This is a genomic window from Paenibacillus sp. alder61, from assembly GCF_020179875.1.
GTDB classification, from domain to species: Bacteria; Bacillota; Bacilli; order Paenibacillales; family Paenibacillaceae; genus Fontibacillus; species Fontibacillus faecis.
This window is the reverse complement of the sequence record NZ_JAIUDG010000014.1, coordinates 113634-171154: the sequence shown is the minus strand read 5'-3', so window position 1 is coordinate 171154 and position 57521 is coordinate 113634. Positions and strand designations below refer to the sequence as shown.

Annotated in this window: 57 protein-coding genes, 4 tRNA genes and 1 pseudogene (2 of these 62 cut by a window edge); 52 read left to right on the top strand and 10 right to left on the bottom strand. The window is 52.6% G+C overall.

Annotated features, from left to right (window positions below; translation table 11 throughout):
• The 11 genes from LBW89_RS16470 to glmS form a co-directional block, all read left to right on the top strand.
• Window positions 1-51, top strand: a tRNA-Gly gene (locus LBW89_RS16470); it begins 24 nt to the left of the window's first position.
• A 6-nt stretch (window positions 52-57) separates the two neighbouring features.
• Window positions 58-134: transfer RNA gene (locus tag LBW89_RS16465), tRNA-Arg, on the top strand.
• A 34-nt stretch (window positions 135-168) separates the two neighbouring features.
• A tRNA-Pro gene (locus LBW89_RS16460) sits at window positions 169-245 on the top strand.
• A gap of 9 nt (window positions 246-254) precedes the next feature.
• A tRNA-Gly gene (locus LBW89_RS16455) sits at window positions 255-328 on the top strand.
• A 330-nt stretch (window positions 329-658) separates the two neighbouring features.
• A complete protein-coding gene (gene ppc / locus LBW89_RS16450) occupies window positions 659-3454 on the top strand; it encodes a phosphoenolpyruvate carboxylase (RefSeq protein ID WP_148457961.1) in 2796 nt (931 codons plus the stop codon).
• Window positions 3455-3707: 253 nt separating this feature from the next.
• Window positions 3708-4283, top strand: a complete 576-nt coding sequence (gene sigW / locus LBW89_RS16445; protein WP_211373383.1) for an RNA polymerase sigma factor SigW — start codon at window positions 3708-3710, stop codon at window positions 4281-4283.
• Between the two features lie 136 nt (window positions 4284-4419).
• Window positions 4420-5037, top strand: coding sequence for a zf-HC2 domain-containing protein (locus LBW89_RS16440; RefSeq protein ID WP_148457960.1), 618 nt, complete (start codon window positions 4420-4422; stop codon window positions 5035-5037).
• Between the two features lie 237 nt (window positions 5038-5274).
• A complete protein-coding gene (gene cdaA / locus LBW89_RS16435; RefSeq protein ID WP_148457959.1) occupies window positions 5275-6099 on the top strand; it encodes a diadenylate cyclase CdaA in 825 nt (274 codons plus the stop codon).
• Window positions 6099-7577 carry a YbbR-like domain-containing protein gene (locus LBW89_RS16430; RefSeq protein WP_148457958.1) on the top strand — a complete coding sequence of 493 codons (1479 nt, stop codon included), beginning with the start codon at window positions 6099-6101 and terminating at the stop codon, window positions 7575-7577. The genes cdaA and LBW89_RS16430 overlap by 1 nt, the downstream gene beginning before the upstream one ends.
• Window positions 7578-7711: 134 nt before the next feature.
• Window positions 7712-9076 carry a phosphoglucosamine mutase gene (gene glmM, locus LBW89_RS16425; RefSeq protein ID WP_148457957.1) on the top strand — a complete coding sequence of 455 codons (1365 nt, stop codon included), beginning with the start codon at window positions 7712-7714 and terminating at the stop codon, window positions 9074-9076.
• A 659-nt stretch (window positions 9077-9735) separates the two neighbouring features.
• Window positions 9736-11568: a glutamine--fructose-6-phosphate transaminase (isomerizing) gene (glmS, locus tag LBW89_RS16420; protein WP_148457956.1), complete on the top strand. Its 1833-nt coding sequence runs from the start codon at window positions 9736-9738 to the stop codon at window positions 11566-11568.
• 334 nt (window positions 11569-11902) lie between these two features.
• On the opposite strand, the gene LBW89_RS16415 is transcribed toward glmS, so the two are convergent.
• Entirely contained in the window at window positions 11903-12943 is a 1041-nt protein-coding gene (locus LBW89_RS16415) for an NAD(P)-dependent alcohol dehydrogenase (protein ID WP_148457955.1), read from the bottom strand.
• 190 nt (window positions 12944-13133) lie between these two features.
• On the opposite strand from LBW89_RS16415, the gene LBW89_RS16410 reads away from it, so the two are divergent.
• A complete protein-coding gene (locus LBW89_RS16410) occupies window positions 13134-13550 on the top strand; it encodes a MerR family transcriptional regulator (RefSeq protein WP_148457954.1) in 417 nt (138 codons plus the stop codon).
• 120 nt (window positions 13551-13670) lie between these two features.
• A pseudogene (locus tag LBW89_RS16405) lies at window positions 13671-14711 on the top strand (MFS transporter).
• 63 nt (window positions 14712-14774) lie between these two features.
• Here LBW89_RS16405 and LBW89_RS16400 read toward each other — a convergent pair.
• Window positions 14775-15320 carry a TetR/AcrR family transcriptional regulator gene (locus tag LBW89_RS16400; protein WP_148457952.1) on the bottom strand — a complete coding sequence of 182 codons (546 nt, stop codon included), beginning with the start codon at window positions 15318-15320 and terminating at the stop codon, window positions 14775-14777.
• 193 nt (window positions 15321-15513) lie between these two features.
• On the opposite strand from LBW89_RS16400, the gene LBW89_RS16395 reads away from it, so the two are divergent.
• From LBW89_RS16395 to LBW89_RS16370, 6 genes are all read left to right on the top strand, one after another.
• The gene (locus tag LBW89_RS16395; protein ID WP_148457951.1) at window positions 15514-16488 is read left to right on the top strand and encodes an aldo/keto reductase; all 975 of its coding nucleotides are present in this window, start codon (window positions 15514-15516) and stop codon (window positions 16486-16488) included.
• Between the two features lie 22 nt (window positions 16489-16510).
• Entirely contained in the window at window positions 16511-17269 is a 759-nt protein-coding gene (locus LBW89_RS16390; RefSeq protein WP_225039562.1) for a carboxymuconolactone decarboxylase family protein, read from the top strand.
• Between the two features lie 263 nt (window positions 17270-17532).
• Window positions 17533-18948: an ABC transporter substrate-binding protein gene (locus LBW89_RS16385; RefSeq protein ID WP_225039561.1), complete on the top strand. Its 1416-nt coding sequence runs from the start codon at window positions 17533-17535 to the stop codon at window positions 18946-18948.
• A gap of 60 nt (window positions 18949-19008) precedes the next feature.
• Window positions 19009-19980, top strand: coding sequence for a carbohydrate ABC transporter permease (locus LBW89_RS16380; RefSeq protein WP_225039559.1), 972 nt, complete (start codon window positions 19009-19011; stop codon window positions 19978-19980).
• 3 nt (window positions 19981-19983) lie between these two features.
• On the top strand, window positions 19984-20838 hold the full coding sequence (locus LBW89_RS16375; protein ID WP_148457948.1) for a carbohydrate ABC transporter permease: 855 nt from the start codon (window positions 19984-19986) through the stop codon (window positions 20836-20838).
• A gap of 203 nt (window positions 20839-21041) precedes the next feature.
• Window positions 21042-22610: a YcdB/YcdC domain-containing protein gene (locus LBW89_RS16370; protein ID WP_225039558.1), complete on the top strand. Its 1569-nt coding sequence runs from the start codon at window positions 21042-21044 to the stop codon at window positions 22608-22610.
• A 10-nt stretch (window positions 22611-22620) separates the two neighbouring features.
• Here LBW89_RS16370 and LBW89_RS16365 read toward each other — a convergent pair whose 3' ends face one another.
• On the bottom strand, window positions 22621-23022 hold the full coding sequence (locus tag LBW89_RS16365; protein ID WP_148457946.1) for a GNAT family N-acetyltransferase: 402 nt from the start codon (window positions 23020-23022) through the stop codon (window positions 22621-22623).
• Window positions 23023-23145: 123 nt separating this feature from the next.
• Between LBW89_RS16365 and LBW89_RS27540 the strand changes: the two genes are divergently transcribed.
• The 9 genes from LBW89_RS27540 (at window position 23146) to LBW89_RS16325 (ending at window position 31409) form a co-directional block, all read left to right on the top strand.
• Window positions 23146-23271 carry a hypothetical protein gene (locus LBW89_RS27540; protein ID WP_263639203.1) on the top strand — a complete coding sequence of 42 codons (126 nt, stop codon included), beginning with the start codon at window positions 23146-23148 and terminating at the stop codon, window positions 23269-23271.
• Window positions 23246-23407 carry a hypothetical protein gene (locus LBW89_RS16360; RefSeq protein ID WP_249043545.1) on the top strand — a complete coding sequence of 54 codons (162 nt, stop codon included), beginning with the start codon at window positions 23246-23248 and terminating at the stop codon, window positions 23405-23407. Before LBW89_RS27540 ends, LBW89_RS16360 begins: the two co-directional genes overlap by 26 nt.
• 660 nt (window positions 23408-24067) lie before the next feature.
• Complete coding sequence (thrS, locus tag LBW89_RS16355; protein WP_148457944.1) at window positions 24068-25981, top strand: threonine--tRNA ligase; 1914 nt, start codon at window positions 24068-24070, stop codon at window positions 25979-25981.
• Window positions 25982-26002: 21 nt separating this feature from the next.
• The gene (locus tag LBW89_RS16350; protein ID WP_225039557.1) at window positions 26003-26929 is read left to right on the top strand and encodes a ketopantoate reductase family protein; all 927 of its coding nucleotides are present in this window, start codon (window positions 26003-26005) and stop codon (window positions 26927-26929) included.
• On the top strand, window positions 26926-27291 hold the full coding sequence (locus LBW89_RS16345; RefSeq protein ID WP_225039555.1) for an MmcQ/YjbR family DNA-binding protein: 366 nt from the start codon (window positions 26926-26928) through the stop codon (window positions 27289-27291). Before LBW89_RS16350 ends, LBW89_RS16345 begins: the two co-directional genes overlap by 4 nt.
• Before the next feature lie 16 nt (window positions 27292-27307).
• Window positions 27308-28132, top strand: coding sequence for a class I SAM-dependent methyltransferase (locus tag LBW89_RS16340; protein ID WP_225039554.1), 825 nt, complete (start codon window positions 27308-27310; stop codon window positions 28130-28132).
• A gap of 183 nt (window positions 28133-28315) precedes the next feature.
• The gene (locus tag LBW89_RS16335; protein ID WP_148457940.1) at window positions 28316-28645 is read left to right on the top strand and encodes a YnfA family protein; all 330 of its coding nucleotides are present in this window, start codon (window positions 28316-28318) and stop codon (window positions 28643-28645) included.
• 60 nt (window positions 28646-28705) lie between these two features.
• Window positions 28706-29239 (top strand): GNAT family N-acetyltransferase, encoded by a 534-nt coding sequence (locus LBW89_RS16330; protein WP_213509335.1) that lies wholly within the window; start codon window positions 28706-28708, stop codon window positions 29237-29239.
• Entirely contained in the window at window positions 29229-31409 is a 2181-nt protein-coding gene (locus LBW89_RS16325) for an ATP-dependent helicase (protein WP_412067006.1), read from the top strand. Before LBW89_RS16330 ends, LBW89_RS16325 begins: the two co-directional genes overlap by 11 nt.
• Before the next feature lie 166 nt (window positions 31410-31575).
• On the opposite strand, the gene LBW89_RS16320 is transcribed toward LBW89_RS16325, so the two are convergent.
• The 3 genes from LBW89_RS16320 to LBW89_RS16310 all read right to left on the bottom strand — a co-directional run bounded on the left by LBW89_RS16320 (window position 31576) and on the right by LBW89_RS16310 (window position 33611).
• Window positions 31576-32049, bottom strand: coding sequence for a YbaK/EbsC family protein (locus tag LBW89_RS16320; protein ID WP_225039552.1), 474 nt, complete (start codon window positions 32047-32049; stop codon window positions 31576-31578).
• 22 nt (window positions 32050-32071) lie between these two features.
• Window positions 32072-32629 (bottom strand): helix-turn-helix domain-containing protein, encoded by a 558-nt coding sequence (locus LBW89_RS16315; RefSeq protein ID WP_225039551.1) that lies wholly within the window; start codon window positions 32627-32629, stop codon window positions 32072-32074.
• A 79-nt stretch (window positions 32630-32708) separates the two neighbouring features.
• Complete coding sequence (locus LBW89_RS16310) at window positions 32709-33611, bottom strand: AraC family transcriptional regulator (protein WP_225039550.1); 903 nt, start codon at window positions 33609-33611, stop codon at window positions 32709-32711.
• Window positions 33612-33797: 186 nt separating this feature from the next.
• Here LBW89_RS16310 and LBW89_RS16305 point away from each other — a divergent pair, with 186 nt between their 5' ends.
• From LBW89_RS16305 to LBW89_RS27735, 4 genes are all read left to right on the top strand, one after another.
• On the top strand, window positions 33798-34541 hold the full coding sequence (locus LBW89_RS16305) for a ThuA domain-containing protein (protein WP_213509330.1): 744 nt from the start codon (window positions 33798-33800) through the stop codon (window positions 34539-34541).
• A 419-nt stretch (window positions 34542-34960) separates the two neighbouring features.
• Window positions 34961-36124, top strand: a complete 1164-nt coding sequence (locus tag LBW89_RS27535; RefSeq protein ID WP_318249396.1) for a winged helix-turn-helix domain-containing protein — start codon at window positions 34961-34963, stop codon at window positions 36122-36124.
• Window positions 36125-36193: 69 nt separating this feature from the next.
• On the top strand, window positions 36194-37483 hold the full coding sequence (locus LBW89_RS16295) for an MFS transporter (RefSeq protein ID WP_225039549.1): 1290 nt from the start codon (window positions 36194-36196) through the stop codon (window positions 37481-37483).
• 111 nt (window positions 37484-37594) lie between these two features.
• Window positions 37595-39070, top strand: a complete 1476-nt coding sequence (locus tag LBW89_RS27735) for a sensor histidine kinase (protein WP_225039548.1) — start codon at window positions 37595-37597, stop codon at window positions 39068-39070.
• On the opposite strand, the gene LBW89_RS16285 is transcribed toward LBW89_RS27735, so the two are convergent.
• The gene (locus tag LBW89_RS16285; RefSeq protein ID WP_170287207.1) at window positions 39057-39644 is read right to left on the bottom strand and encodes a response regulator transcription factor; all 588 of its coding nucleotides are present in this window, start codon (window positions 39642-39644) and stop codon (window positions 39057-39059) included. The two genes, LBW89_RS27735 and LBW89_RS16285, sit on opposite strands and share 14 nt — an antisense overlap.
• Before the next feature lie 262 nt (window positions 39645-39906).
• Between LBW89_RS16285 and LBW89_RS16280 the strand changes: the two genes are divergently transcribed.
• The 18 genes from LBW89_RS16280 (at window position 39907) to LBW89_RS16195 (ending at window position 53630) form a co-directional block, all read left to right on the top strand.
• Entirely contained in the window at window positions 39907-40383 is a 477-nt protein-coding gene (locus LBW89_RS16280; protein WP_148457929.1) for a hypothetical protein, read from the top strand.
• Window positions 40380-41447, top strand: a complete 1068-nt coding sequence (locus tag LBW89_RS16275; RefSeq protein ID WP_225039547.1) for a phage tail sheath subtilisin-like domain-containing protein — start codon at window positions 40380-40382, stop codon at window positions 41445-41447. The genes LBW89_RS16280 and LBW89_RS16275 overlap by 4 nt, the downstream gene beginning before the upstream one ends.
• Window positions 41448-41486: 39 nt before the next feature.
• Window positions 41487-41921 (top strand): phage tail tube protein, encoded by a 435-nt coding sequence (locus LBW89_RS16270; RefSeq protein ID WP_148457927.1) that lies wholly within the window; start codon window positions 41487-41489, stop codon window positions 41919-41921.
• A 120-nt stretch (window positions 41922-42041) separates the two neighbouring features.
• Window positions 42042-42440, top strand: a complete 399-nt coding sequence (locus LBW89_RS16265) for a phage tail assembly chaperone (protein WP_170287206.1) — start codon at window positions 42042-42044, stop codon at window positions 42438-42440.
• 26 nt (window positions 42441-42466) lie between these two features.
• A complete protein-coding gene (locus LBW89_RS16260) occupies window positions 42467-42628 on the top strand; it encodes a hypothetical protein (protein ID WP_211373378.1) in 162 nt (53 codons plus the stop codon).
• A gap of 19 nt (window positions 42629-42647) precedes the next feature.
• The gene (locus LBW89_RS16255; protein WP_148457924.1) at window positions 42648-44618 is read left to right on the top strand and encodes a phage tail tape measure protein; all 1971 of its coding nucleotides are present in this window, start codon (window positions 42648-42650) and stop codon (window positions 44616-44618) included.
• A complete protein-coding gene (locus LBW89_RS16250; RefSeq protein ID WP_225039546.1) occupies window positions 44618-45280 on the top strand; it encodes a LysM peptidoglycan-binding domain-containing protein in 663 nt (220 codons plus the stop codon). The genes LBW89_RS16255 and LBW89_RS16250 overlap by 1 nt, the downstream gene beginning before the upstream one ends.
• Window positions 45277-46290 (top strand): hypothetical protein, encoded by a 1014-nt coding sequence (locus tag LBW89_RS16245; RefSeq protein ID WP_148457922.1) that lies wholly within the window; start codon window positions 45277-45279, stop codon window positions 46288-46290. Before LBW89_RS16250 ends, LBW89_RS16245 begins: the two co-directional genes overlap by 4 nt.
• Window positions 46290-46739 carry a DUF2577 family protein gene (locus LBW89_RS16240; protein ID WP_148457921.1) on the top strand — a complete coding sequence of 150 codons (450 nt, stop codon included), beginning with the start codon at window positions 46290-46292 and terminating at the stop codon, window positions 46737-46739. Before LBW89_RS16245 ends, LBW89_RS16240 begins: the two co-directional genes overlap by 1 nt.
• A complete protein-coding gene (locus tag LBW89_RS16235; RefSeq protein ID WP_148457920.1) occupies window positions 46739-47152 on the top strand; it encodes a DUF2634 domain-containing protein in 414 nt (137 codons plus the stop codon). The genes LBW89_RS16240 and LBW89_RS16235 overlap by 1 nt, the downstream gene beginning before the upstream one ends.
• A 2-nt stretch (window positions 47153-47154) precedes the next feature.
• Window positions 47155-48213, top strand: coding sequence for a baseplate J/gp47 family protein (locus LBW89_RS16230; protein WP_148457919.1), 1059 nt, complete (start codon window positions 47155-47157; stop codon window positions 48211-48213).
• Complete coding sequence (locus LBW89_RS16225) at window positions 48206-48844, top strand: putative phage tail protein (RefSeq protein ID WP_225039545.1); 639 nt, start codon at window positions 48206-48208, stop codon at window positions 48842-48844. The genes LBW89_RS16230 and LBW89_RS16225 overlap by 8 nt, the downstream gene beginning before the upstream one ends.
• Complete coding sequence (locus LBW89_RS16220; RefSeq protein WP_148457918.1) at window positions 48841-50211, top strand: hypothetical protein; 1371 nt, start codon at window positions 48841-48843, stop codon at window positions 50209-50211. Before LBW89_RS16225 ends, LBW89_RS16220 begins: the two co-directional genes overlap by 4 nt.
• Window positions 50204-50644: a hypothetical protein gene (locus LBW89_RS16215; protein WP_148457917.1), complete on the top strand. Its 441-nt coding sequence runs from the start codon at window positions 50204-50206 to the stop codon at window positions 50642-50644. Before LBW89_RS16220 ends, LBW89_RS16215 begins: the two co-directional genes overlap by 8 nt.
• Entirely contained in the window at window positions 50634-50870 is a 237-nt protein-coding gene (locus tag LBW89_RS16210) for a hypothetical protein (protein WP_148457916.1), read from the top strand. Before LBW89_RS16215 ends, LBW89_RS16210 begins: the two co-directional genes overlap by 11 nt.
• A gap of 551 nt (window positions 50871-51421) precedes the next feature.
• On the top strand, window positions 51422-51847 hold the full coding sequence (locus LBW89_RS16205; RefSeq protein ID WP_213509268.1) for a MarR family winged helix-turn-helix transcriptional regulator: 426 nt from the start codon (window positions 51422-51424) through the stop codon (window positions 51845-51847).
• Between the two features lie 23 nt (window positions 51848-51870).
• Window positions 51871-52842, top strand: coding sequence for a ring-cleaving dioxygenase (locus LBW89_RS16200; protein WP_148457993.1), 972 nt, complete (start codon window positions 51871-51873; stop codon window positions 52840-52842).
• A gap of 164 nt (window positions 52843-53006) precedes the next feature.
• Entirely contained in the window at window positions 53007-53630 is a 624-nt protein-coding gene (locus LBW89_RS16195) for a TVP38/TMEM64 family protein (protein ID WP_225039544.1), read from the top strand.
• 33 nt (window positions 53631-53663) lie between these two features.
• Here the strand turns inward: LBW89_RS16195 and LBW89_RS16190 are convergent, their stop codons facing one another.
• Window positions 53664-54647 (bottom strand): helix-turn-helix transcriptional regulator, encoded by a 984-nt coding sequence (locus tag LBW89_RS16190; RefSeq protein WP_225039543.1) that lies wholly within the window; start codon window positions 54645-54647, stop codon window positions 53664-53666.
• 125 nt (window positions 54648-54772) lie between these two features.
• On the opposite strand from LBW89_RS16190, the gene LBW89_RS16185 reads away from it, so the two are divergent.
• Window positions 54773-55675 carry an SDR family oxidoreductase gene (locus tag LBW89_RS16185; protein WP_225039542.1) on the top strand — a complete coding sequence of 301 codons (903 nt, stop codon included), beginning with the start codon at window positions 54773-54775 and terminating at the stop codon, window positions 55673-55675.
• 57 nt (window positions 55676-55732) lie between these two features.
• Here LBW89_RS16185 and LBW89_RS16180 read toward each other — a convergent pair whose 3' ends face one another.
• Complete coding sequence (locus LBW89_RS16180; RefSeq protein ID WP_225039541.1) at window positions 55733-56173, bottom strand: DUF2500 domain-containing protein; 441 nt, start codon at window positions 56171-56173, stop codon at window positions 55733-55735.
• Between the two features lie 158 nt (window positions 56174-56331).
• Here LBW89_RS16180 and LBW89_RS16175 point away from each other — a divergent pair, with 158 nt between their 5' ends.
• Window positions 56332-57192, top strand: coding sequence for an MBL fold metallo-hydrolase (locus LBW89_RS16175; protein ID WP_148457912.1), 861 nt, complete (start codon window positions 56332-56334; stop codon window positions 57190-57192).
• 119 nt (window positions 57193-57311) lie between these two features.
• On the opposite strand, the gene LBW89_RS16170 is transcribed toward LBW89_RS16175, so the two are convergent.
• A protein-coding gene (locus LBW89_RS16170; protein WP_148457911.1) for a DMT family transporter crosses the window boundary here: on the bottom strand, window positions 57312-57521 show its final stretch. Its footprint extends 681 nt past the window's final position; only the last 210 of its 891 coding nucleotides appear in the window; its start codon lies beyond the right edge, outside the window; its stop codon occupies window positions 57312-57314.

The window sequence follows — 57521 nt, the reverse complement described above, 5'->3', positions numbered from 1 at the left end:
ATCGCCTTGCCAAGGCGAGGGTCGCGGGTTCGATTCCCGTCGTCCGCTCCATAATACGCGCCCTTAGCTCAGCTGGATAGAGCGTTTGACTACGAATCAAAAGGTCAGGAGTTCGAATCTCTTAGGGCGCGCCACTTTTCAATTTCATAATGGGTAACCATCTTATTACGGGACGTAGCTCAGCTTGGTAGAGCACCTGGTTTGGGACCAGGGGGTCGCATGTTCGAATCGTGTCGTCCCGACCATTATAAGGTGCGGGTGTAGTTCAATGGTAGAACTCCAGCCTTCCAAGCTGGTAGCGTGGGTTCGATTCCCATCACCCGCTCCACTTTATGACAGTAACATCATCCGTTCGATGATGTTTTTTGTTATAAGCGGAGTTTTTTTTAATCTTGAATTTTACTGCTTCACCGTGTTAGGGTAATTAGAGGGTTATCACTCGGGGTAAGCTCAATGTTACCTATCCATTTCGCCAAATAGGATGCCAGGCGTCATCTTCTTTGGTTCACTTCAATCGGGAGCTGCGGCATGTACTCGGCAAGGCTCTTCCGCTTTCCTTTAAATTCCTTACAAATAAAGTGAAGATTTTCAGGGAAGTTTATTGTATTATGGTAGGAAAGCTTTTAGAGACGGAATAGGGATGAAATGGGGGAGAAATATGACGGAATTAACGGTAGCAGCCGGCAAATCGAACACCAATAACCTTCTTCGGCGCGATATACGTTTTTTGGGCAATATTCTAGGAGAGGTCCTGGTTCATCAGGGCGGCAATGAACTCTTGGATATTGTCGAGAAGATTCGTGAAGCCAGTAAATCATTGCGTGCCGTGTTTTTGCCGGAACTCCATGAAGAGTTCAAGGGAATGATCAATTCCCTCGAGCCGGAAATCCGACACCAAGTAATCCGAGCATTCGCCATTTATTTTCAATTGGTAAACATTGCTGAACAGAACCATCGGATTCGTCGGAAACGGGATTATGAACGTTCCGCGGGTGAAGCGGTACAAACCGGCTCCATCGAAGCCGCAGTCAAAGATTTGAAAGAGCAGGGCTTTTCCTTTAGTGAGGCGCAGGAAATTTTGGAGGGCATGTCCCTGGAGCTGGTCATGACAGCTCATCCGACAGAAGCGATGCGCCGTGCAATCTTGGATATTCATAAGCGAATTGCCGACGATGTGATGCAGCTCGATAACCCGACCTTGACTTTCCGTGAGCGCGAGCAGCTAAGGGAGAAGCTTCTAAACGAGGTTATTACCCTTTGGCAAACCGACGAGCTGCGTGACCGTAAACCGACCGTGCTGGATGAAGTGCGGAATGGGATGTACTATTTTCACGAAACATTATTTCATGTCCTGCCCGAGGTTTATCAAGAACTGGAGCGCTGCCTCTCGAAGTATTATCCGGAGCACTTGTGGCACGTTCCCACGTACCTGCGCTTCGGTTCATGGATCGGTGGCGACCGCGACGGCAATCCGTCCGTAACGGCCAACGTAACTTGGGAGACGCTGAGAATGCAGCGCAAGCTCGCGATTCGCGAGTATCAAGGTCAATTGTCCGAGCTGTTCAAGTACCTCAGCTTCAGCACAACGATTGTCGACGTAACGGATGAACTGCTTGCATCGATTCAAAGAGACCGCCTGCAAGTCACCCTGAAGAAAACGCCGCAGTGGAACAATGAGAAGGAACCGTATCGCATCAAGCTTACCTACATGACAGAGAAGCTTCATAACGTACTGGACGATTCGAAGAAAGACACTTCCGAGCGTTACGCCGATGTGAACGGCTTGATCGAAGATCTGAAAATTATTGACCGCAGCTTGCGCCACCATTACGCGGACTATGTTGCGGATACGCACATCAAGAAACTGATCCGTATGGTGGAACTCTTCGGGTTCCATACCGCTACCTTGGATATACGTCAGCATAGCAAGGAACACGAGAACGCCATGACGGAAGTTTTGGCGAACATGAATATTGTCAGCAACTATGCGGAGCTGAATGAAGATGAGAAGGTAGCACTGCTGGAACGTCTATTAAACGATCCACGCCCGCTTACCTCGCCTTACCAGGAATACAGCGAAAGCACGACAGAGTGCTTGAATGTATACCGGACCGTTTTTCAGGCGCAAAAAGAGTTCGGGAAGCATTGTATCACGAGCTACCTGATTAGTATGACCGAAGCGGCGAGCGACATTCTGGAGGTTATGGTCTTCGCGAAGGAAGTCGGCCTTTTCCGTAAAGAAGCCGACGGAACGGTCGTATGCACACTGCAATCCGTCCCGCTCTTTGAAACGATTGATGATCTGCATGCAGCACCGGGCATCATGCGCCGCCTGTTCAATATGCCGATCTATCGCCAATCCGTATCGGCTATGAACGACTTGCAGGAAATTATGCTGGGCTACTCCGACAGCAACAAAGACGGCGGCGTAGTCACCGCGAACTGGGAGCTTCGGGTCGCTTTGAAACAGATTACGGCAGCGGCCAAAGAATTCGGCGTGAAGCTGAAATTCTTCCATGGCCGGGGCGGCGCGCTCGGACGCGGCGGTATGCCATTGAACCGCAGCATTCTGGTACAACCTCCCGAAACGATCGGCGGAGGCATCAAAATCACCGAGCAGGGCGAAGTGATCTCCTCCCGTTACTCGTTAAAAGGCATCGCCTACCGCAGTCTGGAAACCGCCACATCGGCGCTGATTACTTCGGCGATTCAGGCTAAGCTGCGGACAAACCACAATCCGGAAGAGGACAAGTGGGACGAGATTATCGCCGGAATCTCGGAAATATCGCTTAAAAAGTATCAGGATTTGGTATTCCGTGAGCCGGACTTCCTTAAATTCTTCAAAGAATCGACACCGCTTGGGGAAGTCGGCGAACTGAATATCGGCTCCAGACCATCCAAACGTAAAAATAGCGACCGCTTTGAAGATTTACGGGCGATCCCGTGGGTCTTCGCTTGGACGCAGAGCCGGTACTTGTTCCCGGCCTGGTACGCTGCGGGAACGGGCTTATACACGTATTACCAAGGCAAAGAAGAGAACCTGAAAGTGCTTCAAGAAATGTACCAGAATTCCACGTTCTTTAAATCCTTGATCGACACGCTGCAATTTGCCCTAATCAAGGCGGATCTCGTGATCGCCAAGGAATATGCCAAGATGTGCAACGACGCGGAAGCGAAGGAACGGATTCTCGGGCAGATAGAACAGGAATTCTTGCTTACCAAGGAGATGATTCTGAAGATTACCGGGGTAACGGAAATTTTGGACACCAACCCGGGGCTTCAGGAATCCATCAAACAGCGGAATCCGTATGTGGACCCGCTAAGCTATCTGCAAGTACAGCTGCTTCTTGAATTGCGGGCCATCCGCGAAGCGGGGCAGGACGACCCGGTTTTGCTGCGTGAAGTACTCCTTACCATTAACGGCATCGCTGCCGGGCTTCGGAATACGGGTTGATTCGCTGCATGTTCACGTGACCATATAAGCCACAAACAAGTCGGTCCTCTCCTTAAGGAGAAGGTACCGGCTTGTTTTATATCCGGGAATTTTGATAATCGCGAGATGCGGGAATGGTATTGCAATTTACATAGAGTTGAATTAACATTTGAATGAAGTGCCGACGGCCGGAGTTACGTTAGAGGGCTCGGGAAACGGAAGGCCGGATTAACAGGTGTCCCGATTACGCCCATCCAAGGATTTGGGGGAACATATGGTGGTGGACCATTTTGAAGCGAGACTGGTGAAGCTGGCCCGTAAAGGGGATCAGGGTGCTTTTGCCGAGCTCGTTGATTTATATAAGGATAAGATTTTTCATCTGGCATACCGGATGTTGTCCAATCGGCACGAAGCCGAGGACATCGTTCAGGAGGCTTTTCTTCGCGTTTATAAAAATTTTCACCGATACGACGACAAACAGAAATTCTCCACATGGATTTACCGGATTGCAACGAACCTCTGTATCGATCGATTACGCAAAAGAAAGCCCAGCTATTATCTGGACGCTGAGGTAAACGATCAGGAGGGGATGGACGGCTATACCTTGATTCCCGGAGACGAAAGAACGCCGGAATCGGAGTATTTGCTGTCCGAGACGCAGCAGATGATTCACCAGGCGATCGAAGGCCTGCCCGCGAAATATAAGTCGGTTATTGTGCTGCGCTATTTGCAGGATCTGTCGCTGCAGGAAATCGGGGACGTGTTGGACATGCCGGTGACAACGGTAAAAACCCGTGTTCACCGGGGACGTGAATTTCTGCGGAAAAAACTCGAGCACAAAATGAATTAATCGGACAAGTATTTTCCATTTTGCCGCGCAATTTTTTATGAAACGCTTTGTTCGGTGGAACGTAATTTAAGATAGGACGACTATGCCAATAGAGAGTATTGGTTATCCATAGATTGAACTGAAAGGATTGGCGGATATGGATTGCAAACAAGCCTCTTCCATGATACATGAATATCTGGACGACGATTTACCGCAGGAACAGGCCTTGAAGCTGAAAGGGCATCTCGCAGGGTGTTCCGCGTGCAGCGCACGGTTTCACGAACTGGAGCAAACCGATATGATGTTGTTTGCAACCCTCAGACACAACGCTCTTTCCGCATCGGATGAACTCGTCGACCGGATCATGGGCAAGATTCCGAAGCAGCGAAAACAAGCGGCCTGGATCGGCTGGATCCGCCGGCACCCGGCTTTGACGTCTGCGGCCATATTCCTGGTAGTGATGCTTTTCAGCGCGATCTCGTTGTGGGAGAGCGATGATCAGCTGGTGGTGAAGACCGCGGATCTGGACCAAGTCATTATTCACGGAGATACGGTTACCGTACCTAGCGGTTCGACCGTTGCGGGGAATTTGACGGTAGAGAACGGTAAAGCGGAGATATACGGGGATGTGCAGGGCAATTTAACGGTAATTGACGGTTCTTATTACCAAGCCTCCACGGCGCACATTGCCGGAGAGGTCAAGAGCATAGACCAGGCTCTGGATTGGATATGGTACAGAATTACCAATCTGTTTACGGAAGTCGCTTATAAATAGCGGTAAGGACGCAAGCGGCGCCTCCCTTAAGGGAAGGGCCGTTTGTTTTTTTAACTTTAGGAAAAAATTTCTTGTAGTGACGAAACATTCTAATTTTATCGGGCGCTTGCATCTGCTAAAGGAACGTTATAACCTAGAAGTTAAGGGGAACATATATAGACAAGGTAACAAAGGGATGTACATAAACGTTTCTTATTTGGCGAGTTCGTCAAACGGAGACTTTTTGGGGGTTGCACCATGGATTATTTTGCAAACTTAACGTGGCAGGATTATATCAAGGATATTATCGATATACTGATCGTTACCTATATAATATATCACTTGATTTTATTGGTACGGGGAACCAGGGCGATTCAGCTGCTCAAAGGGATTTTAGTCCTTGTCGTTATATGGGCAGTGAGCACCTGGTTTGATTTGTATACGTTGAAGTGGCTCATGAATCAAATGTTTACGTTCGGGGTTCTGGCCATCTTCATCATCTTCCAGCCGGAGCTTAGACGGGCTTTGGAGCAGTTGGGTCGCGGCAAACTATTTGGACGCAGCACCGCGGATGAGGAAGAGTTCGGAAAGCAAATCGGCGAGATCATTAAGGCCATAAATTTTTTATCCCGTAGAAAAATCGGGGCATTAATTGTATTTGAGCGAAACACGGGATTGAACGAGTACACCGAGTCGGGCATTAAAATCCAATCGGTGATCTCCTCCGAGCTCTTGATCAATATCTTTATTCCGAATACGCCGCTTCATGACGGTGCCGTCATTATTCAAGGACACCGCATCGCGGCCGCGGCCTGTTACCTGCCCTTGTCGGAAAACCCGTTTATCAGCAAGGAGCTGGGAACCAGACACCGTGCGGCCATCGGGATCAGCGAAGTAGGCGACGGTATTTCGATCGTCGTGTCCGAAGAAACCGGACAGATCTCTTTGGCCATCGAGGGACAAGTGGTCCGGGATATCAATGAGGAATCGCTTATTTCCAAACTTTATGAGGAGCTCGGTCCGAATTCGGGACAGAAAGAGAAGCGCAAGCCCTTCTGGAAGAAGAAGGAGGCCGTAAAGTAATGGATAAGTGGATAAACCATAACAATTTCGCCAAGGTGCTCGCCCTCATTATCAGCGTAATTCTATGGGCTATGGTTCACATCGACAGCGGAACACCGGTGGCTCCGACCACCGTAATCAATTCCAAGGTGATCGACAATGTGAAGATTCAGGTGACCGGCTTCGACAGTGAGAAATATGTGCTGTACGATCTGGAGCCCGACAAAGTCAGGCTGGAGGTCAGGGGGAAACGGACGGACTTAACCACCAATTTTTCCGATTATAAAGTGAAGTTGAATTTGAAGGATATAGGACCGGGGACCATTACCCTCCCATTGACCCATGAGCTTCCTCCCGGCGTGGAGCTGGTGTCCATGGAGCCTTCTATTATTAAAGTAACGATCGAAGCCAAGCAAACCAAGGAAGTCCCGGTGACCATCGTAACCAAAGGAAGCCCGGGCGAAGGCATGCAGGCCGGCATTCCGGTTGTCGAAGGGGCCGGTACAGTCCGGGTGACGTTGCCGGAGAGCGAAATCGGCGAGCTCCAGAAGGTGCAAGGCACGGTGGATGTGGGCGGGCTCACGGCTCCTTTAAAAGGCAAAAGCGTCAAGCTCAATGCATATGATAAACAGGGGAATGTGATGAAGAACGCGGAATTAACTCCGGACTCCGTGGACGTGAGCGTGCCGATTAACAAGCTTTACAAGAATGTACCTCTGGAAATAAAGGAAATCGGGGAGCTGCCTGCCGGTTATGTCCTGGCCAGTGTGAATGCCAATGTGGAAGGGGTTGCGATTTATGGGTCGAAAGAAATGCTTGAGGGCATTTCTTCCTATCCGGTTACAGTAGATTTGAGCCAATTTCAAGGCACAACGGAGACCAGGTACAAGGTGGACTTGACTCCTCCAGACGGTTTTGAGAAAATCGAGCCGAGCTCTGTTGAGGTCACCGTCAAAATTGAACCTGCCGGGCAGCGACTGCTTGAGAACGTACCGATCACCCTGTTGAACGTAAACGATACGCTCACGGAGAAGTTCCTTCAGCCGGCCAACGCGAAAGTCTCGCTGACGGTTTACGGAGCGAAGGAACTGCTGAATAAGCTAACCGCCGAGGATCTCACGGCGACGGCCGATCTTTCCGGGCTGGGCCAGGGGATCCATACGGTACCCGTCATCGTCAAGCTGCCGCAGTTTGTGCAGTTGTCGGAACCGGGCAAATCGCTAACGGCCAAAATCGAGCTGTTGCCGAAAGGAAAGCCCGCAACGACAACGCCCGAAGAGGAGAAGTCTCCGGATTCGGAGACCCCCGAGACTCCGCCTCCTGCGGAGGAGCAGCCGGGACAGAACAGTTCGGGCGGCGGCGCGGGAAATCCGGGCGGAACTAACGGAAGCAGCGGCGAAACGGGGAATACCGGAACTCCGGGGAACTCCGGGAACGCAGGGAGCTCAGGAAACGCAGGAATCAGTCAAAACGGGGATAAAACGGAAGCGGACTCTTAACATGCGCAAGGCCATTTTGAAACTAAAAACATCAGGCAGAAATAAAGAACTCACGGGATGAGAAAAACCATGAAGCTGCCGCTATATCAAGAGAAATGATGCGAAGCTTCAGAACAAGTCGAAGGAGTGAAATCATGGGCAAATATTTTGGCACGGATGGAGTAAGAGGAATCGCAAACAAGGAATTAACCGCGGAGATGGCCTATCAAATCGGGCGCTGCGGGGGTTATGTGCTGGCAGGTCAAGTGCCGAAGCCAAAAGTCGTGATCGGGATGGACACCCGGATCTCCGGGGTCATGCTTGAATCCGCACTTGTGGCCGGCATGCTTTCCATTGGCGCGGATGTTATTCGCCTGGGTGTCGTTACTACGCCTGCGGTGGCTTATTTGACAAGATTGCTGAAGGCGGACGCCGGCGTCATGATTTCGGCTTCGCACAATCCGGTAGAGGATAACGGGATTAAGTTCTTCGGCAGCGACGGCTTCAAGCTTTCCGATGAGACCGAATTGCGGATCGAAGAATTGATGGATAAAGAAGTAGACGAGCTTCCGCGTCCGATTGGCGGAGGTTTGGGAACAGTCACGGTAGATAATGAATCCAAGTTTGACTATTTGGCACACTTGAAAACGACGATCGGCACCTCGTTCGAAGGGCTGAAAATCGTACTGGATTGCGCCAACGGGGCCGCTTATGAGCTGGCACCCAAATTGTTCCGTGAACTCGGCGCCGAAATCCACACGATCGGGGCGGAGCCCAACGGCTTGAATATTAACGACCATTGCGGATCCACGCACCCGGAGAAGCTCAAAGAGGAAGTAGTCCGGTTGGGGGCCGATTTGGGGCTCGCTTTTGACGGAGATGCGGACCGTTTGATCGCCATCGACGAAAAGGGTGAGGAAGTCGACGGCGACTACATCCTCTGCATTTGCGGCGATGCGATGAACCGGGCGGGCAAGCTGAAGGACAGCACCATCGTCTCCACGGTGATGAGCAATTTCGGTTTCTACAAAGCCACGGCCAAACTGGCGTTGAATACGCAGCAGACGGCTGTCGGCGACCGTTACGTCATGGCTGAGATGATCCGTGGCGGCTATAACCTGGGGGGAGAACAGTCCGGCCACGTCATTTTCCTGGATTACAATACGACGGGCGACGGCATTCTGACGGCGATTCAATTGGTCGACACGATGAAGGCGGCCGGTAAACCGCTCAGCGAGTTGAAAAAAGTAATGAAGCAGTATCCGCAAGTGCTCGTGAATGTGCGCGTGCAGGATAAGAGCCGTTTTGCCGGCAATACGGCGATTGAAGAGGCGATTGCCAGCGTCGAGCGGCAGTTGGGCGACAACGGCCGGGTCCTGGTACGTCCATCGGGTACGGAGTCGCTGATCCGCGTGATGGCGGAAGGCCCTGAGAAGGCGGAACTCGAGCAGCTCGTGGCCCAAATCGCTTCCGTCGTGGAGAAGGAACTGTCCAACAAGGATGAATCGGTTGTTTTGTGACTTTTTGCATAATTTCAAAAATAAGCCGTTGGCACTGGAAAATTCCAGTTTCAACGGCTTTTTATCTGGGTAAAGCCGGAAAAGGGCGGGTCAGGGTAATCAGGACAACATGATCATTGCCAAATGTCTCAAGGATGCATATAATAAGCATATTCAAGAAAAGAAAGCGAGGGTAGTGAGGTTATCGGAAGTGAAAGCGCCAGAGCTTCATTTCGCGCGAGAAAGTCCTTTCGGAAGCAGTGAACAAGCAAGTTGTTCATAAGTGGATGGATTCCGGAATTCAGGACGAATCGGCAAAGGGAAGCTGACGAGGTGGAGGTGTTCGAGTTGTTCGGCGGGGGCCTCCCGGTGATACATCGCACCGTGACCGCAAGGGCAAAAGGAATGGGCGACCGTTCTGACAAACCTTACGGGCCGATGTTAAGATCCCGATGTGGATCAGTGGAGTCGTTTATTCATGAGTGTTTGCAGGAGACGCGGAAATATCGCGGTGAACGGAGAAGCATGGACATTCATGAAAATAGGCATTGTTACGTGTAACTTTTCTGATTTTTCAAAAAATTGAATAGTTCTTTCTCTGTGGAGCCGCGCTTATCTCTCCGCTTGTTTTCTCCTGCCCTAAAAAATTCGGGTGAGATGAAACGGAGGATATATATATTATGTGTGGTATCGTTGGATATATCGGGAAGAGAGACACGCAGACGGTTTTGCTGGAAGGACTGAAGAAGCTGGAGTACCGCGGGTATGATTCGGCGGGGATTGCGGTGTTTACGCAGAACGGATTGCAAATCGCCAAATCGATCGGCCGCCTGGCTAACCTCGAGTCCAAGCTGGAAGGGGCTCCTTTGGTAGGGACCGCCGGTATCGGCCATACCCGTTGGGCAACTCACGGCAAACCGTCGGATGTCAATTCGCATCCGCATACCGACCATAGCCAGAAGTTCTCGGTCGTGCATAACGGCATTGTCGAAAACTACCTGGAACTGAAAGAAGAACTGATTTCCCAAGGTTATGAGTTCGTTTCGGAAACGGACACGGAAGTCATTTCCCATCTCGTGGCTCGCGAATACGAGGGAGATATCGTCAAAGCGGTTCAGAAAGCGATCAGCTATATGCGCGGCGCTTTTGCTCTGGGTGTATTAACGGAGTACGAGCCGAATAAGCTGGTAGCCGTACGTCAAGCGAGCCCGTTGATCATCGGTCTGGGCGAAGGGGAGAACTTTATCGGTTCCGATATCCCGGCAATTCTGAACTATACGCGGAATGTGTATATTTTGAATGACGGGGAAATGGCCGTATTGACCGAAGACGCTGTCGAATTGATGACCATTGAGGGGAATTTTATTTCTCGGGAAATGATTTCTGTCGATTGGGATGCCGTCACCGCAGAAAAAGGCGGATATGACCATTTCATGCTGAAGGAAATCCATGAGCAGCCGAATGCTTACCGGAACACGATGCTGGGCCGGATCGACGAAAGCGGACGCAAGGTTGTATTCCCTGGTCTGAATCTGTCCGATGAAAAAATCCGCTCCATCAATAGCATTCATGTGATTGCGTGCGGAACGGCTTATCATGCCGGTCTCGTCGGCGGCGCCGCGATTGAGCGTCTGGTTCGTATTCCGGTTTCGTTTGACGTAGCTTCCGAATATCGCTATCGTTCGCCATTGATCACGCCGGAAACGCTGGTCATTGTCGTGAGCCAGTCCGGTGAAACGGCGGATACGCTGGCAGCCTTGCGTGAAGCGCACGCCAACGGCGCTCATGTCCTGGCGATCACCAACGTGGTCGGCAGTTCGATCGCCCGCGACGCGGACGATGTGATCGCGACGCTGGCCGGTCCGGAAATCGCCGTGGCTTCGACCAAAGCGTATACTTCCCAGTTAATCGCGTTCTACCTGTTCGCCCTTTACATGGCACAAGCTCGCGGTACGCAAACGGAAGAGGAAGTGGCGCATATTGTCGCCGCTATGCAGGCGCTGCCTGAGCAAGTGGAGAGCATGCTGGAGAACTCGGATGCGATCAAAGCCTACGCCGAACAAATTTCCACGCATGAGCACCTGTTCTTTATCGGACGCGGTCTGGATTATGCCGTCGCTCAAGAAGGTTCGCTCAAGCTGAAAGAGATTTCCTACATTCACTCCGAAGCCTATGCGGCCGGTGAGCTGAAGCATGGTACGCTGGCGCTGATTGAAGAGGGAATTCCGGTCATCGCTCTGGCGACTCAAGAATCTGTCCTCGAAAAAACCGTCAGCAACATCAAGGAAGTAAAAGCGCGCGGTGCCGATGTCATGGCGATCACGCACGAAGAGCATGTCGCCGGCTTGCTGAAGTCCGTCGATCAAGCCTTCGCCATTCCGAAGACGCTGCCGCTGTTGACACCGGCCCTTTCCGTGGTGCCGCTGCAGCTTCTGGCATACTACGCTTCCCTGGCCCGCGGCAACGATGTCGACAAGCCGCGTAACCTGGCGAAGAGTGTGACGGTGGAGTAAGCGTTAGAAGTCGTAAAAAGAGGATTAATGCAATAAACTTAGTTATGCAATCAAAGGAGCTCAGGTGAATAACCTGAGCTCCTTTGTCGTTTTAATGACATTTATAAGTCTAAAGGGATGTGTTAAGGTAGCTTCAGAACAGCTTTTAAACCGTGCTTTTGTATAGCGTTATATAACTTTTTAGAGAGTATAGGGGGTCGACATAACGATATCCCACTAATATAAAAAAAGTGGTCCTTCTAAAGACCACTTCTTGTTTTGGTTAATTTTAAATCTACCTCTTTGAGGAATTGTAAAATTTTGAACTCCTTATAGGAGGATGCGGTTATATCACTTACATGGTGCTCGTATCGATCACGAATCGATATTTCACATCGGAAGCCAACACTCGTTTGTAGGCTTCATCAATCTGGTCGGCGGAGATCACTTCGATCCGGGGAACAATACGGTGTTCCGCGCAGAAATCGAGCATTTCTTGCGTCTCCCGGATGCCGCCGATCATGGAACCGGCAAATGAACGGCGATGTCCGATGAGGGACATCACATTGAGGGACAACGGCTCCCCAGGGGCTCCGACGTTCACTAAAGTTCCGTCAAGCGTGAGCAAGGAGAAATAAGCATCCATATCGATACTGGCGCTTACTGTGTTAATAATTAAGTCGAAAGTTCCGGCAAGCTTTCCGAAGGTTTCCGGATCGTTTGTGGCATAGTAGTGGTCTGCCCCTAACTGTAACCCGTCGTCCTTTTTACTCAAGGTTTGGGATAGAACCGTAACCTCGGCGCCCATGGCATGAGCGATTTGGACAGCCATATGGCCTAGACCGCCCATTCCCACAACCGCTACTTTTTTGCCTGGACCGGCTCCCCAGTGATTTAGCGGTGAATACGTCGTGATCCCTGCGCAAAGTAGCGGAGCGGCCGCGTCAAGCGCAATGCTATCGGGAATGCTGACCACAAAATTCTCGGTCACGACAATATGCGTAGAGTATCCGCCTTGCGTGGGTTCGCCGTATTTATCGACGCCGGCATAGGTGGGAACATTACCTTTCAGACAGTATTGTTCTTCCCCTTTTCGGCAATTCTCGCATTCGCCGCAGGAGTCGACCATACATCCTACTCCCACCCGATCACCGATCTTGTATTTGGTGACGTCAGGTCCTACAGCCGTAACGATACCTGCAATCTCATGTCCAGGGACCAGGGGATAGTTTACCGGTCCCCATTCGCCGTGAGCCGTGTGGATATCGGAGTGGCATATGCCTGCATATTTAATTTCAATCAGGACGTCATGCGCATCCAGATCCCGCCGTTGAATTTCTGCGGCGCGAAACGGTTGGTCCGGACCGTCGACAGCTCGTGCTTTAGCCGTTATCATATAAAAAACCTCCTGTAGTTTATAATTATCGAGATAATTCGATTAGCAAAAACTATGGTAAACCTTATAGTTAACTCTAAGTCAAGCGTTCTTGCGATTTTGACATCCTGCAAAAAAACGTGATAAGATTCCCGAGTCTCATAGAGTTAACTCGAAGTCTAAACTATATAGAACAGGAGACCCGCCCGCGATGAAGACCTATTCGATCAGCGAAGTTGCCAAAGCATTGAATCTTACGCCATATACCTTGCGTTACTACGACAAGGAGGGACTGATGCCGTTTGTGGAACGGACCTCCAGCGGAACGCGATTGTTTAAAGAATTCGATATCGAAGCTTTAAAAGTGATTGAATGCCTGAAATCCACCGGGATGCCAATCAAGGAAATCAAAAATTTTATCGATTGGTGCTCGGAAGGGGATGCCACCTTACAGCAAAGATTCGACATGTTTATGGAACGGAAAGCTACTGTGGAAGCGCAGATGGAAGAACTGAAGAAAACAATGGAAATCATCGAGCATAAATGCTTTTATTATAAAACGGCCTTGGAGGCCGGAACGGAGGATATTCATAAAAACAATAATATAGGGAGCGCCTTTACCCATTAGAAACCATGAAACCACCGGTCATTCCGAACTTCCAGAAGAATGACAGGTGGTTTTGTCTTGTCTTAGAGTTAACTCTATCCTTTATACTCATTCCTACATGCTATTGAAGGAGATGTTTTTTTGGCTAGACGGAATAACTTAATGATTTTCATTTTGACCATAGGGGTTTTCGGTATTTTAAATACCGAGATGGGGGTTATCGGGATATTGCCTTCCCTTGCGGACCACTATCACGTCAGTGTATCCCAAGCAGGGCTGCTGGTGAGCCTTTTCGCGCTCGGCGTTGCCATATCCGGTCCGATTTTGCCGTTATTGTTCTCGGGAATGGACCGCAAGAAGGTGATGTTGCTCGTACTCGGGGTTTTCCTTATCGGGAACATCATGTCCATATTTACGACGAACTTTACGATTGCATTGATCGCCCGTGTCGTCCCGGCCTTTTTTCATCCCATTTATTGTTCGTTGGCTTTTTCGGTCGCCGCGTCCTCGGTTCGAAAGGAAGATGCCGCAAAAGCGGTTTCCAAAGTGTTCATCGGGGTGTCGGCGGGGATGGTCGTCGGCGTGCCGATTGTCAGCTTTATCGCGAATGCAGCTTCCATTGAAATGGCGATGGCGTTCTTTGCCGTGATCAATGCCGTTGTATTTTGGTTACATTCCTGTTTGTCCCGACGATGCCTGTTAAAGAAAAGCTATCTTACGGAGCTCAACTCCGCGTCTTAAAAAAGTCAAAGACCTGCGGAGCAAATATCATCGGAAACATGGTCGCCGGGAAACTAGCTCGCCCATAGCGCGATGAAATCCGTTATAGCGTTTCCTTTTGTATTGGGAGGCGTATACCTCATTCTATTCTTCGCTGGAGAGATTACCTTACCCATGGCAATCATGACTTTCATATGGGGTATCGTGGCTGGAATAGGGGGGAATATCAATCAATTCTGGATGGCGTCCTCGGCTCCTGAAGCTCCCGATTTTGCGAACGGCTTATTTTTGACCTCCTGTAATATAGGAACGACGGTTGGCGCGGCCGTAGGCGGGTTATTTATTTCAGGTATGGGTGCAAAATACGTCGTGCTGGTGGGAATTTTATCCTTGATACTAGGGTTGGCAACGATTTTGCTAAGGTACTATAGGCATGATCCTTCGGAACAGCTTTCCGATTAAAACAAACAAAATCCTCATCACGAAGTCGTGGTGAGGATTTGTTCAAAATATTTGGAATGGGGATTAAAGATTCCGATCTAACAATATCCCGGTTTGTTCTGCCATAACACGAGGGGGGAGAGGCATCCCGTTTCGGAACCACCATTCCACTGCGCCGACGACCGCCGCCCCAAAAAATTGAAGAATGATCTCTTCATATAATCCTTGATTTTTCCCTTCGGTTACATCGACTTCAACCTTATACTCCTGAACGACTAAATCAAGGAAGCGACTGCGAAAATAAGCGGCGCTTTTCGTGTTTAGCATTGTTGAGAAAAACAATCGATTGTCCGCAAAGTATTCGAACCAGACATAATTGCCCTCTTTAAAAGTCATCTCGGATGCGGAATGGCAAAGCTCGCGGAGATTGCTGATATGTTCTTCGATAATCTTGTCCAGCAAGTCATATTTATCCATATAGTGGAGATAAACGGTACCTCGATTAACATTGGCTCTATCGGAAATATCCCGGATGGTAATGTCATCGAAGTTTTTTTCGGCCATCAGTTCAAGAATTGCTTTCTTGATGGCTTCTTGAGATTTAAGTACTCTTCGATCCATTTTAGCCATTTTTGGAGTCCTCCTTTTGCGATAATCGGCAATTATGAATAATGTGTTGAGTAATCCACACATTACGAAAAATTGTTTATTGCAGCCTTATTGTTTCTGTTTAAAATTATAAACACGAGTTGAATAAACAATCAATGTTCATTAATGAAGAGGCTCATTGACCAGGAAAATCGAGAAAGGGAGGAACAAGGGAATGGATTATATGAAACTTGGAAATACAGGTCTGGATGTATCCCGGATTTGTCTCGGTTGCATGGGCTTCGGGGACGCCCGGAAAGGGCACCATCGATGGGTCCTTGATGAAGAACGGGCACGTCCGGTCATAAAAAAAGCTTTGGAGCTTGGAATCAATTTTTTTGATACAGCCAATGTATATGCCGAAGGGACAAGCGAGGAAATTGTCGGGGCAGCATTAAAGGACTACGCGAACCGTGATGAAATTGTTATTGCGACGAAAGTTCATGGACGTATGCATCAAGGACCCAACGGCGCCGGACTTTCCCGTAAAGCGATCATGAGCGAAATCGACAAGAGCTTGAAAAGGTTAAAAACCGACTACGTCGATTTGTATCAAATTCATCGTTGGGACTATAACACGCCCATCGAAGAGACGATGGAGGCCCTTCACGACGTGGTCAAGGCGGGGAAGGCACGATACATCGGCGCTTCCGCCATGTGGGCTTGGCAGTTTCAAAAAGCGCTGCATGTAGCTGAAAAAAACGGGTGGACCCGATTTGTGTCCATGCAGAACCATTTAAACCTCATTTACCGCGAAGAAGAGCGGGAGATGCTGCCGCTTTGTAAGGAAGAGAAAATCGGAGTCATTCCTTATAGCCCGCTAGCAGGAGGAAGATTGGCGAGGGAGGCCACGACACACCGCGCCGAAACGGATGAAATTGCAAAACAAAAATATGATGCGACAGCGGATGCGGATCAATTGGTGGTAGACCGGGTTGCGGATCTGGCGGAGAAACATGGCGTCCGTCGGGTTCATATCGCGCTTGCATGGCTTCTGCACAAAGAACCGGTGACCGCTCCCATTGTGGGGGCTACAAAAATATCCCACCTCGAAGACGCGAAAGCTGCTCTTTCCATGAAGTTAACGGCTGAGGAAATTGCCTTTTTGGAAGAGCCGTATGTACCTCATCGGATCGTCGGCCATGTTTAAATTCACATCAGGAGGCTGAGTCATGAATCGAATCGAAAAGAGCCGAGAAAAGTATAAAGAACTGTTCGGCGACGGAGTGCCGGCGGGATACGCTACAGATCCTGATCTTCAGGATATCCTGACCCGCTTTATTTTTGGCGATGTTTTTTACCAAGGCCATCTGGACGACAAACAGCGTGAGCTTATCACGCTGGTCGTGCTTGCAACGAACCAAACCCTGCCTCAGCTTGGGGCAAATACCCACGCCGCATTAAATGTTGGACTTACGCCAGTGGCAATTAAAGAAGCCATTTATCAATGCGCGCCATACCTTGGATTTCCCAAAACCCTGAATGCCATTGCAGAAATCAATGCGGTTTTCAAAGACAGAAATATCGGGTTGCCGCTCGAAAGCCAAAAGCAGGTTGAAGAAAATAACCGGTTTGACAAGGGACTTGCCGTTCAGGTAGAGATTTTTGGCGATGTCATTGCAAAAAACCGGGAGAATGCCCCATCCCATCAAAAGCATATCCAGGACTATCTTTCCTCCTTTTGTTTCGGCGACTTTTATACCCGTGGCGGTCTTGATTTGAAAACGCGCGAGCTGCTTACCCTATGTATCCTAAGCGCACTCGGCGGTGCCGAAAACCAAGTCAAGGCGCATGTCCAGGGCAACCTGAATGTCGGTAATGACAAGGAGACGCTCATCGCCGCCATCACTCACTGCCTTCCTTATATGGGCTTTCCGAGAACCCTGAATGCACTCCAATGCTTGAACGAAATCATTCCTGAAAGTAGATGATGAAATGAAAGTAACACGCGGAAACGGTAGCCTTGAGGCCTCCCCTTTGAAATAAAGGGCGGGGCCTTCTTCATTTTCGGGGCGCATAGTAAATGGCGGATGGCATTCCGGAAGCCGGAAGTTCTATTTCGTGGAAAAGAAAGCGAATCCAAAAAAAGTGGAACTTTCCCCAATGGCCGTTCCCTTATGCCCTGGGACAGTCGGACTTATAATATGTATGCGGTTACAAAAAATCGGGAAACGAACAAAAAGGGGGAGCAAGTATGAAAAGTATGAAAGGTATGAAACGCGTTTTAGCCGGAATCTCCGCCACGCTTTTGATGATATCGGTGCTCGCGGCGTGCGGAGGAAACAATACAAACCCGAATGCTTCAAATCCAGGCAGCTCAACCCCATCCACGAACTCGGCAGAGACGGCCACAAAGGGCAACGGCGAGAAAGTCACCATCAATCTCTGGAGCTTTACGGATGAAATTCCGAACATGACCAAGAAGTACCTGGAAGTCCATCCCGATGCGAATGTGGAGTTTAAAACGACGGTGATCGCTACCACCGATGGCGCTTACCAGCCCGCTCTCGACCAGGCTCTCGCGGCCGGAGGCAAAGATGCTCCCGATATTTATGCCGCTGAAGCGGCGTTCGTCCTCAAGTACACGCAAGGCGACGCGTCCGACTATGCCGCCAACTATGCGGACCTTGGCCTGGACGATCAGATGGTGAAGGATGCGGGCATTGCCCAATACTCCGTGGATATCGGCAGCAAGGAAGGCCAATTGAAGGCTCTCGGGTATCAAGCGACCGGCGGTGCTTTTATCTATCGCCGCTCGATTGCCAAAGATGTGTTCGGAACGGACGACCCTGCAAAGATCAAAAGCGAAGTGGGGCCCGGCTGGGAGAAGTTCTTCCAAGCTGCTGAAAAGCTGAAAGCCAAAGGGTACGGCATCATATCCGGCGACGGCGATATCTGGCACCCGATCGAGAACAGTTCCGATAAAGGCTGGATTGTCGACGGCAAGCTCCACATCGATCCGAAGCGTGAGGAGTTCCTCGATCTGGCCAAGGAACTGAAGGACAAGGGCTATCACAACGATACGAGAGACTGGCAGGAATCATGGTACGCTGATATGTCCGGCTCCGGTGCGCAACCCATCTTCGGTTTCTTCGGTCCCGCTTGGCTCATCAACTATGTGATGAAGGATCAAGTGAAGGACACGAATGGCGACTGGGCCGTAACGGAGTCGCCGACGGGCTTCTTCTGGGGCGGCACATGGCTGCTCGCCAATAAAGATGTTGCCACGAACGACGCCAAGAAACAGGCTGTTGCGGATTTCATCAAATGGGTAACGCTCGACACCTCCGAAACGGGTCTTCAGTATTACTGGGCTAACGGCACGATGAAGGAAGGCGAGCAAGGCACGAAGGACAGCGTCGCATCCTCCGTTGTGATGGAAAAATCCAATGGCGAAGTTCCGCTGCTTGGCGGCCAGAACATGTTCGAAGTGTTCGTTCCGGCCAACGCCAATGCTTCGGGTAAGAACTTGACCCAGTATGACGAGTCGATTAACCTGCTCTGGCGTGATCAGGTGCGCGAGTACACCGCGGGCAACAAAACACGCGAAGAAACCCTCGCCACCTTCAAGCAGCAAGTCAAGGACCAGCTCGGGATCGAGAGCGAATAAGAGGAAGCGAAGGGGCGGGAAATGATCCCGCCCCTTCATATCAACTAAAGAGGTGAGAGCATGCGCCGAAAAGGTGTGAATTACTCGAAATACGGCTATATCTTTACCTTTCCGTTCGTCCTGGCGTTTCTGATTTTCTCGCTGTATCCGATTCTATATACCGCGGTCATCGGGTTCACGGATATGCAAGGGTTAATACCGAAACCGATTCATTTGCTGGATGACCCTTTTAAAAACTTTAAAGACCTCCTTTTTGACAACCCCTCGTTCAGGAAGTCCCTGACCAACACGGGGTTACTCTGGGTTGTCAACTTCATTCCCCAGATCGTTCTGGCGCTCCTGCTCACGGCATGGTTCACGAACAAGCGCCTTAACATCAGGGGACAGGGGACGTTTAAGGTTCTGCTTTATATGCCGAACATCATTACTGCGAGTACGATCGCGGTGCTTTTCGGCAGCTTGTTTGCCTATCCGATGGGGCCGATAAACAGTTTGTTCCAATCACTCGGGTGGACGGACGCTCCGATTTTCTTTCTTCAGGACAAGACGACGGCGCGGGGCATTGTAGCGTTCATTCAGTTCTGGATGTGGTACGGCAACACTATGATCATCCTGGTTGCAGGCGTTATGGGCATCAATCCGGCTCTATTCGAGTCCGCGGCGATTGACGGCGCCAACGGCTGGCAAACCTTCTTCCGCATTACGCTGCCGAGCCTCCGCACCATCCTGCTGTACACGCTGATTACGTCAATGATCGGCGGGTTGACGATGTTCGATATTCCGCAGTTGTTCCTTCAAGGCGGACCGGACAACTCGACGCTAACCACGTCCATGTTCATTTACGGGCAAGCGTTTAAGGGAAGCTATATGTACAATCGCGCCGCGGCGGCGAGTATGATTCTGTTCGTCATTGCGGCGATATTGTCCGGCTTGCTGTTCTACCTGATGCGCGACCGCGATGCGGCAAGATTGAAAAAAGCGGAAAAGAAGCACAGAAAATCCACTCACGCTGCGACCGAGATGGAGGTATAAGCCATGGAAAAAGTTCAGAGAGGCGGAAACGCCGGTCTAAAAATAAGCAGGACGATCATTTATATCGTCTGTATTTTGTTGTCGCTGCTTAGCATCCTTCCGTTTTGGATCATGTTTGTCAACGCCACCCGCTCTACGGCGGAAATCCAAAGCGGTCTCTCGCTGCTTCCTTCAACCCACTTTATGAGCAACCTGCAGGTCCTGCTCGATAAGAGCTTCGACCCGCTACAGGGGTTTCTGAATTCATTGATTATCTCAAGTTCGGCAACCCTCTTAACGGTCTATTTTTCGTCATTGGCGGCCTATGGTCTGGTCACTTATAACTGGAAGCTGCGCAAGCCGTTCTTTACCTTCATCCTGTGCGTAATGATGATTCCTTCCCAGGCAAGCGCCATCGGCTTCTATCAGTTCATGTATAAACTGCATTGGACAAACAGCTTCCTTCCGCTGATTCTGCCTGCGATCGCAGCGCCGGCGGTCGTGTTCTTCATGCGCCAATATCTGCTTGCCACGCTGTCGCCGGAGATCGTGGAAGCCGCGCGCGTAGACGGATCGGGTGAATTCAAAACCTTCAACCGGATTATTCTTCCGCTGATGATGCCGGCTGTGGCGACGCAGGCCATTTTTGCTTTTGTGGCCAACTGGAACAACCTGTTTATGCCGTTGATTCTGCTGACACAGAAGGAGAAGTATACGATGCCGATCATGGTCAGCTTGCTGCGCGGCGATATTTACAAGACGGAGTTCGGCTCGATTTATATGGGGCTGGCCTTGACGGCGTTACCTCTATTTGTGGTTTACTTCCTGTTATCCCGGTATATTATCGCGGGCGTAGCGCTGGGAGGAGTTAAAGAATAGCCGATAAGGCGCAAACCTGGGGCGTAAGCACAAGGGTGTAGACACCATTGTGTTTACGCTCTTTTTATTATGTTATGGCTGCCGGATGTGAAGGCGAGGAGGAAGCATGAACTTGGTCCTCTTTTCTGTTATGCTCAAATGAGGGAAAGAAAAAGTTGGGAATAAGTGACGGATGCGGTTCCGTGAGGAGGTCTAGCCTATCCATGAAAATCGATTTGCAAAAGCTGCGGGAAACCGCGAAGGCGATTGTGCGAATTCCCGGGCATTACCGTCTGGAGATGGAGGACAGTATTCCGAAAGAGGAGGAGCGGGAGCGCTGCTATATTTGGGAGGACCCGGATCATGGGGAGAACAGCATCGAAATCGCTCTGGACTTGGCCACCGGTGTACTGATGCGGTTAAACATGGACCGGGCTGAAGCGCAAGAGGGAGGGGGAGGGGAGGATACTCTGGAGCCGGAAGAGGCGGCGGTTTCCGGGAACAAGCTTGACCTGGCAAGGCAAGCGGCCGAGGCCTTTATAGAACGGCACCACCCGGCCCCCTCCGCGCTGACGGTCGTCAAGGCGGAAGCCCGCCGGAACCTGTACCATTTCGAATATAACCGGGAAGCACACGGTCTGCCGCTTCATTATACAGGATGTGTCATAACCCTGGATTCCCGTTTTCAGGTGACATGGTATCGGCTGCGGGAACGGCCGGATTTTCCTCCGAAACTGCCGGAGTGGCCGGAAAAAATAGTGGAGGAACCTGTGCTGTTAGGGCAGCTTCAGGAGCAGTTGAGAATGAAGCTGGTCCTGGTCACTTTGCATTCCTCCCTGCATGAGATCGGAAGCGGTGAACCGGAAATTCGGCTGGTTTACGAACCGTTGATGGAAAATAGATGGATCGATGCGGCGACCGGGACGGATTTGTTCGGGCCCGAGCACTACGCCATGCCGGCAAGTCGCCCATTTCCGCCAGCCGCAGCGGCCTCTAGCCCGGTCGAAGAAGAGGATCTTAGTGCGGCGGGCTGGGCACGGCGGCTCGGTATCGATCCAAAGATCTATCGGCTGGAGAAAACGGCGGTAGATGAGGAATTGGAAACGCTGCTCTATACGGCCCACACGCCAAAAGAGCAAGACCGGGATTGGGTTGATCCGTTGTCGGTCGATGGATATATGGAGCGAAAGTGGGGGGACCAGCTTCGATTCCTGATGGACTCGGCGATCAAGATTCAATGGGAAAAATCGACGGGAAGGCTCGTCAGCTACCACCACTCGGGCTGCGAGGGAGGTATGGCAGGGGAAGCCGCGCTTACGCGAGAGGAATGCTGGGGGATTGCCGAGCGGTTCCTGGGGAAGTTTTTTCCCGAATATGCCGAGTATCTACAGTTGGAGGACCGACAGGACGATGAAGAGGAAGATGAGCGGCGCCGCGAATTTTTCTACCTGCCCGTGTACATTCGCGGTATTCCGGTAAGCCATGAGCGGGTCATGATTGCGGTGTATGTTTCTACAGGGGCGGTCTGCTTGTATGCGGGGGTCTCTTACGAGATGATCCAAACGATGGCGGCGCTCCCGCTTAGACCGGTACTGTCACAGGAAGAAGCGGCTAAGCGATATGCCGGGCGGATGAAGCTTCAGCTCAAATGGCATTTGGAAAAGGAAGAAGGGAAAGAGCCGGTTTTCCGGCTCGTGTATCAACCTTCCGTAACCGCCATAAATGCGTCGGGAGTGGAGCGCAGAGTGTGGTATATCGACGCTGTGACCGGGGAGTGCATCTTGGGAACATGAGGGGCAGGAACTATCTTTTGTCCCTTTTGCTCATGCCGACAGTAAAGGTTTTGAAGCCGCTCGCCTCATAGTAAGGAACCAACTGCTCGCTGCACATCAATTGAGGAATCACGCCATGCTCCTCGCATTGGGCAGTAAGCCGATGAAGCAGTTCCCTGCCGATTCCCAAGGACCGGTATTCGGGATGGACTCCCAAACCGCATATGACTCCGGTAATTACGCCATCGGAGATGACGCGCCCCATACCGGCAAGACGATCGCCGTCAAAGGCGAAGAGCACGAACCAGCTCTGCCGGCACATGGTCTCCAGATCGGAGGTGGAGAGACCGAGCAAATCCCACCCCAAAGCGCGATAAAGGGCTGCGACCGGGGCATATTCCTCCAATACGCCGGAAACATAACGGATTGTCATCAAAGGGCCTCCTTCTTTTGCATTTTTTTGTCTATAACCGTTTCAGGAATTGTAGTCACTATTCGATTATGATAAATTCTGCCGGTAAAATAAACTGCTAGTTTTGGAGGGATGCAGACGCAGATGATTGCGCACCATAATCAAACGCTGCACGGATTCGACAACATCGACCGCTTTGTTCTGGTCCGGAATTCAGCGGAGACAAAGTTTTGGAACGAAGCTGATGAAGGAAATCGTTTCTTTGACTGAACATTGGGAGGCGGACGACATTGAGCTGAGCGTATCCGAGTTCAAAGCGGCCGCAATCCGGTTTTATGAACGATTAGGCTTTGTTAGCAAGTCTCGCCAGATGGAGTTACCATTGCGGTCTGGAGGCCGCTCATAAGTTAAGCCGAGCTGAATTGTCCTCTTTGCATGGACTTTTTGGGCTAAAATGTCTTTTCAAATGTGGACAAACATACATATAAGCTCGTTGAAGCCGGGAGGGTTCATAGATCTAGATATTGATGAAATATGACAATCACCTACCAAATATAGAGGACATGAACGTCATTGTGGGGGGGAGGAGCCCTAGTGGTGTTGTCCACATTTAGAAAGACAAATTCGGTGAAATGTCTACTGTATAAGGACACCATCCTGTAACTGCAAAAATAATTTAGGCTTGCGCATTCGGTTTGGGCTATGTTATAAAATAGCAATAAGAAATACCCGGCGATGACCAAAGACATGATTTCCTTCACGAACTGTCCAGAGAGAGAGGCGTAAGCTGAAAGCTTCTCCAGTTACGGAGGCGAAGTTACCCCTTTGCAGCCGTGGCGTTGAACCCGTAGGCAACAATCCCGCGGCAGTATGCGTCACCGGAATGATCCCCGTTACCGGATCCGAATGAGGATCTTCCATCCGCGGTTATGGCTGTTATGGCCTTAGGTGCCGGACGGGAAGGTCGAATTTAGGGTGGAACCACGAGCTGAACGCACTCGTCCCTTCTGGGAAGAGATGCGTTTTTTTGCGTTCAGATCACTATAGAGAAGTGGAGGCCCGTAACATGGAAATTCTAATTACTTTACCGGACGGCAGCATCAGGAGGTTCCAGCAAGGGACCACAATACGGCAAGTGGCGGAGTCGATCGGCAGCGGTCTGGGGAAAAATGCGATCGCCGGCAAAATCGACGGGGTTCCGGTGGACCTCAATGTTCCGATTGAGCAAAATTGCGCCGTGGAAGTGCTGACCCTCGACAGCAAGGAAGGCCTGGATATTTACCGGCACAGTACGGCCCATCTCATGGCACAGGCGCTCAAGCGCATTTACGGAGAGAAGTCCGTCAAGCTGGGCATCGGTCCGGTGATCGAGGACGGTTTTTACTATGACGTCGATCTGGAAGAGCCTTTATCCGCCGGTGATCTGGCGGCCATTGAGAAAGAGATGGAGCGGATCGCCAAGGAAGATCTCCCTATTGTCCGGCGCGTTGTAAGCCGGGAAGAGGCTGCCCGGCTGTTCGCCGACCGGGAGGAGCCGCTGAAGCTGGAACTGATCCGCGATCTTCCCGAGGCGGCCGAGATCAGCATCTACGAACAAGGCGAGTTCTTCGATCTGTGCCGGGGTCCTCACCTTCCGTCCACGGGACGGATCAAGGCGTTCAAGCTGTTGAGCGTGGCCGGCGCTTATTGGCGGGGGGACGCCAAGAACAAGATGCTGCAGCGGATTTACGGCACGGCTTTTCCGAAGAAGGCGCAGCTGGAGGAACACCTGCATCTGATCGAGGAGGCCAAGAAGCGCGATCACCGCAAGCTCGGCAAAGAGCTGGAGCTGTTTATGTTTTCCGAGGAAGCTCCGGGCATGCCGTTTTACTTGCCCCATGGGATGACGATCCGCACGGAACTGGAGAATTTTGCGCGTGAACTTCAGCGGAGACGCGATTACGAGGAGGTGCGCACCCCGCTGATGATGAATAGCCGGATCTGGGAACAGTCCGGTCATTGGGATCATTACAAGGACAATATGTATTTTACCCATGTCGATGATTCCACGTTTGCGCTCAAGCCGATGAACTGTCCGGGACATATGCTCGTGTTTAAGAACAGCCTGCGCTCTTACCGCGATCTGCCCCTGCGGATATCGGAGTTCGGCCAGGTGCACCGCCACGAGTTTTCGGGCGCGTTAAACGGTATGATGCGCGTGCGCACCTTCTGTCAGGACGATGCCCATCTGTTTGTTTTGCCGGAGCAGATTGAAGAGGAAATCGGCAAGATCATCGACCTCATCGACGAGATGTACAGGATCTTCGGCTTCACGTACAACATCGAGCTGTCCACTCGGCCGGAAGATTCCATGGGAGACCCGGAGGTTTGGGATCAAGCGGAGTCGGCGCTGCAGCGTGTATTGGAGAAACGCGGCTTCGAATACAGTCTCAATCAAGGCGATGGTGCTTTTTACGGGCCGAAAATCGATTTTCATATCCTCGACGCCCTGAAGCGGAGCTGGCAATGCGGCACGATTCAGCTTGACTATCAAATGCCCGAGAAATTTGACCTGGCCTATATCGGCGAGGATAATCAAAAGCATAGACCCGTCGTCATTCATCGTGCGGTTTACGGTTCGATCGACCGTTTTATCGGGATGCTCACCGAGCATTACGCGGGGGCGTTCCCTCTATGGCTCGCGCCGATTCAGGCGAAGCTGCTGCCGGTATCCGAAAATTACGTCGATTATGCCTACGAAGTCAAGAAGCAATTGGACGAAGCCGGCATTCGCGTCTCCGTGGACGCGAGAAACGAGAAGCTGGGGTACAAGATCCGCGAAGCGCAGCTTGCGAAGGTGCCGTACACGCTCGTACTTGGCGAAAAAGAGAGAACTTCCGGAACGGCGGCCGTCCGGAGACGCAATGAGGAGGACACGGGGACTTTTTCGATACAGGAAATCATCACGACATTAACCGAAGAAATTCGCAGTAAAAAATAAGCCAAAAGCGAGGGACCTGATGTGCGAATATTGGTGCTTGGCGCCGGCGGAGTCGGCGGCTATTTTGGAGGCCGTTTGGCGGAAAAGGGAGCGGACGTCACGTTTCTGGTGCGCAGCCGGAGAAAACGGCAGTTGGAGAGTGACGGCCTGGTCATTCGCAGTGTCCACGGGGATGTGACGATCCGTCCCAAGACGATAACGGCGGAGGAACCTGTGAATGCGCCTTACGATTTGGTTTTGTTCTCTTCGAAAGCTTATCATCTGGAGGAGGCGGTTCGGGATTTGAGGCCTTTTGTCGGCGAGCGGACGGTCGTTCTCCCGCTGCTGAACGGGGTGGCGCATTATCCGGTGCTGCAGCGGGAATTTGGAGCGGACCGGGTCATCGGCGGCCTATGCTTCATTGAAACCACTTTGAATCAGGAAGGACATGTGATCCAGACCAGCAAGGATCATTTCGTCCGATTCGGGGAATTCGGACAGAGCCAAAGCCAAACGGAGCGGATCCGCCGAATCGAGCAGGCGCTCGGGGGGACGAAGGCCTCATTCCTCCTTAGCGATCATATTGAACGGGATATTTGGCATAAATATCTGTTCATCGCCGTGATCGCGGGTATCACGACGCTGATGCGCTCTCCGGTCGGCCCGATTCGCGAGACAACCGGCGGGACGGAGTTCATCCGTAGTGTTTTTCGGGAAATCGAGGCGGTTATGCTCGCGCACGGGGCCCCGCTGGACGGAGACATTGTCGACCGTCATATGGAAACGACGCAGCGGATGTCGTTTGAAATGAAATCGTCCATGCTCCGGGACATGGAGAAAGGCTATGCCGTGGAAGGCGAGCATCTGCACGGTTACTTGCTTGAGTTAGCGGAGCGGCAAGGTCTGGAGGCCCCGCGGCTTCAAGCGATTTACCATAATCTAAAGGTGTACGGGAGCGGATTATCGTGAAGGAATGGCTTACCGATTACTGCTTAAGCAAAAAGGGAGCCTCCCCCGACTATCCGTTCGGGCCCGAACCGCTCGTATGCAAGGTAGGCGGAAAAATGTTCGCGCTGATCTCCGTCGACGGCAAGAACGATCAGGTGCATATCTCCCTGAAGTGCGATCCGATCATCGCCGTCAATCTGCGGGAACAGCATGCCTCCGTTCAGCCCGGCTACCATTTAAACAAGAAGCATTGGAATACGGTCGTCGTGGACGGCAGCCTGTCCAACGAGGATTTGCGGCAGATGATCGACCATTCCTATGATTTGGTGTTCCGCAGTTTGACGAAGGCGGCTCGCGAAGCGATAACGGCTCTTATTCGATAGAGGAGGCGAAAATCGGATGATTCCCGAAGGCAACTCGAAAGAGAATATCGAACGGTTTTCCGGGTTTGCGGAGCTTTATGACCGTTACCGTCCCGAGGCGCCGCAGCTTGTCGTAGAGCTGCTCGGAAACTATCTGGGACGCAAGCCGGACCTGGTCATGGACCTGGGCTGCGGTACGGGCCTGTCCACCCTGATCTGGGGCGGCCGCGCGGAGCGCGTGATCGGCGTTGAACCGAACGCGGATATGAGGAGCGAGGCAAACCGGAAGCTCAAGGGAGCGGCCGGGCCGGCAGAACGGATTACGTTCGTTCCCGGTTATTCCAACCGGTTGGACACCCCCGATAATTCGGTCGATATCATTACCTGCTCACAGTCGTTCCACTGGATGGAGCCCGTAAGCACGCTGAAGGAAGCCCATCGCGTCTTAAAGCGGGGCGGTGTCTTCGCCATTTACGATTGTGACTGGCCGCCCGTGCTGAACTGGGAGCTGGAGAAAGAATACCTTGAGCTAACGGAAAAAGCGGATGATCTGGTCAAGCGGACGATGGATAAGGCGGATCAGGCGGTCAAAAGGGACAAGAACGGACATCTGGGCGCACTGCGGGATAGCGGGGCCTTCCGTTTTACCCGGGAGATCGTATTTCACAACGCGGAACATTGCGATGCCGAGCGATTCATAGGCCTCGCCTTGAGCCAGGGCGGCATTCAGACCGTATTTAAGTTGGGGCTCACCGCCCTGGATTCCGAACTGGAGACTTTCCGCAAGCACGTGGAAGACTTTTTCCAAGGAGAATCCCGGGAGATTTGGTTCGGCTACCGACTTCGCCTCGGCGTTAAATAAGCGCTTAGCCATGGTCAGCCGCTGCTTAAGGTTCGCGAACGTATCCCGTAAATGATGACGCCATAAGCCGTTAGAATCGAGAGTGGATTCTGACGGCTTTTTTTCGGGTGGAAAGGCGGAGTTAAGGAAAGGTATAATCGAAGGGACAGCTTTTTAGTCGAAAAGAAGGTAAGTGGGGGAGCTATGATCCAATCTGTCGTTCTTTTTATATTGGCCGGCCTTGCCGAAGTCGGGGGAGGATACATGATTTGGCTCTGGCTCCGCGAAGGAAAGTCTTACGGCTACGGTATAGTCGGAGCGATCGTGCTCATCTTGTATGGAATTCTCCCCACCCTGCAGAAATTCCCGTCTTTTGGCAAAGTTTACGCGGCTTACGGCGGCGTGTTTATTGTCCTCTCGCTCCTTTGGGGATGGGCTGTGGACAAAAAAGCGCCCGACCTGTGGGACTGGGCCGGAGCTGCCTTATGTTTAGTCGGCGTTTCGATCATGCTGTGGTGGCCGCGGCACTCATAAGGTCATGGATTTCGGATGTGCGGAAATTCCGGGCATGAGAATACGAGAGGAGAGAGGACCATGTCTGAACAACAAGTAACCTTACGCCCTTTTGAGAAAGAAGATATCAAGGAGCTTCAGCGGTGGACGAATGACCCGGTATCCATCGCCATGGCCGGAAGAATTCCGAAGACCCTTGAGCAGATAGAACAAGAGGTAGAGAAGAAGAGGCGGAAAGGCGACTTCCTGATGGCGATCGAAAATAAGGAGAACCGGCTGATCGGCTGGGTTTTTCTGCGGGATATTGAACCGGAGCACGGACGGGCCTGCATCGGCATCCTTCTTGCGCCGGAAGCGCGCGGACAAGGCTACGGAAAACCGGCGATGGAACAAATGATCGAATGGGGCTTCCAACAGCTCCGCCTGAATAAAATTTATCTGACCACGCGAGGGATTAACGAGCGTGCGATCGCCCTGTACAAGAAGATCGGATTTGTAGTGGAAGGTCAATTGAGAAAGCATGCTTTCATCAACGGGGAATATTTCGATACTTACATGATGGGATTGCTGGAATCCGAATGGAGACAAAGAGTGAGCAATGAGCATAGACAGTAAAACTCGATTTTTTGAGCGAAAACAACGGGAGCTGGGCATTGCCCTCAACGATACTCAGAAGCAGGCGGTTCTTCAGACCGAAGGAGCCGTCCTGCTTCTTGCTTCTCCCGGGTCGGGGAAGACGACGACGATGATTATGCGAATCGGATACCTGATTGAGGAAAAAGGCGTACGGCCCGCGCGGATTAAGGCGGTCACCTTCAGCCGGGCTTCGGCTCATGACATGAAGGAACGGTATCGGCGTTTTTTTCCGGAGCTCGCGCCGGTGGACTTCTCGACGATTCATAGTCTGGCGTATGAGGTGGTAAGGGAGCACTTCCGCAGGGCGGGAGTGGCTTACCAGATGATCGAAGGCAGCGGAGACGCAGGTCCGGATGGGGGCGAAGATCCGGACCCGGCCCCCTTGCACAAGAAGGCGATTTTGCGGCAGATCTTCAAATCGGTCACCGGGGAAAACATGACGGATGATCAGATGGATGAACTGACGACTTATATCAGTTACATCAAGAACAAGCTGCTGCCGCCCGAGCGGTGGGGGACCGTAAAGGCCGGGGTGACGGAGGCCGAGCGGATCTTACGCGAGTATGAGGCGTTCAAACGTTCCCGGCCGGACAAGCTGCTCCTCGATTTCGACGATATGCTGACGCTGGGCAACGAGATTCTGGAGCGCGACGTCTTTCTGCTGGAAACCTACCAGCGGAGATACGATTACGTCCTGACCGACGAAAGCCAGGATACCTCGCTCGTACAGCATGCGATCATCGAAAAGCTGGTTCGGGGCCACGGCAATTTGTGTGTGGTCGCGGACGACGATCAATCGATCTACAGCTGGAGAGGGGCCGAGCCTGCTTATTTGCTGAATTTCCGCCAAGTTTATCCCCAGGCCCAAATCCTGTTCATGGAGCAGAACTACCGTTCCGTCCCGGCCATTGTTGACGCGGCCAACCAGTTTATTCGGCGAAACCCGAACCGTTACGACAAGAACATGTTCACCGAGCGGCCCGAGGAGGAGAAGGGGGGCGTCAGCGTTCGCTCCTTTCCGGATTACAAGGCTCAGACGAAATATGTAATCGGGGAAATTCAAAAAACGGAGCGATTGTCGGAAGTGGCGGTACTGTACCGCAACAACTCTTCCTCGATCGCGTTGATCAACGCGTTGGACCGGGCGGGAATTCCCTTTTATATGAAAGATACCGACAACCGCTTTTTCTCCCACTGGGTGGTGGAGGATATTTTGAATTTTATGCGGATGACCTTTACCGATAAGCGGCCGGATATTTTGGAGAAAATCCATCTGAAGTTCAACGGTTACATCAGCAAGCAGCAGATGGCCGCAGTCAAAGAAATCCGCAACAACGAATCCGTCTTCGACAATCTGCTTCAATACGTGAAGCTTCAGGACTATCAGCTGAAGCCGCTGCAAGCCAGCAGGGACACCTTCCGCGAGATGAAGGGCATGCCGCCGCTGCAGACGATCCGCGTGATTCGGGAGCGACTCGGTTACGAGAAGGCGCTTGATAAAATGTGCGAATGGATGGGATTTCGCAAGGAGTTTTTGATCGGCATCCTCAACACGCTGGAGGAAATTGCGGAAACGCTGGAAACGATGGAGGATTTCGCGCGCCGTCTGAAGGTGTTGGAATCGGCATTGACGTCGTCCAAAAAGCGGCGGGGAGAACACGCCGTCACGTTATCCACATTCCACAGCGCCAAAGGTCTGGAGTTCGAGAAAGTGTTTATGATCGACCTGGTCGATGGCGTTATCCCTTCCTCGGAGGATATCAAAAAGCACGCCGGCGGGGAAGACGCGCCCATGGAAGAGGCGGTCCGGTTGTTCTATGTCGGTATGACCCGGGCGAAACGGGAACTGGAGCTGCTGACTTATCAAGAGCGGGACGGGGAGAAGACCGCCGAATCCCGGTTCGTCTCGCATGTCAGATCCATCGTGCGGCCAGAGAGCGACAAGGCGGCGGCGGCCGGCGCAGGGCATGCGGCAGACTCCCTGGCCGTCGCGGCCGGGGATGCCGTCCGGCACCGGGTTTTCGGCCGGGGCGAGGTGCGGGCGAGGCACGGGGATTTGGTCGATATCGCCTTTGCCGAGGGAACCAAAACGCTCTCCCTGCACACTTGTGTTGAGATGGGACTGCTGGAGCGCGAAGCCTGTGAATAAACCTTTGAATAGGGCATAACCCGAATCCGTAACGGAGGGGTTATGCCCATTTTTCACACCTTATTCACAATATCCACAATCACGACTGTGGACAGTTCTCGAATAACTGCATAACTTAGAATAACATCTGGATAACTTTGTGGATAACTTGGACAACAGATGGGGATTACTTCACGTTGATGACTTTTCCGTTGGTCATTTGCAGCAGTTCTTGTGGAGTCAACTTGAATACAGCTTTAGGATGACCGGCAGCGGCCCAAATCTCCTCATATTGGAGCAAATCTTCGTCGATCCATGTGGATATCGGCCCCGGGTGTCCGAGAGGGGGAACCCCGCCAATCACAAATCCCGTATGTTTACGCACATAATCCGCATCGGCTTTGCCCAATTCATCCTGAAGCAGGGCGGCGATTTTGCCTTCGTTGATCCGGTTGACGCCGCTGGCGATCACAAGCAGGGGCCGATCGGCCCCTTTAAGCCGAAATAGGATCGATTTGGCGATCCGGGCCACCTCGCAGCCGATTGCATCGGCAGCTTCCTGGGCGGTGCGCGCATTTTCCGGCAACTCCTTTACGATATGGGGATATCCCATTTCCTTTAATCGGTTTTGAATAAGCTGGGCGCTTTCTTTTAACGACATTCGAGTGACTCTCTCCTTTAACTTAAGTCTCCGCGTAATACATAATCACCTGAATCGTTACGATTTCCTCGGTATGATTCAGGTAACGGTGCTCGAGTTGCCCGGAAAACCGGATGCCTTGTCCTTCGTGTAGGGTGTAGATGTCTTCTTTAATTTGCAGGTTGAAAACCCCAGATACTACGGTGATGTACTCCTGGACTCCATCCTGGTGCGGAAGGGAAACATAGTCACAGCCCGGGCTGAGTATGATTTTGTAGGTTTCGATCCGGGTTTGCGGGTCGTACGGAAACAACAGGTAAAGTTTGCACCTTCCGTTGTCCTCTATGGCGTCGGGTTCTTCCTTACGGGAAACGATGTGGACCCGGGATTCCTCCTCTTTAAGCAGTAAGGAGAACGTGATGTTCAGCCCTACCGCGATTTTCCAAAGGGTGGTTACGGTGGGCTGCGTTTCGCCCCGTTCAATTTGATGCAGCGTCCCTTTGCTGACTCCCGTTAGCTGGGCGACCTTGTCCAGGCTTAACTGCCGCTGTTTCCGAATGCGCTGCAAATTATGGCCTACTCTGATGTGAATGGCATCCAAGTATATTCATACCTCCTCTTGTTTATTATACTGAACATTTATTATATATTACAATACAATATTCGAATCGCAGCTCTGTCTATTTGTGATTTACGCCCTCTCGGTCTCGTACCCGCTTATCATACTGGCTGGGGGAAACGCCTGCGTATTTCTTAAATACTTTGCTGAAGTAGAAAGGGTCCTCCAACCCGCATAAATACCCGATTTCCCCAAAGCTGAGGTGGGTCGCTTCGATCAGTTCCTTGGCATGGTTGATCCGCACCTGGTTCACATACCGCATAATGCTCTGCCCCGTCATCCGCGTGAAAACCCGGTTGATATAATCGTAGTTTCCGCCGAATTCCCGCTCGATGTCGCGGCTCGTTATTTTGTCGGCGTAATGCCCGTGAATATAACCGAGAAGAGCGTGCACCTTCATGACGGACCGCGATCTGCCCGTTTCTTCGCTTTGCAGGGCGTCGATGAAGTACTCGCGGGAGACTTCGATCAGCCATTCCGTCAGCTTCAGGGCGCTCAAACTCCGGTTGAAATAATGGCGGCGGTACAGTTGAAGCATTTCGTTCAACGCGTGAAAGGAGAGGGGGAGATTCTTTTTCGGCAGCCGATAGGTTTTGGGAAAATAACATAAGGGCGGGTCCTGGAAGGCCGGTTCGGTCCCCTCCTTAACCATCAAGTTCCGGGCCAGCGCCGGGAGGTCGTCCACCTGGACGGACTTCAAATCCGGATGCTCAAAGTGGATATAATAATAGTCGCAAACGTGCTTCTCCGTGCCCACGTGTTCGACGTTCGGCTCGAGGAACAGAAAATCCCCTTTTGTTAGGTTGTAGGAAACCCCGCCTTCCCGGAGATGCAGCTCGCCGCTTTTGACAACATAAAGAATATGTTCCGAAGTCGTTCTTCGGAAATGCACCCAGGGTTGGGTGTAGGATACGAACCCCATCAGTTTGATTTTAGGCAGAAGCTCCGTATTCATCGCCAGCATATTTCAGCCCTCCCCGGACAACCTAAAAAAGTCGTTTTTGTACAAAAAGAGTATGTTTTCGCCATTCCCGTTCATTGTAACACGTCCTATACTGTAGAGGTAATGCAAACGTTTTAACGGTTGTCGGTGTGCGGCTCGATCGTCGTACGTCCAGAGTCCGTGAATAGGAATAGGGGGATTTAAGCAGTGTCCAAAATTAAAGTTACGGTATGGAACGAATACCGTCATGAAAGACATAATGATCAAGTCAAGGCGATCTACCCGGAAGGGATTCATATGGCCATCGCCAATCACTTGAAGGGCTTCGGGGATTTGGAAGTTAGAACCGCGGTGCTGGATGAGCCGGAGCATGGGCTGACGGACGAGGTGTTGGAGCAGACGGACGTGCTGCTCTGGTGGGGCCATGTGGCGCATGACGAAGTCAGCGACGCGGTCGTCGAGAGGGTTCGGCAGAAGGTGCTGGACGGCATGGGACTGATCGTGCTTCACTCGGGGCATGCCTCCAAGATTTTCCGCAGCTTGATGGGAACGAACACCGGATCGCTGAAATGGCGGGATGACGGGGAGAAAGAGCGGATCTGGGTCATTGAGCCGAGCCATCCGATCGCGCGGGGATTGGGCGAGTATATTGAAATTCCAAAGGAAGAAATGTACGGCGAACGCTTTGAAATCCCGGCCCCGGACGAGCTGGTGTTCATCTCCTGGTTCGAGGGCGGCGAAGTTTTCCGCAGCGGCTGCTGCTATAAGAGAGGGCTGGGCAAGGTCTTCTATTTCCGCCCGGGTCATGAAACCTTTCCGGTGTACCATCACCCCGAGGTGCTTCAGGTGATTGCGAACGGCGTCTACTGGGCGGCCAAGACCGAAAGCGCCAAGGTTTCTTACGGACGGGTGGCGCCGCTCGAAGCGGTGAAGGCGCCAACGTTGTTGTAATTTTTTTAGCTGGATGGAGCGGGTTTTACGCGCTCCGTTCCGGCTTTTTTTATGTCAATGGGGGATGGAATTGACCTTACTAGGTTCATTGGGGCGAGAATAACGGGAAAACCTCCCGTTAATATGGACCAAACGGCCTACGAATACAAAATAGCTGGAATTTCTCCAGCTAATCTCGGGATCAAGGCGCGAAGCGCTTCATTTTGGTCAAATTAGCGGGAACAATTCCAGTTAAATTGAACCATGAGGACGAAATGAGCAAAATTAGCGGGAGAAATTCCCGTTAATCATCATGTTCAGCGTCCGATCGGATTGTCAGCTTCAGTCGTCAGGAGCCCTCGGGGTTTTTCCTTTACAACATTTCGATGACACCCTATGATAAATGCAATCGTAAGGCAACGAAAGGAATGGGAATGAGCATGGCGCATCTAGTGTTGGATCCGGCCGCGTATACGGTCGCCGTCGGGGCGGAGACCATCGAACTCTTGGCGAAGGAATTCGCGCTGCTGCAGTTTCTATACGAGCACCGTAATCAGGCGTTCTCCCGCGAACAACTGCTGGACCGGGTGTGGGCGCTGGAATACCCGGTAGAGCGGACGGTGGACGATCATATTTACCGGCTTCGAAAAAAGCTGGCCCGCTGGAGTCATATCCGCCTCAACACGATTCGCGGATACGGCTACAGCTTGACGATCGAGGAGCCGCGCAAAATCGAAAATCCATCGATACACGACGAAGAGATGCAGTCGGCGGTGCGGGGACTGTTTGAGAAATATCATTTGCTCGGGCAGGGGAAATCCATCGTGGCTTTGGCCGCTCAACACGAGGTGCTCGGGTTTGAGATCGATGCTTTTTTCCGCCGGTATATCCGGTTTATCGAAGGAGACATCAGGTGGTTCTTGGATACGGATGAGATTGCGGCGGGGGAGCGGTTGTATTGGCTGCTTCTGCTTTACTGGGGCATTGCGGCAGATTCGGAAAGAGCGCTGGAGTACTGTGAAGCCGCCCTTCGCCAAAAAGTAATGACTCCCGAGCAGCACAGGGAAATGGAGATTTTAAATATCCTCGAGGTATATGCGGATGCCGGACAGCCGGAAAAAGCGATCACGCGTTTTCCCCATACCCGTCGCGTCATGGAGAGCGATAGTTTAACCGGATTCGTCATGCCCGTCGCCATCATGGAAATGTATGTTCACCTGACGGCGGCGAACTTGGCGGAAGCCGACCGGAGCGCGGCGCGTTTGGAGAGGTTATTGCAGAGCGAACCTTATATCCGTGAGATCGGCAGATTCCACATCATGAAGGGCCTGCGGCTTTTGGCCGACGGGGCGGAGCGGGAAGCGGAAGAGCGGCTCGACGAGGGTCTCGAAGTGCTGGGAATGGCTCTGCATATGCCGCTGTATTTCGCGGCCGTACATCAGATCCGGCTGTTTCTGCACAGGCACCGACCCGACAGCCGGCTCCGGCATAAATACGCCGCACTGTATGATTCGCTGGACAAAGAGTACCGGTTGTCCGAAGTCCGGCCGGAAATGGAGCGCCGCATCGAATCGCTGCTGAACGGCGGCGATCGTTCCGTCTGATCTTCCTCTGACAAAGTCCTGATAAACTGCTGAGCAAACAGGACTTAATGGTTGGAGGGAATAAATATCATGTCATTCACGCTCCGCTCCGGGCTGTGGTCGATCCGCGGCTACAGGAGCATGTTCTCCGCATATGCGCTCGCCTCGTTCGGCGACTGGTTCGACGCCTTGGCGGTTCAGGTGCTGGTCGCCTACCGCTGGGGGGCCGATCCGTTGATGATCGCCTTGATTCCGGTCTCCATGGCCCTCCCGTCCGTGCTGTTCAGCTCCTTCGCGGGGACGCTGGCGGATCGGGTGCGGCAGGCCAGACTTATGATGGTTTGCGATTTAATAACCGTCATCCTCTCCGTCGCCGTTTTGTTCGCCCCGAATATGTATTGGCTCCTGCCTTTTTTGGCGCTGCGCGCTCTGGCCGGCGTCTTTCACGTCCCCGCCCAGCAGGCGCTCACCCGCCGGGTGGTTCCGGCCGATTTGCTGCTGCAGGCCACTTCATATAACGGACTCGTCAACCAGGGATCGAAGGTGGCCGGGCCGCTGCTCGGCGCCGTTACGCTGGTGGCGTTGTCCCCGCAGGCCTGCATCGTCATCAACATGGCGGCCAGACTGCTTTCGGCGCTGCTGCTGTTCGGTCTGCGCCATTTGCCTAAAGCGACGTCGCCGCAGGACACGGAATCTCCCGGAGCGCCGACGCCTTCCTCCGGTGCCGGCGTATTCTGGACCGAGTGGAAGGAAGGCTGGGCTTACCTTTGGCATCACAAAAAGATCTTAAATACCATCATCTTCGGATTTACCGGCATGACGGTGGTCCTGATGATCGACTATCAGTTTCCGACGCTCTTGAGAACCATCTCCCCCGCGGACGAAGCCTTGACCGGCCAGGTCGTGGCGGCGATCGGCGCGGGAGCGGTGGTAATGCTCGTGCTGCTGAACCGCTTGAACCGGATCAGCTACGGCTGGGGGCTCGGCGGCGGAGGCTCGCTGATCGGGACGGGAATCGCACTGCTCGGCTTAAGTCCACCCGGAAGCCGTTCTTTTCTTCTTTGGGGACTGGGCTTTCTGCTCGGCATCGGCAACGGGATGTACATTCTCACTCAGAATTATATCCTGCAAAAAGAAACCGCTCCGAACCTCGTCGGCCGGGTATTCGGCATTCAAAACATGCTGATCAGCCTCGTCATGCTGGCGGCTCCTTTGGCAGGGGGGCTATTGATTAAGGCGGCTTCGGCGGGTCAGGCCTTTTTGTGGATCGGTTCGGCCATGACCTTGATCGGCCTCAGCGGGCTTCTGTTTCGCCAAAGGCTTTGGGGACGGGGCAGCCGGAAGGCCGAGAGCACAGTTCTGCCTGCGGACGCGAGTTAAGCGAAACGAACCAAAAACTGTTAATTTTTTGTCTGTCAAGGCAGGAATTCACTAAGAAGGGATGGAATAATGGGTTAAGGGTAATTTTGTAAAATTGAGGGAGTAGGAAAAGTGCAGATTATTTATATCCTAATGTTCCTGTCGCTCTGGTCTTTGGGACTGTTCGTCTTATTTCATAGGACCCGATCCAATATTTGGATCGGGTTAACGATCTTGCTGGGCGGTTCGGCGAGCTATACGTTCAGCATGCATCTGTCCATCATGCCGTGGCTGGGAGACGCGGCATGGATGCCGGAATTTTTCAGCCGGGCGCTTTATTTGTCGACTGTGGTGAGCATGAATATTTATTATTTTGTGCTGCCTTACGTATTCTGTATGGGCGGGTTGTGGTTGAACGAGCGGATGTCGTCCCGCTGGAAATGGATATGGTCGGTGCTGCTTCTGCCGATTGCGGTCCTGCTGATCGTCGATCGGGCGCGGGAGGGCGCCTGGCCTATTTTTGAGATGGCTGAATTTCGCGGGTGGGACGGAATCTATATCGCGGTCGGGTGTTTCTTCTATATCTTGGCTTATTTCGGAGAGAAGAACGAGTTAAGCCGGCGCGGCCAGCGGAGGACCCTGCTCTTCCCGCTTGTCATGATATGGGCTTATACGTCCGATTACGTGGGTTTTAATCATCTGGAGCTTGGCTGGTGGTCTTTCGACCTTCGGAGCAACGGGATGTGGCAGGCCAACTTTATCGTGATCCTCGGGACGGTCGCCGCCGTTTTGTTTTTCACGATCCGGTACGGCTTTCTCGGCATCAAGCTGCGGATCGAGCGGGAGCGGATCGATTATTCGATACGCACGCTGACGATGGGCGTGTCCATTCTGAATCACTCCATCAAGAACGAAATTCAGAAGATCGATTACCTGGCCGAGAAGAGCCGTTCTCTGATGAAAGCCGGAAATACGGAGAGAGCGATCCAAACGATGAGTCAGGTGCACGGGTTGACGGACCACCTCCTGCACATGGTGAACCGGATCAAGGAGAAGGCCGAGGATGTGCAATTGGATGAGAGCGAGAACGACCTGCGCGAGCTATTGGAGGATGTCATTTCCTCCTCGCGAGGGATTACCGAAGCCAAGGGGATCGCTTTATCCGCTTTTTACGGGGTGGAAGGCAGGCTTATCTGCGATGAGGTTCACGTAAGGGAGACGCTTTCGAATTTAATTCGGAACGCGATCGATGCATTGCCGCCCGAAGGGGGGATGATTGAGCTGGTCACGTCGGCGACCCGGAAGGAATTCCTTATTGAAGTGAAGGATAACGGGGCCGGGATTCCCCAGGAGTATCTGAACAAAATATTCGAGCCCTTTTTCACGACGAAGAAGAATGCGCTGAACTACGGGCTTGGCCTGTCTTACTGCACCAGTGTGATGAGCAAGCACGGAGGCAGCCTGTCGGTGGCGGAGAGCGCCCCCGGCAAAGGAACGACAATCGTGCTGCACTTCCCGAGATCCCGCTTCAAGCCGACGTCTCCGGCCAAGAGCCGGTTCAAATGGTCCAGGGAGGGTCGGTTGACCCCTCCGGCTAATCCATTTTAAAATTCGTCAGCTTGTTCTTGATGCTGCGGAGCTGGGTTTTGATCGTATTCGTCGACTTGTGAAGCCGTTCGGAGATTTCCCGCTTGCTCAGCCCGCTCTTCCGGAGCTCGAAGACCTCCCGTTCTGTCGGGGAGAGCTCCATGAGCTGCACTTCGCTCCGCATGGCCCGGGCGGCGTCGGGATGAATGGACGCCCGTCCGCTATGGGCTTCGCGGATCGCATGCAGGATATCCTGATAGCTCGATTTATTGATATAATTCATCGCCCCAAGGCGAAAGGATTTCATAATCACTTCCGACTCCGTAATTGAGGTCAGCATGATGACTTTTACGGAGTTGTTTTTTTCCTGGCGCAGAATTTCCTCGGCAGCGTCCAGCCCGTCCAGGTTATTCCCCGTCAGATTGATGTCCATCAGAATCACGTCCAGATCGACACGCGCGGCGATCTCCACGGCTTCCTCTTTCGTGGAGGCTACGCCGGCAACCGCTACGTCGGCCTCATCCGCCAAATCCGCACTGATATGCTCCCTCCAGAAGGGATCGTCCTCCACAAGCATGACACGAATTCGCTCCATCACCATAGCTCCTCTACACCTGGAAAAGGTTACATTTAGCCCTAGTATATCAAGATTTAAAGCCCAAAGGTAGGATGAATTGGCTTCACCCCGGGTGAAGAAAGTTCATCCTGTTCGCTGTTTTGGGCCTCCTCTATAATCCGAAATGTGGCCGGAACGAACCGGTTGGAAATATGAAAACGGAAGCGGGGGATTTAATACTTTTAGCGGCCTGTGTTTCGGTATGGACGGTTTGTCGGTCGACCGAAGGGAGTGATGGAGCATGTCGATGGCCGAAGAGGTCAGCGGTTTGGCTGAACTGATTCAAGCGAAGTTTCCGGAGGTGACGGTTCACCGTTTCCAGGGTCCTGCCCTTCCTGCGGCAGGGGAATTCGTGATTGAACTCAAACAGGAGACACGGCGGAGCGATTCGCGCAGCCATACATTGGCGGAAAGACAATACGCCATCGTTTATTACGCGGAGCAGGCGGAGGAAGCCATCCTTAGCCTGGAAGCGTTGAGCCGCTACCTGATGAACGAGCGCACGGAAGCGGGCGCTCTGAAAACAGGTGAAGCGAGGGCCCTCCGGGCGGAATCGTTTACGATTACCTCTCCGGAGAAGCTCGAAGGCGGACTGCTGAAAGGCACGGGTACCGTGGTGATCAACACGCGGGAAGCGGTGGCGATCCGGCAGTACGAGAAGATCCAAAAAGTGGAGTATCGCACGACCATAAATTTGAAAGGTGGCATGAACGAATGAGTGGATCATGGGAACCAACCAGCCTGCCGGTACGTCCGGGGCTGTACATCAGATTTGAAGAGGCCGCGGCGGCGCAGATCAAGGGCGGTGCGCGCGGAACGGTAGCGTTGCCGTTGCTTAAGTATAAGAACGCGGCGGATGCCAAGAAGTTTTTTACGGTGGAAAAAGTAAAGGAAGCCGCCGATTGGTTCGGAGAAGAGAATATCGATCCGATTCGGCTGATTCTGCTCGGCGGAGCGAAGGAAGTGCTCGTCTATACGGTTCCGGCTCCACCGGCACCCGCGGAGGGGAAAGAGGCCGCCGTAGATTACACGGCGATCCGGGATGCCTTCAGCACGCGTCAATTTAATGTGTTCGTATATCCTTCGGAAATCCCGTCCGCGGAGCAGAAGGCCCTCAAAGAGTGGTGCGCCGGCAACCGGGAGGATGAAGGAAAGCATTTCATCACCGTGATCGGCGGAACCGCGGAAGAGGATCAGAAGCCGGACGCCGGAAATACCCGCAGCGGCCTAGTCAAAGACGATTACGTCGTCAACCTGGTGACGGGCGTGGAGATCGACGGCACGAGCTACAGCTCGGCCCGCTATGCGCCTTACGTCGCCGGTTTGATCGCGGGGACCGGCATCAATAAATCGATCACGTATTCGCCGGTTTACGCCAACGATGTCACGAAGCGTCTGAGAAAGACGGAAATCAATGCGGCTTTGGAAAAAGGTTCCCTCGTTCTCGTCCATGACGGCGAAAAGGTGAAGGTGGAACAAGGGCTCGTTACCAGCGGCAAGAAAATCCGCGCCATGCGTGCGCGTCAAGCTATCTCCACGGATATTACCAAGGCCGCGGCCGATTCCTACATCGGCAAGCTGGACAATAACGCCGACGGGCAGGCGGCGTTGATCTCCGCGATCAAAGCCTACCTGGAGCGGCTGCAGTTGAACAATGTGCTGACCGATATCGTCGTGACGCTGGATCCGGACCTGAAGTCCGAAGGAGACGCGGTTTACCTGCTGATCGCCTTCACGGAAGTCGACAGCATGGAGCGGATCTTCCTGACGATCCGGGTGTAAGATCATAAACGATTTTAACATTACTAGGAGGGGTTTTTAGTGCTGGATTCAACCCGCGTTATCAATGGGACTTACGGATATGTGTATTACGACGGCAAATGGCTGACCAACGTCAAGTCGGCCGAAGCGAATGTGGAAATTACCAAAGAGGAAATCAAACGGTCCGGCACGCGCTGGACGGCGCATAAAGTGACCGGCTTAAGCGGTTCGGGCACGATGACGGGATATAAAGTGACTTCGGAGTTCGTCGAACTGATCGGCCAGATCGCGGACGACAAGAAGGGTGTCTTTACAACGGAACTGATCCTGAAGCTGGAGGATCCGGAATCCTACGGAGCCTACCGCGTACGTTTGAAAGGCGTGACCTTTGACAAGATTCCGCTGATGCATTTCGAAGTCGGAGCGATCGTGGAAGAAGAGCTTCCGTTTAACTTTACCGGCTATGAACTGATGGATAAACTCGTGGCCGAATAATCTTCCCGGAAATGGCATGAACCCGGTAAATCACAGGCGTTTTCGTCCGGGTTCCATGTCTTTTCTGTTTCATGAAGAAAACCAACCCCAACCCAAAACCTTTAAGGAGCGATGGATCACATGGCAGTAACCGATAACAGACAAATTAGCGTACTTCAGGCGCTGTTGAGCGCCGACAGCAAACCGACCAAGGATATTCCGATGAAGCGCCTTGGCGTCGATTTTCAAATTCAGGCGTTGGACGGCAAAACGATCAACAAAATTCAGGAGCAATGCACCCACTATGCGGGCAAAGGAAGCAAGCGGGAAAAAGTGATGGACGAAGAGCAGTTCGGCGCCCTGGTTATTCAAAAAGCCTGCCTCATTCCGGATTGGTCCGCCAAAGAGCTGATCGAGAAATACGGCACGCCGACGGAAGCGATTCTCGGCTTGCTGCTGGCCGGCGAAATCGCCAAGCTGTCCGCGGAGATTCTTGAAATCAGCGGTTTCGACAGCGATGAAGAAGAAATAAAAAACTAATCAAAGCGGGCGGCGAGGCCTTTCTGGTGCATCTTATTTTTCAGCGGCATCATATTCCTCCGGATGAGGTATACAACAAGGACGAGAACGTAAAGCGGTTTATGTACGCCTCGATGATGCTGCAGTTGGAAGAGGAGGAGAAGGCGCGGAAAGAGCAGGAGCGGGCCGCCCGCAGGATGAAGTCGTAGAGTCGCTTTTAGTCAGGAGGTGAGGAAGCTGAGCAATTATTACAATAGGAACAATACGAACGACTATGTAACCAGCAAAAGTTTAAACAATCTGAAGAGATACAACAAAGCGATGGGCGAGCTCCAGACCCGCATGAAAGCCGTCCATGACCTGAACAGCATGGCCAGAGCGAGCGAACAAATGTGGAATACAAGCGGCATGGGCCGCATGATGACGGGATTATCCAAGCTGGAGGCGGCTGCGGATTCTGCGCTTAGCGTGGTCGGCGGCGGGTTCAAGAAGGCTTGGAGTTCGGCTAAACAGAGCGCAGGCAGCGCGCTTACGGTGATTGGCGGCAAATTGACAAAGTGGAAAGGCTCGCTGTCCGGCTACATTACCAAGTTGAGAGCGCCTTTAGGCAAATGGGCCACCGATCCGATTCCATTCCGGAAGAAAACGGATCCGACGGCCGCGGGGGCACAAAATGCATCCCAGAACGGCGGCGGTGGCGATGACGGTGGCATTGACATTGGCGGTGCCATGAATCTGCTCAATTCGGCTAAAGACAAAATTATGGAGGCGGCCAAAACCTACAGCGATGCTTATGGCGTACTTAGAGCCGCTTCAGGGGCCTCCAGGCAGGAACTGGTCAAACTCGCCCAGTCTTTTCGAACCGTCGGGGGGCAGGTGCCGCAAAGCCTGAGCGAAGTCGGCAAAGCGATGGGGATTTTGAGCCGGGAGACTTCGATGACCGGAAAAGATCTGGAGGATTTGACCAAGATGCTCCTGAACGCTTCGAGATTAACCGGCGGCGATAGCGCCCAAGCTGCGGAATCAGCAACAACAGCCATGTCTGCATGGGGCTACGCGGCCAAGCAAGGCGAGGTGATGTTGGAGCAATTTTTCGCCGCGAGCCGGGCGGGAAAAGTAGATATGGTCGAGTTGATGAAGCGGATGGGGCAGTTTGGCGAGCCGATGAAAGACATGGGCATCGGTTTCAATCAGTCGATGGCTCTTATGGCGAAATGGCAAAAATCCGGGCTGAATCCGATCGCAGACGCGCTTAAGGATCCCAAGAGGCTTCCGGCCGGTGGATTCGCGGAAATTGCAGCCAAAATTCGGGAGGCCAAGACGGCTACGGAAGCCATGGAGTATGCTACGGGGATCTTCGGGCAAAAAGTCGGCGGGGACCTTGTAACGGCATTGAAGGGCGGAAAGGTCGAGTTTAACGGCATTCTCGCCTCCATGAATCAGTGCAAGGAGGGAATGTTGAGTCAGGGGCAGACGCTTGAAACATTTAGCGACCGATTTGGAGCTTTGAAGAACCGGATCACGATTGCGCTCGCTCCTCTTGGTGATCTTCTGCTCCCGTTTATGGCAGCGATGGTTGGGGCGCTTGAGTTTTTTATGGAGTATGCGGATATTATGGGGGCTGTTCTTTTGGGGGTAAGCGCGGTATTGATTACCGTCTTTGCTCCCGCCCTCTACGCTACGGTCTCTGCTTTGGCCGCTAACGCCCTTGCTGCTATCGCCCTTGCCGCGCCCTTTGCACCGCTCATTCTTGCATGTCTGGCCGTAGGGGCCGCTTTTGGAGCCGTCGCTTATTTGGTGAAATACCACATGGATGATATGAAAAAGATGGTGGATGATGCAATAAACTTCATTACAAACGGATTTGAAAAATTTAAAGGCCTCTTCTCCAGTACGAATGGGGCTTCCGTGAATCTGAACGCGAAAACCACAAGCCAGGTGACATCCGCAGGAGGCCCTCCTCCCAGCAACTACCACGGACTCGACTATGTCCCATATGACGGGATGATATCCCGGCTGCATAAAGGCGAGCGGGTCATGACGGCGAGCGAGAACCGGGCCTATTCGAGCGGCGGAGGCGGGGGCGGGCCGATTTCGATTACGGGAAACACGTTTCACGTTCGCCAGGAATCGGATATCGACGCGATTGCCCGAGCGTTGGCCCGTGAGATTAAAGCGGCGGGAGGATTGATGGCATAATGGCGTCTCTGCAATTTTGGCTGAAGACCGTGGACGAAAAAGAACGGCTGCGTCTGCCCGTCAATCCCGAGCAAATCTCGGTAAAAAGCTCATACGGCTATGAAGACGTTCAGGTTACCCAGCTTGGCGAGTATACGGTCATCGGAGAAGCGGTATTGCGGGAGTTTACCTTCGGGGCGTTTTTTCCGCGGGATTACCATCCCGGCTATTGCGAATACGAGGACTTGTTGAAACCGTGGGATACGGTAGAGAAGATTGAAACGTGGATGAACAGCAGGAAGCCGCTCCGTTTCAATGTTACGGGAACCAAGATCGAAGAATTGATGGTTACGATTCGTTCTTTTCAGTACAGCGAGCGCGCTGGAAATCCGGGCGACGTGTTTTATGAACTGGAACTGAAGGAATACAAAAAGGTGGAATTTCGGCAGGTAGAGACGTCCGGATCGGGCAAAGCGATGGTGATTACGGGCGAATATCGCCCGGATACCAAAGTACCACCCGCATTTTATTTCGTCGTGCCCAGAGATACGTTGTGGAAAATCGCGCAGCGCACACTGGGGAATGGCGACCGGTGGAGAGAAATTTATGCGGCCAACGAAAAGGTGATCGGTAAAAATCCGGATAGGCTTGTTCCCGGCCAAAAGCTGGTGATCCCATCATGAGCTGGAGCGTCACGTATAGGGATGACAAGCAAAATGTATACTTGGATCCAATCGTGAAGTCCATTAACTGGTCCGGCGACATCAAACAGGCGGCCCGCAAGCTCGTAGTGGAAGTTTCCAATACGGGGGACCTTCGGGATCTTTACATGATGTTCGAAAAAGGCGCGGAGCTGCGTTTGATTCTGGATGAGAAGCGGGAACTGTTTCGGGGCGTTTTGTTTGCGGATCAAATCAACTCCAAGGGTCAAATGACTTTAACAGCCTACGACGAGAATATCTATTTGACCAAAAACAAGGATACGAAAATATTTCGCAATCAGTCGGCCTCGGCGATCGTCAAGCGGCTGTGCCATGAATTTTCCATCCCGATGGGGGAGATCCAGGATACGGGTTATGTGATTCCCAAGCTGGTTTTTCGTGAAAAAACCCTGTTCGAGATGATGGTCACGGCGCTGACTGAAACTCAGAAGCAGAACGGGCAGTATTTTTGGATTACCTCCAGGGAAGGCAAACTGCAGTTACTGGCACGAAAAGAGCAGAAAGGAAAGTGGGTCCTGGAGAACGGGGTAAATCTGCTCGATGCCACCTATTCGCAATCGATTGAAGAAACCCGGACCCAGATCAAAGTGATCGGCGGGGACGTGGAGAAGAAGGCGATTATGGCGAGCGCCAAGGACGGAGAGCTGATTAGGCGATTCGGTATTATGCAGCATGTGGAGAAGCCGGAGAAAGATATGACCCAGTCCCAGATGGAGCAGCGGGCTAAGCAATTGCTTGAGGATTTGGCTACCATTGAGGACCAGGCCCGCATCGAATGTCTCGGCATTCCGGATGTCGTGTCCGGTTCGTGCGTATATGTCAAAGAAGCGGTGACGGGGATTCTCGGGGGATACTACATTTCCGCCGATGAACACCGGTTCGAGAACGGCAGCCATACGATGTCGTTGACTTTGTCGGCGACGGACGACATCCCGGAGATGGAATACAGCGAACAGAAGGGGGCCAAGTGATGGAACGCATTGAAGGCTCGGGAGCAAGTCAGCTGGTTCAACTGATCCGGGCCATCGGGTACAATTCCGAGATTACTTTTGAACTGGCCACGGTAACTTCCGCGCCGCCTCAACTGAAAATCAAGGTGGATCATATGAACGTAGAGTTGGAGAAGGATGACCTCATCGTGGCTCAGTCGCTGACGAAGCATATGAGGAAGGTGAATTTGAATGTGAAGAAAAAAGCTAGTATCTCCTCAACCTCCATAGATTCACTATATACGTTAACATTACCCCAAGGTTCAGGGGAGTGGTCACTTTTATCCTTTGGCTTGAACTCGGCTGATTTTAAGGTGGAAGAAGCCGAGCTGGAATTCACCGACGAGCTCAAAAAGGACGACCGCGTTATCGTCGTCGGTATGAACGAGGGGCAAACCTATATCATTTTGGATCGGGTGGTGATGTATTAATGGCATTGTCTCCACTGCGAAGCAGGGAAGAACGATTTGTGGAAGTGAAGCCGGCCCCGCTTCCTTCACGGACCTATATGCTGGATTTAGAGTCGGGTCAAATCAAGGAGAGACTCATAGACGGCCAAGAGGCGATTCGGCAGTCCATTCAGAAGGCGGTTCTAACCGCTCGTTATCGTTATTTAATCTACAACAGCCAATACGGCTGTGAAATTGAAACTTTACTGGGACAGGACATATCTCCGCAATTGCTGCACAGCGAAATCACCCGGGTGATTACCGAAGCGATTAAGGAGGATGATCGGATTCAGGCTGTTGAACAGTTTCGGATCGAGCGGGCAAGCGATAAGCTGTTCGTTACCTTTACGGTAATAACAGCCGAAGGAGCTATTGAGCAGGAGGTGAGCATTTAACCATGTTTGAAAATCAGACGAAGGAAGCTATTTTGGATCGGATGCGGAATGCCTCTCCGGAAGGCATCGATACGCGACAGGGCTCCATTACCTACGATTTGCTGTCGCCCGCGGCCATCGAATTGGCTCATGCCTATATCGCGTTGGAAAATGTGCTGAAATTCGGTTTTGCGGGGCCTGATCAGCCGTCCGGGTACCTGGATTTAAGAGCGGCCGAAATGGGAATCACACGGCTGCCCAGCGAGAAAGCGACAGGGAAAGTGGTGTTCAAAGGGGACGACAATACCGTCATTCCCAAGGGCACATCCGTTTCCACCGATGAGGAGGAACCCGTCGTAATTGTAACAACGGAGGAAGGCGTTATTCACCAAGGAATCGCTACCGTGAAGGCCCAGGCGGCGGTAGGCGGCGTGCGGGGAAATGTCGATGCCGGACGAATCAAGCTGATGCTGGGCAATTTGACCGGCGTTGTATCCGTAACGAATTCCGAGGAGTTCAAAAACGGGGCCGAAACGGAGTCCGATGAATCGCTTTTGGTCCGATACTATGATCGGGTCCGAAGACCGGCGACGAGCGGAAACGCTTGGCATTACCGTCAATGGGCGCTGGAGGTTTCCGGCGTGGGCGACGTAAAAGTCTTTCCTACCTGGAAGGGGGGAGGCACCGTGAAATTGTCGATCTTGTCCAAGGATAAGCGGCAGCCGAACGATGACATTATCGGAAAAGTCCAGGACGCCGTGGATGAACGTCGTCCGGTGGGGGCGGATGTTGAGGTTTTCGGAGCGGAAGAAGTCATGATCGACGTGTCCGCAAACATAAAACTGGTACCCGGAGCGGATTTGGAAGCAACCAAGACGCAATTCAGCCAAATGCTGGAACAGTTTTTAGCCGGTATTGCTTTTAAAACAACGATCGTTTCCTATAATCAAATATTCGGTCTTTTGCTGGATATTGCTCAAGTGGAAGATTTCCAGGAATTGAAGATTAACGGGGAAAAAGGCAACTATAAGATCAATGAAGATCAGGTAGCGGTGGCCGGGGCGGTGGAATTCATTGTTTAACGATTTGTTCGAATTTAAACGTGATCTGATAAAAGATATGGCTGACTACTTGCCGACATACTACACCCTTCACGACAACGAGGGCCAGCCTGGGATTGTCGGCAATCTGATCGCTCAGGAAACGAAAGAACTCCTCGAACTGAATCACCGGATTCTTGACGTTTTGGAGCAATTTTTTGTGGAGCGCGCCACCTGGGGGCTGACGTATTGGGAGAACATCTGCGGGATTCAGGTGGATGAAACCAAGCCTTGGGACCAAAGAAGATCGGTCATCAAGTCGAAGCTGAGAGGCGCCGGAACGGTGACCCTGGCGGTCATCAAAGACGTAGCGGACTCGTTCGAGAATGGGGAGATCCGGGTAGAGGAGATTTTTTCCGAGTACAAAGTGGTCATCACCTTTATCGGCACGCGGGGAAAACCGCCGAACGAACCGGATATGCGTCAGGTTCTGCGCGAAATCATCCCGGCCCATCTCGAATTGGAGTTCCGGTACACTTACCTGACTTGGGATGAACTGGATGCGGCGGATTTAACATGGGATGAGCTTGAGGCGATGAACATGACTTGGGAGCGGTTGGAGGTTTGGAAGCCGAAGTTAACCAAGCGTGAAGAAGGGAGAGATGCAACATGAAGAAATTGCCCAGTGGGCTGAACGCTTTTGAGCCTTCTGATACGGTCAGGAGAGAGGCGCAGAATGCAAATATTGAAGTGCTCGATAAATTTATTAATAATGGAAAAGTCCATCGGCATACGGGATTGCCGGGAGATGCTCCACAGATCGGCAGCGATGGAATAGAGAGTGGGGCCCTTGAACGGCATCATTTTAAAAATGGAAGAATAAGTGAAAATGTGGCCAAGTTCAAGCCGGTAACTGTGACAAGTGGAGTCGTTATAGGAATACCGACATTACCCTATTATATAAATAAGAATGATATGAACTGTTGGTTCCTTTCAGAAGCGCATAACTATCCCGCTTCTATGACCATTAATTTGAGTGGATTTTATAAAATCGATGCAATCTCATTTGATATTATTGAAGATCCCGGCCCCATCAATTTTAAAGTTGAAATTGGACCACATGCGGCTGACTGGAGAAAAGTCGCCGAAGGAGAGTTTACTTCCCTTAAAGACGCATTTATTCCAGTAACGGAAGAAACCCAGTGTAGCCTTGTCCGGATAACCATTGATAAACCCGCTTCGGATGATTTTGTCATAAGAATAAGCAAATTGGCGGTCTATAGTCAGGATGCGGAAGGAAATGAAAATGATCCTTTAAAAGACCGTAGAACCTGGGGCTTGGCGGCTCGACTGCAAGGATTGATTGGAATTACGGATTATCCCCTTTATGATTTCGGGGACTCAGTCGCGTTAGCTGGGCATTGGTTTATTGTCAACCCCGTTACAAATGCTTCTATTTGTATATACGGGGGTGGCAATAGAAAATATCCGTTAGGAAATGGTGACTACCTGTATATTGATTTTAAGTATTTTACTTCTAATGAAGATGGAGGAATCTATCCATCCGCAGGAAAAGGCGGAGATTTTTTGGGCCCCCTTACCCCTTATGAGTACCCGGACAGGTTAGTCTTAATGTACCGATCAGGGTCTAAGTTATACTTCCACCCACTGGTAACCGCCAACGTTGAAAGAAAATTTGGAACCCAAGCATTGACGCGATCAAAAGAGGAAGAAGCTTTTAGTAAAGAAATAGTAGAGCAAGACAGGAAGGAAACCAGCGTAAGGATACAGCGTGGTTTAGTGGAGGTTTCCTTTGATGATTTGAATAAACTCAATTCGAATAAGACCCGTATCCAACTTTCACCCGTACAAACGAACAAAGCGGTCATCAACCTCGCACCCAAAGACCCGGGCTATAACGGATACATTTACGACGGTTCTCTGAGAGCCCGATTCGTAAGCGACAACGAAATAGAAATTTCGGCCGCGGATGCTTCAAAAAGCAGTATGATCGTCTGGGAGGTCATCGAGTATGTCTAATTTTTATGCGCAAATTAATGATGAAGGCAGAGTTGTCGGATTAAGTGATCTTTTCAAACCTGTAGAGTCCAAAAAACTGATCCCCATTGAAGAAGAACAATACCATAATCCTATGCTCCTCCGGATGCGTTATGTTGACGGAGCGTTTACGGGAACGGTGGCTCATTTGAAGGCGGATAAGGACAGCATTGAAGCGAATGGTTCCGATGTGCTGACGGTCGATTTATCGATTACCGATTGGCAGGGGAACATTCAGGAGGATTTCAATGAAGAGGTCCAGCTGGAAATGAACGGACTTCAGCAAAATATCAGCGTCTCCAAGGGTCAGGCCTCCCTGACGATCAGCGGTGAAGAACCGGGGGAGTTCCGGCTGCGCACGTTCGGACTTGACCGGAACGCCGAGTTAAAGGTGGTGGTAACGGATGGCAAGTAAAAAACCGCTCCCGAAAACCGCGCATTTTCATATCCCGGCGGACCCGCTTCGGGTCAAATCGGAGGAACTGCGGGCCCGCCACAGCGAACGGAAGGAGCAGAATCTGAAAGGACTTAAAGCGGCTGAGGCAACGAACGAAGTGTTGTACGAAATGCTGTCGGACCTGCTGGAACGCCAGGAACTGCTTGAAGACAAGCTGGACCAATTGCTTAAAGTGCGCCGCTAATACGTCGCTAATCGCGTCTAATAAAAGTGTAGTGAACTCATAGTTTAAGATAAGGACTCTCGCCTAGTTTCAAGAGAATAAGGGGAGGGTCCTTTTTTCATGCGCGAAAAAAGTGAAGGTGGGGCCCGATGGAGGGGCTTTGCTAGCGCCGATTTAACGGGAAAACTTCCCGTTAATCTGGCGGGGGAAGGGCCGCATGAAGGATTAGCTGGAAAACCTCCAGCTATATTGCGGCCAAAGGGCCGATCTGCGCCGTAGGGGATGAATTAACTGGAATAATTCCAGCTAATGCTTACGGATGGCGCGAAAAGACCAGAATTAACGGGAGGAAATCCCGTTAATTTGCGTTGGCGCTGCGAGCTACGAGCTGCGTATTGCGCTCGGCGTATGCTTGGCGGCGGTCGTGACTCGTTTCACCGGCTTTTTTTGTGGCAGAGTGGAAAGGATATAAGGCAACGCTTGACATTTCATCAGTTTAGAACTAAACTGAATGCAATCCTTGAAATGGGGGAAAACAAATGAACGAAATCGAAGCAAACCACCCCGGCCGCATGGAGGCAAAGCATGAGGAAAAGCTCGGGGTACTGGTATGGTACCGCCTTTCGCGCATATATAACCGGAGCCTGCGGGCATCCAACCAGCATTTAAAGGCCTGGAACCTGACGGTCGCCCAATTCGACGCCCTGGTTCAGATCGGAGCTCACAAGCGGCTGACACAGCAGGAATTGGCCGATAAACTGCTCGTATCGAAGGGCAACATCACCCAGCTTCTGGTCAAGATGGAGGAACTGGGCTGGATTCGCAGAGAACAGGAATGGAAGAAGAAGTGGCTGTCGCTAACCGATGCGGGGTGGGAGCTTTACCATCAAGCCGTACCGGAGCAGGAGCGGTTTCAGGCTTCACAGTTTAAAGGGCTTAGCCGCGAGGAGAAGCGGCAGCTTTTGGGCCTTTTGCGGAAGATCGAAAAAACACAATAATGAACGGAGGGTCACACATGAATCTGGAATTTAAAGGAATCCACCACGTTTCGGCCATCACCAAAACGGCTGCGGAAAATTTTAAGTTTTACACGAAAATCCTCGGACTTCGGCTGATCAAAAAAACGGTGAACCAGGATGATGTTTCGGTTTACCATTTGTTTTACGGGGACGAAGTCGGCAACCCGGGGACCGAGCTCACCTTCTTCGAGCTTCCGAATGCCGGCCGCAACGTCGACGGCAACAACAGCATTTCCGCGCTTTCGCTTCGCGTCCCGAGCGACCGGGCGCTGGACTATTGGTCCGGGCGTTTGACCGAGTTTGGAGTCGAGCATGAGGAAGTGAAACAGCGGGCGGGGCGGGCCACCCTGGCTTTCAAGGATTTTGAGGGGCAGCGGCTTATCCTGGTTTCGGATGAAAATAACGCGGGCGTTCCCGGCGGCAAACCGTGGGACCGCAGTCCGGTTCCCGCCGAATACGGTATTGTCGGCCTGGGTCCCGTTCAATTGACCGTGAGTGAGCCGGAGTTGACGATCACCGTGCTGACGGACCTCATGGGGTTCCGCCCGAAAGGGCAGTACCCGTCGTCCATCCCCGGGCAGCCGGATATCCTGGTGTTCGAGACAGGGGAAGGGGGAACCGGCGCCGAGGTGCACATCGAGCCGAGAACCGACCTGCCGCGCGAACGGCTGGGAAGGGGCGGCGTCCACCACGTCGCCTTCCGGGTCGCGGACGAGGAAGAGCTGCGCGCCTGGATCGAGCGCATTCGGAGCGTTCGTTTGCCGAATTCCGGCTTCGTCGACCGTTTCTATTTCCGGTCCCTGTACTTCCGCGAGCCGAACGGCATTCTGTTCGAGCTGGCGACCGACGGACCGGGATTCGCCACGGACGAGGATATCGAGCATCTCGGCGAATCCCTGGCGCTGCCTCCGTTTCTCGAGTCGAAACGGGCGCAAATCGAGGCCCATTTGAAACCGCTGGATACGGTGCAGTAAAGCCATCCCATTAGAATAGCGGGGATCCTTCCCGCTTAAAGCCGCCGGAGCCCTGAACTCCGGCGGCTTTTCTTGATTTCCATCAGATTGTCGATTATTTAGTCCGGGAATTTGGGCGCGGCTATAGTATAATGAGGTCACCCGATTGGAAGAGGTGAACATGATTGTTTGGTGTAGAACTTAGCATTGTAGATTATTTTACGGAACAAAACATAGAGCTTTTCTTGGAGCGCTTCCGCTCTCTGGGTCCGCTGCCCGGCATCCTGCTGACGTTTATGAAATCCTTCGTCCCGCCGCTGCCGACGATCGTGATCGTGGGAGCCAACGCTGCGATTTACGGGATGTGGCTGGGCTTCTTATATTCCTGGATCGGGCTCGTGACCGGAAGTTTGCTGACCTTTCTGCTGATCCGCAAAGCGGCCGAAGCCCCGGTCATGCGGCGCTGGGCCGCCAAGCCCAAGGTGAAGAAAGCGATGGTGTGGGCCCGCAGAAACGGGTTCAGCTTTGTTTTTCTGCTCAGCATGCTGCCCGTAGGCCCGTTCGTCGTCATCAACATGGCCGCGGGGCTGACGCGGATGCCGCCCGCCTCCTTCGGGGCGGCGGTGGCGCTGGGCAAAGCGGTCATGGTCTTCTGCGTGTCCTATATCGGCACGCATCTGTCCGACTTTGCCGCGCAGCCCGCCAAGCTCCTCGGCGTCGCGGCGTTTATCGCAGCTTCCCTGTGGTTGAACCGGAAGCTGCAGAGCTACTTCACGGCGGCCGCGGCCGAGCCCGAGCCTGCCGAATAACCCGGCGGTGCTAAGCCCCTATTCAAGGGGGGCTCAGCACCGCCGGTATAGGGCCGCGACCGCCTCGGCCTCGGCCCGGAGCCGCTCGCGCAGCTCCGGCGGCCCGAGGACCGCGGCTTCCCGGCCGCAGGCCAGGACCAGTTCACACGCCGAGTCCAGCGTGTGAAACTCCACCTCCGCCCGGACCCATCCCGGTCCGTCCGGCTCGGTGCGGAGCACTTTCGCGTAGCGTTCCCGCTTCAGGCGGGCGAGCCGCGGCTCCGCCACCCGCAGCTCGGCCGGGTATCTCGGCAGGCGGCTTTTGAACTCCGCGGTGGACCGCTCCCAGTAAGCCGCCAGGGAGAAGCCGGGCGGCCGCTCAAAGCGTTCCTCCAGCACCGCGGCTTCCGTGATCCGCGAGATCCGGAACGTCCGCAGCTCCCCGCGATCCTCCGCCACCAGGTACCAGACGTTCCGCTTGGCGACAAGCCCCAGCGGATGGACGATCCGTGAGGCGGCCGCCTCCGCATCCGCCTCGTTGACAGCCTCCTCCGTTTTCCGGTAACGGATGCTCAGTTTTCTTTCCGCCCACACAGCCTCTTGAATGACGGCCAGCCATTCGAAGCTTTCATCCGAGGCATGCCAGCCGGCCCCGTCGATATGGATCCGCTCCCGGATCATTTCGGCGTCCCGGCGAAATGCCGCCGAGGAAGACGCCATCAGCTTCAGGTGGGCGGTTTCCAGAGACTGCCGGCCGATTCCCAGATCCCCGAGCAGGGCGCCATGGCTTGTAACCAGCAAAGCCAACATTTCCTCCCGTCCCATACCGATCAGGCCGGTCCGGTAATTTTCCGCCAGGATCCATCCCCCCAAAGACCCGCGTTCGGCGTAAACGGGAACCCCCGCCGCACTCAAGGCGTCCATATCCCTGGCGATCGTCCGTTCCGAGACCTCCAGCTTCTCCGCAAGCTGGCGGGAGCTTAGCTTCCCGCCGTTTTGCAGGAGCAGCAGAATCGATAATAATCGGTCCGCCCTCATGGGGAACCCCTCCTTTGAAATTCATTCTTGTGATTTGATTGTACCATTTATATAAGACAAGAGATGACATATATGACTGATAAACTGGGGTTGTAAGTTACAAAGTGATGAGAGGATGGAGAAGGATGATGAACAATCGTCTGTTCACGGACAAACCGCTGAAAGGAAAGGTCGCCGTAGTCGCTGGAGCGACAAGAGGAGCGGGGCGGGGAATCGCCACGATGCTAGGAGCCGCGGGCGCCACGGTTTATTGTACCGGGCGAAGCGTGCGGGGGAGCGCCTCGGATATCCAGCGGACGGAAACCATTGATGAGACGGCGGAGATGGTTACCGAACGCGGCGGGGTAGGCATTCCCGTCCAAACGGACCATACCCGGGAAGCAGAGGTAAAAGCTCTGTTCGAGCGGATTGCGGACGAGCAGCAGGGGAGGCTGGATCTCCTCGTGAACGATATCTGGGGCGGCGAGAAGCTGACGCATTGGGGCACGCCATTTTGGGAGCAGCCCTTGGGGGATGCGCTGCTTATGCAGGAGCGGGCGGTCAAAGCCCACTTGATCACAAGCTATTACGGCGTTCCGCTGATGGTAAAACGGGGGGAGGGTCTCGTCATCGAAATTACGGACGGCTCCACCTATAATTACCGGGGCAACCTCTACTACAGTCTGGCCAAAATCTCGCCGATCCACCTGGCCGCTGGCATGGCGGAGGAGCTGCGCCCGTACGGCATTACCGCGCTGGCGGTGACGCCGGGCTTTCTTCGCTCCGAGCAGATGTTGGAGTACTTCGGGGTCGAGGAGCGGAACTGGCGGGATGCCGTTGCCAAAGAGCCGCATTACAGCGAATCGGAAACGCCTTATTTCGTCGGGCAGGCGGTGGCGCATCTAGCCGCCGACCCCAAGGTCGGCGAAAAGGCGGGGCGCTCTCTCACCAGTTGGGACCTGTCCGATGAATACGGCTTTGCCGACGTCGACGGCCGGCGGCCGCATTGGGGCAATTATGCGCGAAGCCAGGGGCTGCCTGTCAACTGAAATCACAAAGCCGGCGTTCTCCATACGGAGAGCCGGCTTTATTGCGTATTTAGAACTTTAGAACTGCGGATGATTTTGCCCCTGCGGGATTTGCCGCTCAAACGCGACGATCCAATCGCCCTGGATGGCCGCGTAACCGACATCGCCTTCGGCGACCAGGCCGTACAGGTTTTTTACATCGAGAAATTCCTTGCGCTCTCCGTTTTCAAACTCCAGCGTGATATAGTAGTAAGTGTGTGAGGAAGAATGCATATCGTCATCGTTGGAGTGATGGGAATGCCCGACTTTCATCCGTTTGGATACGATTTTTACGTATCTGGAATCCCGCGGGGAGCGGGCGTTTTTCACGTAGCGGGCGCCGTTGGCGACAAAGAGGGCGATCACGACGACAAATCCGATGACGATCAGGATGGGAACGAGCGTAAACATGAAGTCAAAGCCGCCCGAGGGCCCGAAGCCGCCGCCTCCGAAAGGGGAAGATCCAAATCCGGTATCCATCTGTTTACCTCCTTTTTGATAGGTCTCGCAACTTCAGATCAGGATTCCGAACTTACGCCTTGCTTTTTTAACGCGAGAACAGACCGATTAGTTTCAAAAGATTTCGTTTTTTCGGGTAATACATACGAGTAGAGTATAAATTCAGGAAGGTGACCGATATGATACGACAAAGCAAAAAGGGTGCCGCTTTGATCCGCGAAGTCGCGCAAACGGAGGTCCCGTACGGAACACTGGCTATTTGGTTTATCGGCCAGGAAAGCGTCATTATTAAAGGGGACGGGATTACCGTCTATGTTGATCCGTATGTCTCGGATTTTTTGGAGAAGCAGCATGGGGCGGTGCGTACGTATCCGGCACCGATCACGCCGGAGGATATCGCGGGGGCGGATCTGTGCCTGATCACCCATGAGCATGCGGATCACATGGATGAAGGGACGTTACCCCTTTTTCATGCCCAAAATAGGGAGGCGCTCATCCTGGCCCCGGCCTGCTGCAAAGAACCTCTTCTCGGCATGGGGATTGCGGAGAACAAGATCGGGGAAGCCGAGAACCGGAGAAGGGAGTTTTTCGGGAAATTGGCCGTTACGGCCGTACCGGCCGCTCATGAGCAGTTGGACACCGATGCCGAGGGCAAACACCGCTACACGGGCTATCTCATAGAGCTGAATGGCGTCAAGCTGTATCATGCCGGAGATACCGTGATTTTTCCGGAATTGATCGACCTGCTGAGCGAAGCCCGTCCGGACGTAGCCTTGCTGCCGATTAACGGCGGGGATTATTTCCGCAGGGAAAGCGGATTGGTGGGGAACATGAACTACAGGGAGGCGGCGGAGCTGGCGGTACGGATCGGCGCGGAGACCGTCATCCCGCTTCATTATGATGTGTTTGCGGCCAATTCGGAGAAACCCGGATATTTTGTGGACTACCTGTACGAGCGCTATCCCGAGCAAAAGGTCCATGTCATGGCGCGGGGAGAGCGGTTTGTGTATGTGTCGGAGCGGGCTTTCCTGAGAGAATAGAGCGATGACCGTGGTTTTTAAAAAAAGGTACTGTTCCTTCCGAATTGGAAGAGACAGTACCTTCTTTCTTTTTTCGGTGCGGCAATATCGTGGGCGTGGACTGTTAGTTAGCCTTAAGCTTAACCGGGCAGCCGCCTCTGCCGCATGTTTACGAGCAGGATGCTGGCGACGATCAGCGCCATTCCCGCGAGCAGGTTCAGCGTCAGCCGTTCGTTCAGGAACAGGACGCTGCAAATAATGGAGACGACCGGGATCAGGAACGTGAACGAGCCGACCTTCGTTGCCTCGCCCGAGCCGATCAGCTTGAAGTAGACGAGCCAGCCGAGCGC

Bases quoted from the DNA above. Each gene is read 5' to 3' on its own strand.
- glmM (WP_148457957.1), top strand. From the start codon at position 7,712: ATGGGCAAATATTTTGGCACGGATGGAGTAAGAGGAATCGCAAACAAG.
- sigW (WP_211373383.1), top strand. From the start codon at position 3,708: ATGGTGGTGGACCATTTTGAAGCGAGACTGGTGAAGCTGGCCCGTAAA.
- LBW89_RS16280 (WP_148457929.1), top strand. From the start codon at position 39,907: ATGTCGATGGCCGAAGAGGTCAGCGGTTTGGCTGAACTGATTCAAGCG.
- LBW89_RS16185 (WP_225039542.1), top strand. From the start codon at position 54,773: ATGATGAACAATCGTCTGTTCACGGACAAACCGCTGAAAGGAAAGGTC.
- LBW89_RS16390 (WP_225039562.1), top strand. From the start codon at position 16,511: ATGAATCGAATCGAAAAGAGCCGAGAAAAGTATAAAGAACTGTTCGGC.
- LBW89_RS16370 (WP_225039558.1), top strand. From the start codon at position 21,042: ATGAAAATCGATTTGCAAAAGCTGCGGGAAACCGCGAAGGCGATTGTG.
- LBW89_RS16220 (WP_148457918.1), top strand. From the start codon at position 48,841: ATGAAGAAATTGCCCAGTGGGCTGAACGCTTTTGAGCCTTCTGATACG.
- LBW89_RS16245 (WP_148457922.1), top strand. From the start codon at position 45,277: ATGAGCTGGAGCGTCACGTATAGGGATGACAAGCAAAATGTATACTTG.
- LBW89_RS16335 (WP_148457940.1), top strand. From the start codon at position 28,316: ATGATCCAATCTGTCGTTCTTTTTATATTGGCCGGCCTTGCCGAAGTC.
- LBW89_RS16275 (WP_225039547.1), top strand. From the start codon at position 40,380: ATGAGTGGATCATGGGAACCAACCAGCCTGCCGGTACGTCCGGGGCTG.
- LBW89_RS16235 (WP_148457920.1), top strand. From the start codon at position 46,739: ATGGCATTGTCTCCACTGCGAAGCAGGGAAGAACGATTTGTGGAAGTG.
- LBW89_RS16385 (WP_225039561.1), top strand. From the start codon at position 17,533: ATGAAAAGTATGAAAGGTATGAAACGCGTTTTAGCCGGAATCTCCGCC.
- LBW89_RS16210 (WP_148457916.1), top strand. From the start codon at position 50,634: ATGGCAAGTAAAAAACCGCTCCCGAAAACCGCGCATTTTCATATCCCG.
- LBW89_RS16205 (WP_213509268.1), top strand. From the start codon at position 51,422: ATGGAGGCAAAGCATGAGGAAAAGCTCGGGGTACTGGTATGGTACCGC.
- LBW89_RS16215 (WP_148457917.1), top strand. From the start codon at position 50,204: ATGTCTAATTTTTATGCGCAAATTAATGATGAAGGCAGAGTTGTCGGA.
- LBW89_RS16295 (WP_225039549.1), top strand. From the start codon at position 36,194: ATGTCATTCACGCTCCGCTCCGGGCTGTGGTCGATCCGCGGCTACAGG.
- thrS (WP_148457944.1), top strand. From the start codon at position 24,068: ATGGAAATTCTAATTACTTTACCGGACGGCAGCATCAGGAGGTTCCAG.
- LBW89_RS16365 (WP_148457946.1), bottom strand. From the start codon at position 23,022: ATGACAATCCGTTATGTTTCCGGCGTATTGGAGGAATATGCCCCGGTC.
- LBW89_RS16430 (WP_148457958.1), top strand. From the start codon at position 6,099: ATGGATAAGTGGATAAACCATAACAATTTCGCCAAGGTGCTCGCCCTC.
- LBW89_RS16375 (WP_148457948.1), top strand. From the start codon at position 19,984: ATGGAAAAAGTTCAGAGAGGCGGAAACGCCGGTCTAAAAATAAGCAGG.
- LBW89_RS16250 (WP_225039546.1), top strand. From the start codon at position 44,618: ATGGCGTCTCTGCAATTTTGGCTGAAGACCGTGGACGAAAAAGAACGG.
- LBW89_RS27535 (WP_318249396.1), top strand. From the start codon at position 34,961: ATGGCGCATCTAGTGTTGGATCCGGCCGCGTATACGGTCGCCGTCGGG.
- LBW89_RS16360 (WP_249043545.1), top strand. From the start codon at position 23,246: ATGAAGGAAATCGTTTCTTTGACTGAACATTGGGAGGCGGACGACATT.
- LBW89_RS16380 (WP_225039559.1), top strand. From the start codon at position 19,009: ATGCGCCGAAAAGGTGTGAATTACTCGAAATACGGCTATATCTTTACC.
- LBW89_RS16410 (WP_148457954.1), top strand. From the start codon at position 13,134: ATGAAGACCTATTCGATCAGCGAAGTTGCCAAAGCATTGAATCTTACG.
- LBW89_RS16320 (WP_225039552.1), bottom strand. From the start codon at position 32,049: ATGTCGTTAAAAGAAAGCGCCCAGCTTATTCAAAACCGATTAAAGGAA.
- LBW89_RS16310 (WP_225039550.1), bottom strand. From the start codon at position 33,611: ATGCTGGCGATGAATACGGAGCTTCTGCCTAAAATCAAACTGATGGGG.
- LBW89_RS16190 (WP_225039543.1), bottom strand. From the start codon at position 54,647: ATGAGGGCGGACCGATTATTATCGATTCTGCTGCTCCTGCAAAACGGC.
- LBW89_RS16440 (WP_148457960.1), top strand. From the start codon at position 4,420: ATGGATTGCAAACAAGCCTCTTCCATGATACATGAATATCTGGACGAC.
- LBW89_RS16265 (WP_170287206.1), top strand. From the start codon at position 42,042: ATGGCAGTAACCGATAACAGACAAATTAGCGTACTTCAGGCGCTGTTG.
- LBW89_RS16395 (WP_148457951.1), top strand. From the start codon at position 15,514: ATGGATTATATGAAACTTGGAAATACAGGTCTGGATGTATCCCGGATT.
- LBW89_RS16415 (WP_148457955.1), bottom strand. From the start codon at position 12,943: ATGATAACGGCTAAAGCACGAGCTGTCGACGGTCCGGACCAACCGTTT.
- LBW89_RS16180 (WP_225039541.1), bottom strand. From the start codon at position 56,173: ATGGATACCGGATTTGGATCTTCCCCTTTCGGAGGCGGCGGCTTCGGG.
- LBW89_RS16175 (WP_148457912.1), top strand. From the start codon at position 56,332: ATGATACGACAAAGCAAAAAGGGTGCCGCTTTGATCCGCGAAGTCGCG.
- LBW89_RS16240 (WP_148457921.1), top strand. From the start codon at position 46,290: ATGGAACGCATTGAAGGCTCGGGAGCAAGTCAGCTGGTTCAACTGATC.
- LBW89_RS16400 (WP_148457952.1), bottom strand. From the start codon at position 15,320: ATGGCTAAAATGGATCGAAGAGTACTTAAATCTCAAGAAGCCATCAAG.
- ppc (WP_148457961.1), top strand. From the start codon at position 659: ATGACGGAATTAACGGTAGCAGCCGGCAAATCGAACACCAATAACCTT.
- LBW89_RS27540 (WP_263639203.1), top strand. From the start codon at position 23,146: ATGATTGCGCACCATAATCAAACGCTGCACGGATTCGACAACATCGAC.
- cdaA (WP_148457959.1), top strand. From the start codon at position 5,275: ATGGATTATTTTGCAAACTTAACGTGGCAGGATTATATCAAGGATATT.
- LBW89_RS16340 (WP_225039554.1), top strand. From the start codon at position 27,308: ATGATTCCCGAAGGCAACTCGAAAGAGAATATCGAACGGTTTTCCGGG.
- glmS (WP_148457956.1), top strand. From the start codon at position 9,736: ATGTGTGGTATCGTTGGATATATCGGGAAGAGAGACACGCAGACGGTT.
- LBW89_RS16330 (WP_213509335.1), top strand. From the start codon at position 28,706: ATGTCTGAACAACAAGTAACCTTACGCCCTTTTGAGAAAGAAGATATC.
- LBW89_RS16230 (WP_148457919.1), top strand. From the start codon at position 47,155: ATGTTTGAAAATCAGACGAAGGAAGCTATTTTGGATCGGATGCGGAAT.
- LBW89_RS16285 (WP_170287207.1), bottom strand. From the start codon at position 39,644: ATGGAGCGAATTCGTGTCATGCTTGTGGAGGACGATCCCTTCTGGAGG.